At 65.1% G+C, this 56,003-nt stretch carries 54 protein-coding genes and 1 tRNA gene (1 of these 55 running past the window's edge); 19 read left to right on the top strand and 36 right to left on the bottom strand.

Annotated elements, in window-relative coordinates; genetic code table 11:
* Positions 1-901 carry the 5' portion of a magnesium/cobalt transporter CorA gene (gene corA / locus VJ673_RS03950; RefSeq protein ID WP_324124730.1) on the bottom strand. It extends 197 nt beyond the left edge of the window, so 901 of the gene's 1,098 nt are visible here — the first part of the coding sequence; its start codon is at positions 899-901; its stop codon lies beyond the left edge, outside the window.
* A 303-nt stretch (positions 902-1,204) separates the two neighbouring features.
* Between corA and VJ673_RS03945 the strand changes: the two genes are divergently transcribed.
* The 4 genes from VJ673_RS03945 (at position 1,205) to VJ673_RS03930 (ending at position 4,493) form a co-directional block, all read left to right on the top strand.
* A complete protein-coding gene (locus tag VJ673_RS03945) occupies positions 1,205-2,329 on the top strand; it encodes an NAD(P) transhydrogenase subunit alpha (RefSeq protein WP_324124729.1) in 1,125 nt (374 codons plus the stop codon).
* A 14-nt stretch (positions 2,330-2,343) separates the two neighbouring features.
* Complete coding sequence (locus tag VJ673_RS03940) at positions 2,344-2,649, top strand: NAD(P) transhydrogenase subunit alpha part 2 (RefSeq protein WP_324124728.1); 306 nt, start codon at positions 2,344-2,346, stop codon at positions 2,647-2,649.
* Positions 2,646-4,019, top strand: a complete 1,374-nt coding sequence (locus tag VJ673_RS03935; protein ID WP_324124727.1) for an NAD(P)(+) transhydrogenase (Re/Si-specific) subunit beta — start codon at positions 2,646-2,648, stop codon at positions 4,017-4,019. Before VJ673_RS03940 ends, VJ673_RS03935 begins: the two co-directional genes overlap by 4 nt.
* Before the next feature lie 108 nt (positions 4,020-4,127).
* Positions 4,128-4,493 carry a hypothetical protein gene (locus tag VJ673_RS03930; RefSeq protein WP_324124726.1) on the top strand — a complete coding sequence of 122 codons (366 nt, stop codon included), beginning with the start codon at positions 4,128-4,130 and terminating at the stop codon, positions 4,491-4,493.
* Positions 4,494-4,499: 6 nt separating this feature from the next.
* Here the strand turns inward: VJ673_RS03930 and VJ673_RS03925 are convergent, their stop codons facing one another.
* The 4 genes from VJ673_RS03925 to VJ673_RS03910 form a co-directional block, all read right to left on the bottom strand.
* On the bottom strand, positions 4,500-6,380 hold the full coding sequence (locus tag VJ673_RS03925; protein ID WP_324124725.1) for an EAL domain-containing protein: 1,881 nt from the start codon (positions 6,378-6,380) through the stop codon (positions 4,500-4,502).
* A gap of 114 nt (positions 6,381-6,494) precedes the next feature.
* Positions 6,495-7,946 carry a DEAD/DEAH box helicase gene (locus VJ673_RS03920; protein WP_324124724.1) on the bottom strand — a complete coding sequence of 484 codons (1,452 nt, stop codon included), beginning with the start codon at positions 7,944-7,946 and terminating at the stop codon, positions 6,495-6,497.
* 189 nt (positions 7,947-8,135) lie between these two features.
* Positions 8,136-9,242 carry a 23S rRNA (cytidine(2498)-2'-O)-methyltransferase RlmM gene (rlmM, locus tag VJ673_RS03915; protein WP_324124723.1) on the bottom strand — a complete coding sequence of 369 codons (1,107 nt, stop codon included), beginning with the start codon at positions 9,240-9,242 and terminating at the stop codon, positions 8,136-8,138.
* 116 nt (positions 9,243-9,358) lie between these two features.
* Positions 9,359-9,676 carry a hypothetical protein gene (locus VJ673_RS03910; protein ID WP_414635628.1) on the bottom strand — a complete coding sequence of 106 codons (318 nt, stop codon included), beginning with the start codon at positions 9,674-9,676 and terminating at the stop codon, positions 9,359-9,361.
* Positions 9,677-9,854: 178 nt separating this feature from the next.
* Between VJ673_RS03910 and VJ673_RS03905 the strand changes: the two genes are divergently transcribed.
* From VJ673_RS03905 to VJ673_RS03890, 4 genes are all read left to right on the top strand, one after another.
* Positions 9,855-11,183, top strand: a complete 1,329-nt coding sequence (locus VJ673_RS03905; RefSeq protein WP_324124721.1) for an extracellular solute-binding protein — start codon at positions 9,855-9,857, stop codon at positions 11,181-11,183.
* Between the two features lie 10 nt (positions 11,184-11,193).
* The gene (gene ugpQ, locus VJ673_RS03900; protein WP_324124720.1) at positions 11,194-11,946 is read left to right on the top strand and encodes a glycerophosphodiester phosphodiesterase; all 753 of its coding nucleotides are present in this window, start codon (positions 11,194-11,196) and stop codon (positions 11,944-11,946) included.
* Between the two features lie 67 nt (positions 11,947-12,013).
* On the top strand, positions 12,014-12,982 hold the full coding sequence (gene ispB, locus VJ673_RS03895; RefSeq protein ID WP_414635627.1) for an octaprenyl diphosphate synthase: 969 nt from the start codon (positions 12,014-12,016) through the stop codon (positions 12,980-12,982).
* Positions 12,983-12,999: 17 nt separating this feature from the next.
* Positions 13,000-13,076: transfer RNA gene (locus tag VJ673_RS03890), tRNA-Pro, on the top strand.
* 50 nt (positions 13,077-13,126) lie between these two features.
* Here VJ673_RS03890 and VJ673_RS03885 read toward each other — a convergent pair.
* Complete coding sequence (locus VJ673_RS03885) at positions 13,127-13,591, bottom strand: hypothetical protein (RefSeq protein WP_324124719.1); 465 nt, start codon at positions 13,589-13,591, stop codon at positions 13,127-13,129.
* 206 nt (positions 13,592-13,797) lie between these two features.
* Here VJ673_RS03885 and VJ673_RS03880 point away from each other — a divergent pair, with 206 nt between their 5' ends.
* Positions 13,798-14,091, top strand: coding sequence for a type II toxin-antitoxin system HicA family toxin (locus VJ673_RS03880; protein ID WP_324124718.1), 294 nt, complete (start codon positions 13,798-13,800; stop codon positions 14,089-14,091).
* 148 nt (positions 14,092-14,239) lie between these two features.
* On the top strand, positions 14,240-14,686 hold the full coding sequence (locus VJ673_RS03875) for a MaoC family dehydratase (protein ID WP_324124717.1): 447 nt from the start codon (positions 14,240-14,242) through the stop codon (positions 14,684-14,686).
* A 93-nt stretch (positions 14,687-14,779) separates the two neighbouring features.
* Here the strand turns inward: VJ673_RS03875 and folE2 are convergent, their stop codons facing one another.
* The 4 genes from folE2 to VJ673_RS03855 are packed head-to-tail and all read right to left on the bottom strand — an operon-like array spanning position 14,780 to position 18,672.
* Entirely contained in the window at positions 14,780-15,589 is an 810-nt protein-coding gene (folE2, locus tag VJ673_RS03870) for a GTP cyclohydrolase FolE2 (RefSeq protein ID WP_324124716.1), read from the bottom strand.
* Between the two features lie 58 nt (positions 15,590-15,647).
* A complete protein-coding gene (dxs, locus tag VJ673_RS03865) occupies positions 15,648-17,510 on the bottom strand; it encodes a 1-deoxy-D-xylulose-5-phosphate synthase (protein ID WP_324124715.1) in 1,863 nt (620 codons plus the stop codon).
* A 23-nt stretch (positions 17,511-17,533) separates the two neighbouring features.
* Positions 17,534-18,430, bottom strand: coding sequence for a polyprenyl synthetase family protein (locus tag VJ673_RS03860; protein ID WP_324124714.1), 897 nt, complete (start codon positions 18,428-18,430; stop codon positions 17,534-17,536).
* Positions 18,427-18,672 (bottom strand): exodeoxyribonuclease VII small subunit, encoded by a 246-nt coding sequence (locus VJ673_RS03855; protein ID WP_324124713.1) that lies wholly within the window; start codon positions 18,670-18,672, stop codon positions 18,427-18,429. The genes VJ673_RS03860 and VJ673_RS03855 overlap by 4 nt, the downstream gene beginning before the upstream one ends.
* Before the next feature lie 128 nt (positions 18,673-18,800).
* On the opposite strand from VJ673_RS03855, the gene VJ673_RS03850 reads away from it, so the two are divergent.
* Positions 18,801-19,901, top strand: a complete 1,101-nt coding sequence (locus VJ673_RS03850) for an aromatic ring-hydroxylating oxygenase subunit alpha (protein ID WP_324124712.1) — start codon at positions 18,801-18,803, stop codon at positions 19,899-19,901.
* Between the two features lie 33 nt (positions 19,902-19,934).
* Here the strand turns inward: VJ673_RS03850 and VJ673_RS03845 are convergent, their stop codons facing one another.
* The 9 genes from VJ673_RS03845 to tsaE all read right to left on the bottom strand — a co-directional run bounded on the left by VJ673_RS03845 (position 19,935) and on the right by tsaE (position 32,058).
* Positions 19,935-23,090, bottom strand: a complete 3,156-nt coding sequence (locus VJ673_RS03845; RefSeq protein WP_324124711.1) for an efflux RND transporter permease subunit — start codon at positions 23,088-23,090, stop codon at positions 19,935-19,937.
* 10 nt (positions 23,091-23,100) lie between these two features.
* On the bottom strand, positions 23,101-24,249 hold the full coding sequence (locus VJ673_RS03840; RefSeq protein ID WP_324124710.1) for an efflux RND transporter periplasmic adaptor subunit: 1,149 nt from the start codon (positions 24,247-24,249) through the stop codon (positions 23,101-23,103).
* A gap of 180 nt (positions 24,250-24,429) precedes the next feature.
* A complete protein-coding gene (gene ispH, locus VJ673_RS03835) occupies positions 24,430-25,365 on the bottom strand; it encodes a 4-hydroxy-3-methylbut-2-enyl diphosphate reductase (protein WP_324124709.1) in 936 nt (311 codons plus the stop codon).
* Between the two features lie 39 nt (positions 25,366-25,404).
* On the bottom strand, positions 25,405-25,833 hold the full coding sequence (locus VJ673_RS03830) for an FKBP-type peptidyl-prolyl cis-trans isomerase (protein WP_324124708.1): 429 nt from the start codon (positions 25,831-25,833) through the stop codon (positions 25,405-25,407).
* Positions 25,830-26,372 carry a signal peptidase II gene (lspA, locus tag VJ673_RS03825; RefSeq protein WP_324124707.1) on the bottom strand — a complete coding sequence of 181 codons (543 nt, stop codon included), beginning with the start codon at positions 26,370-26,372 and terminating at the stop codon, positions 25,830-25,832. The genes VJ673_RS03830 and lspA overlap by 4 nt, the downstream gene beginning before the upstream one ends.
* Positions 26,365-29,187 (bottom strand): isoleucine--tRNA ligase, encoded by a 2,823-nt coding sequence (gene ileS, locus VJ673_RS03820; RefSeq protein WP_324124706.1) that lies wholly within the window; start codon positions 29,185-29,187, stop codon positions 26,365-26,367. Before ileS ends, lspA begins: the two co-directional genes overlap by 8 nt.
* Positions 29,188-29,201: 14 nt before the next feature.
* A complete protein-coding gene (locus VJ673_RS03815; RefSeq protein ID WP_324124705.1) occupies positions 29,202-30,140 on the bottom strand; it encodes a bifunctional riboflavin kinase/FAD synthetase in 939 nt (312 codons plus the stop codon).
* Positions 30,141-30,214: 74 nt separating this feature from the next.
* Positions 30,215-31,588: an N-acetylmuramoyl-L-alanine amidase gene (locus tag VJ673_RS03810; protein WP_324124704.1), complete on the bottom strand. Its 1,374-nt coding sequence runs from the start codon at positions 31,586-31,588 to the stop codon at positions 30,215-30,217.
* Positions 31,543-32,058 (bottom strand): tRNA (adenosine(37)-N6)-threonylcarbamoyltransferase complex ATPase subunit type 1 TsaE, encoded by a 516-nt coding sequence (gene tsaE, locus VJ673_RS03805; RefSeq protein ID WP_324124703.1) that lies wholly within the window; start codon positions 32,056-32,058, stop codon positions 31,543-31,545. The genes VJ673_RS03810 and tsaE overlap by 46 nt, the downstream gene beginning before the upstream one ends.
* A gap of 12 nt (positions 32,059-32,070) precedes the next feature.
* Here tsaE and queG point away from each other — a divergent pair, with 12 nt between their 5' ends.
* Together queG and murI are read left to right on the top strand one after the other, a co-directional pair.
* Positions 32,071-33,138: a tRNA epoxyqueuosine(34) reductase QueG gene (gene queG / locus VJ673_RS03800; RefSeq protein WP_324124702.1), complete on the top strand. Its 1,068-nt coding sequence runs from the start codon at positions 32,071-32,073 to the stop codon at positions 33,136-33,138.
* A 56-nt stretch (positions 33,139-33,194) separates the two neighbouring features.
* Positions 33,195-33,998, top strand: coding sequence for a glutamate racemase (gene murI / locus VJ673_RS03795; protein ID WP_324124701.1), 804 nt, complete (start codon positions 33,195-33,197; stop codon positions 33,996-33,998).
* Between the two features lie 18 nt (positions 33,999-34,016).
* Here the strand turns inward: murI and VJ673_RS03790 are convergent, their stop codons facing one another.
* Genes VJ673_RS03790 through VJ673_RS03780 form a run of 3 tightly spaced genes read right to left on the bottom strand, consistent with a single transcriptional unit; the run spans position 34,017 to position 36,187 of the window.
* Entirely contained in the window at positions 34,017-34,880 is an 864-nt protein-coding gene (locus tag VJ673_RS03790) for a sulfurtransferase (RefSeq protein ID WP_324124700.1), read from the bottom strand.
* A complete protein-coding gene (locus tag VJ673_RS03785; RefSeq protein ID WP_324124699.1) occupies positions 34,877-35,239 on the bottom strand; it encodes a SpoIIAA family protein in 363 nt (120 codons plus the stop codon). Before VJ673_RS03785 ends, VJ673_RS03790 begins: the two co-directional genes overlap by 4 nt.
* A gap of 60 nt (positions 35,240-35,299) precedes the next feature.
* Entirely contained in the window at positions 35,300-36,187 is an 888-nt protein-coding gene (locus tag VJ673_RS03780) for a DMT family transporter (protein WP_324124698.1), read from the bottom strand.
* 174 nt (positions 36,188-36,361) lie between these two features.
* Between VJ673_RS03780 and glpK the strand changes: the two genes are divergently transcribed.
* From glpK to VJ673_RS03765, 3 genes are read left to right on the top strand one after another with little or no spacing between them, the layout of a single operon-like run.
* Positions 36,362-37,852, top strand: coding sequence for a glycerol kinase GlpK (gene glpK / locus VJ673_RS03775; protein ID WP_324124697.1), 1,491 nt, complete (start codon positions 36,362-36,364; stop codon positions 37,850-37,852).
* On the top strand, positions 37,849-39,414 hold the full coding sequence (locus VJ673_RS03770) for a glycerol-3-phosphate dehydrogenase/oxidase (protein ID WP_324124696.1): 1,566 nt from the start codon (positions 37,849-37,851) through the stop codon (positions 39,412-39,414). Before glpK ends, VJ673_RS03770 begins: the two co-directional genes overlap by 4 nt.
* A gap of 51 nt (positions 39,415-39,465) precedes the next feature.
* The gene (locus tag VJ673_RS03765; RefSeq protein WP_324124695.1) at positions 39,466-40,302 is read left to right on the top strand and encodes a DMT family transporter; all 837 of its coding nucleotides are present in this window, start codon (positions 39,466-39,468) and stop codon (positions 40,300-40,302) included.
* A 26-nt stretch (positions 40,303-40,328) separates the two neighbouring features.
* On the opposite strand, the gene VJ673_RS03760 is transcribed toward VJ673_RS03765, so the two are convergent.
* A complete protein-coding gene (locus tag VJ673_RS03760) occupies positions 40,329-40,682 on the bottom strand; it encodes a DUF2917 domain-containing protein (RefSeq protein ID WP_324124694.1) in 354 nt (117 codons plus the stop codon).
* Between the two features lie 110 nt (positions 40,683-40,792).
* Between VJ673_RS03760 and gcvA the strand changes: the two genes are divergently transcribed.
* On the top strand, positions 40,793-41,797 hold the full coding sequence (gene gcvA, locus VJ673_RS03755) for a transcriptional regulator GcvA (RefSeq protein ID WP_324124693.1): 1,005 nt from the start codon (positions 40,793-40,795) through the stop codon (positions 41,795-41,797).
* A 9-nt stretch (positions 41,798-41,806) separates the two neighbouring features.
* On the opposite strand, the gene VJ673_RS03750 is transcribed toward gcvA, so the two are convergent.
* Positions 41,807-43,114: a sensor histidine kinase gene (locus VJ673_RS03750; RefSeq protein WP_324124734.1), complete on the bottom strand. Its 1,308-nt coding sequence runs from the start codon at positions 43,112-43,114 to the stop codon at positions 41,807-41,809.
* 53 nt (positions 43,115-43,167) lie between these two features.
* Complete coding sequence (locus tag VJ673_RS03745) at positions 43,168-43,914, bottom strand: response regulator (RefSeq protein ID WP_324124692.1); 747 nt, start codon at positions 43,912-43,914, stop codon at positions 43,168-43,170.
* Positions 43,915-44,135: 221 nt separating this feature from the next.
* On the opposite strand from VJ673_RS03745, the gene VJ673_RS03740 reads away from it, so the two are divergent.
* Positions 44,136-44,675, top strand: coding sequence for a Spy/CpxP family protein refolding chaperone (locus tag VJ673_RS03740; protein WP_324124691.1), 540 nt, complete (start codon positions 44,136-44,138; stop codon positions 44,673-44,675).
* A gap of 87 nt (positions 44,676-44,762) precedes the next feature.
* Here the strand turns inward: VJ673_RS03740 and aceA are convergent, their stop codons facing one another.
* The 5 genes from aceA to VJ673_RS03715 form a co-directional block, all read right to left on the bottom strand.
* A complete protein-coding gene (gene aceA, locus VJ673_RS03735; RefSeq protein WP_349254752.1) occupies positions 44,763-46,073 on the bottom strand; it encodes an isocitrate lyase in 1,311 nt (436 codons plus the stop codon).
* 390 nt (positions 46,074-46,463) lie between these two features.
* Entirely contained in the window at positions 46,464-46,658 is a 195-nt protein-coding gene (locus VJ673_RS03730) for a YgaP family membrane protein (protein WP_324124689.1), read from the bottom strand.
* A 90-nt stretch (positions 46,659-46,748) separates the two neighbouring features.
* Positions 46,749-47,441, bottom strand: coding sequence for a Crp/Fnr family transcriptional regulator (locus VJ673_RS03725; protein WP_324124688.1), 693 nt, complete (start codon positions 47,439-47,441; stop codon positions 46,749-46,751).
* A gap of 12 nt (positions 47,442-47,453) precedes the next feature.
* Positions 47,454-47,948, bottom strand: a complete 495-nt coding sequence (rraA, locus tag VJ673_RS03720; RefSeq protein WP_324124687.1) for a ribonuclease E activity regulator RraA — start codon at positions 47,946-47,948, stop codon at positions 47,454-47,456.
* A gap of 98 nt (positions 47,949-48,046) precedes the next feature.
* Positions 48,047-49,312, bottom strand: a complete 1,266-nt coding sequence (locus VJ673_RS03715; protein ID WP_324124686.1) for an MFS transporter — start codon at positions 49,310-49,312, stop codon at positions 48,047-48,049.
* 85 nt (positions 49,313-49,397) lie between these two features.
* On the opposite strand from VJ673_RS03715, the gene VJ673_RS03710 reads away from it, so the two are divergent.
* Positions 49,398-50,189, top strand: coding sequence for an AraC family transcriptional regulator (locus tag VJ673_RS03710; protein ID WP_324124685.1), 792 nt, complete (start codon positions 49,398-49,400; stop codon positions 50,187-50,189).
* A gap of 64 nt (positions 50,190-50,253) precedes the next feature.
* On the opposite strand, the gene clpB is transcribed toward VJ673_RS03710, so the two are convergent.
* From clpB to VJ673_RS03680, 6 genes are all read right to left on the bottom strand, one after another.
* A complete protein-coding gene (clpB, locus tag VJ673_RS03705; RefSeq protein WP_324124684.1) occupies positions 50,254-52,833 on the bottom strand; it encodes an ATP-dependent chaperone ClpB in 2,580 nt (859 codons plus the stop codon).
* Between the two features lie 226 nt (positions 52,834-53,059).
* Positions 53,060-53,437, bottom strand: coding sequence for a fluoride efflux transporter CrcB (gene crcB / locus VJ673_RS03700; protein WP_324124683.1), 378 nt, complete (start codon positions 53,435-53,437; stop codon positions 53,060-53,062).
* Positions 53,434-53,913: a molybdopterin synthase catalytic subunit MoaE gene (gene moaE / locus VJ673_RS03695; RefSeq protein WP_324124682.1), complete on the bottom strand. Its 480-nt coding sequence runs from the start codon at positions 53,911-53,913 to the stop codon at positions 53,434-53,436. Before moaE ends, crcB begins: the two co-directional genes overlap by 4 nt.
* Before the next feature lie 8 nt (positions 53,914-53,921).
* A complete protein-coding gene (moaD, locus tag VJ673_RS03690) occupies positions 53,922-54,179 on the bottom strand; it encodes a molybdopterin converting factor subunit 1 (RefSeq protein WP_324124681.1) in 258 nt (85 codons plus the stop codon).
* Between the two features lie 5 nt (positions 54,180-54,184).
* Positions 54,185-55,426, bottom strand: coding sequence for a molybdopterin molybdotransferase MoeA (locus VJ673_RS03685; RefSeq protein WP_324124680.1), 1,242 nt, complete (start codon positions 55,424-55,426; stop codon positions 54,185-54,187).
* A 28-nt stretch (positions 55,427-55,454) separates the two neighbouring features.
* Positions 55,455-56,003 (bottom strand): PALP domain-containing protein (locus VJ673_RS03680; protein WP_491700801.1); only part of this gene is annotated, 549 nt, incomplete at its 5' end.

Here is a 56,003-nt window from a genome sequence, read left to right as displayed (position 1 = left end):
CGTTCAGCCGGTTGCTCACCGCCGACAGGTAGATGTCCATCAGGTCGCTCAGCAGTTCGCGCACGGCGTCCAGCGTTTCGATCACGTGGATGGTGTGATCGTAGATGTCCCTCAAGTACAGGCGGGTCTCGTCGGTGAAGAACCGGGTGTCGCCACGGATCAGCCCGTTGAGCACTTCCCTCAGCGGCCAGATGGCGCGCCGCAGCGCCTGGGTGTCGTGCTTGACCTGATGGATGGTCTGCAGCAGTTGCGGTGTGGGACGGGTGAGCGCGTCGTCCTCCAGTCGTTCGGCGTCGTCGCCCAAATGGTCCACGACGACGAAATACTGATCGATCACGGCATCGAGCAGCGCATAGGCGAGGTAGTCGACGCCATGCTTGAGGATGGGCGCCTGGGGCGCGCGCAGGCGTTCCCGGACGGGCTCGAAAGTGCCCGTCGGCCGTTCCTGGAAGGACAGCACGAATTTCTCGCCGAGCACGATGCTCAACTGGTCCGAGCCCAGCGTGCGCGTCTGCGGATCGTAGGCGAACACCCGCATCACGCAGTAAAGGTAGTCGCCGTAGTCCTCGATCTTCGGTCGCTGATGGGTGTTCAAGATGTCTTCGAGCACCAGCGGGTGCAGCCCGAAGCGTCGGCCGACCTCGCCGAGGATTTCAGCGTCCTGCAGGCCATACACGTTGAGCCACACTTGCTCCCGGCTGGGGCTGTAGGCGCGCGATGCCTCGATGCTCGCGAAGCGCTGTTCCTCGATGCCCTCCGCGTCGAATGCGATCAGCGAAATATGCGGTTTGTCGGTCTTCACGGCGCCGACGTGAACGAGCGATCCGGGCGGCATACCAGCCTTTGCCGGCGTCAGCGAGCGGGGCTTGCGGGGCTTCGGAGTCCTACCGGTATTTGTCATTTTCGCTTACCGGAAAATGCTACTAATTGGGATATTCCTGCCTTTACAGGGTTGCGCTTGGTCTGGGTATCAGTATTATCCGTGAGGCGTCCTTGTTGCACCGCACGGTGTACAACAAGAAATTACAAAGACCGATGCGCGGGGTGATGGCGTTCACACCTGCTCGTCAAACGTGGAAACCGGGGGAGAGTCGGACGTGAGTTCCGGTTGCCTGCGGCTGCGCAGTTGACCTGGGTTCCCACTTCCGAAAGGCCGGTTTTGCGTGAAGGTTCATGTCAATTTACCTGTCAGGGAGAACGGCCAATGCCTCTGTTTATCGGAGTGCCTGCTGAGTCCATTCCCGGCGAACGACGTCTCTCGGTCGTGCCGGATGTGGTCAAGAAGTACTTGGGCCTTGGCGCGCAAATGGTGATGCAGACTGGCGCAGGCCAGCCGGCGCATTTGCGCGACGAGATGTTTGCGGATGTGAAGTTCGTGCCGAACGCCGCCGAGGTGTGGAGCACGGCCGATGTGGTGCTGTGCGTGCAGCCGCCGTCGTCGGAACTGATCGCAACGATGAAGTCGGGCAGCGTGCTGCTCGGCATGCTGCAACCGTGGTCGGACGCCGGCCGCGCGAAGCAGCTGATGGACAAGCAGATCACTTCGTTTGCACTGGAGCTCCTGCCGCGGATCACCCGCTCGCAGAGCATGGATGTGCTGTCGAGCCAGGCCGCTGTCGCGGGCTACGAGTGCGCGCTGATCGCCGCCGACCACAGCCCGAAGTTCTTCCCGATGCTGACCTACGCCGCGGGCACGATCCGTCCGGCCAAGGTGCTCGTCATCGGGGCGGGGGTCGCGGGTCTTCAGGCGATCGCGACCGCGCGCCGGATCGGCGCGATGGTCGAGGCCTACGACGTGCGTCCCGAGACGCGCGAGCAGATCGAGTCGCTGGGGGCGAAGTTCGTCGACACCGGCGTCTCGGCGGCCGGTACCGGCGGCTATGCGCGCGAGCTCACCGACGAGGAAAAGGCCAAGCAGGCCGAGCGCCTCGCGAAGGCAGTGGCCGGCTGCGACGCGCTGATCACGACCGCCGCCATCCCGGGCAAGAAGGCGCCGAAGATCATCACCGCCGACATGGTCGCGCGCATGAAGCCGGGTGCGGTCGTCGTCGACATGGCGGCCGAATCGGGTGGCAACGTCGAGGGCACGGTCGCCGGCGAGAAGACCTGGATCAACGACGTGCTCGTTATCGGCCCGACCCACATCGCCAGCCGCATGCCCGTGCATGCGTCCGAAATGTACGCCAAGAACCTCTTCAACTTCATCTCCCCGTTCATCAAGGACGGAGCGCTTGCGCTCGACTGGGAAGACGAAGTGATGGCCGGCTGCTGCCTCACCCATGCGGGCGAGTTGCGGCATGCGGCCGTCAAGCAGGTTCTTGGACTGTGACGGAGGACGCAAACGTGGAAGGCTTTGGTGCAATTTATATCTTCATGCTGGCCGCGTTCACCGGTTACGAGGTGATCTCGCGCGTGCCGGTGATCCTGCATACGCCGCTGATGTCGGGCTCGAACTTCGTGCACGGTGTCGTTCTGGTCGGTGCGATGGTGGTGCTCGGCGAGGCCGATCCGGCCGATCCGGTGCAGCTCGCGATCGGCTTCGTCGCGGTGTTCCTCGGCGCGGCCAACGCGGCGGGCGGTTACGTCGTCACCGAGCGCATGCTCGCGATGTTCAAGCCGGGTGCTAACAAGGCGGGAGGTGCGCAATGAGCGGCCTCATCCAATTGGCGTATTTCGGCGTGGCCGTGGTGTTCATCCTCGGCCTGAAGGCGATGAGCTCGCCGGTCACTGCGCGCAAGGGCATCGTCTGGGCCGGCTACGCGATGATCGCGGCGACCCTCGTCACGTTCTACACGCCCGGCATGCAGAACTACGGGCTGATGATCACGGCCATCGTGCTCGGCGGCGCCGTCGCGTGGTGGTCCGGCAAGGTCGTCAAGATGACCGACATGCCGCAGATGGTCGCCATCTACAACGGCATGGGCGGCGGCGCGGCGGCGGCGATTGCAGCGCTCGAGTTTGCGCGCGGTGCGAACCATGGCGTCGTCGGGAGCGCCCTCGCGGTATTGGGCGCGCTGATCGGCTCGGTCGCCTTCGCCGGTTCGTGCATCGCCTTCGCGAAGCTGCAAGGCATCATGACCAAGGCGTGGCGGTTGCCGCAGCAGAACCTGGTGAACATCGGCCTCGCCGGTCTCGCCGTGGTGCTCGGGTTGGCGATCATCTTTGCCGGTACGCCGCCTTCGGCGCTCGTCATCCTGTTCTTCCTCGTTGCGCTCACGCTCGGCGCGATCCTCACCAGCCCGATCGGCGGTGCCGACATGCCGGTGGTGATCTCGTTGCTGAACGCCTTCACCGGTCTCGCGGTCGGCTTCGAAGGTTACGTGCTCGGCAACCCCGCGCTGATCGTCGCGGGCATCGTCGTCGGCGCGTCCGGTACGCTGCTCACGCAGCTGATGGCGAAGGCGATGAACCGCCCGATCCGCAACGTCATCTTCACGCCGATCACCGGCGCGGCAGCGGGAGGCGGCGAGGCGATCGAGGGCTCGATGAAGGAACTGTCGGCGCTCGATGCGGCTTCCGTCATGCGCTATGCGTCCAAGGTCGTCGTCGTGCCGGGCTACGGTATGGCCGTCGCGGGCGCCCAGCACAAGGTGTGGGAGATGGCGCAGCTGCTCGAAGAGGGCGGCGTCGAAGTCGTGTTCGCGATCCATCCGGTCGCGGGTCGCATGCCGGGCCACATGAACGTGCTGCTTGCCGAAGCCGGCGTGCCCTACGACAAGATCTTCGACATGGAAGAGATCAACTCCGACTTCCCGCAGGTGGACGTGGCACTGGTGATCGGCGCGAACGACGTCGTGAACCCGGTCGCGCGTACCGACAAGTCGAGCCCGATCTACGGCATGCCGATCCTCAACGTCGACATGGCGCAGAACGTCATCGTCGTCAAACGCGGCCAGGGGGCAGGCTACTCGGGCATCGAGAACGCGCTGTTCTTCAAGGACAACTGCCGCATGCTGTACGGCAGCGCGCAGCAGATCATCGGCGAAGTCATCACGCACGTGAAGGCGCTGGAGGTCTGATGTTCTGGCGGGTGCGGGGCCGCAAGTGCGGTCCCCGCCACCCGCATTCAAGACGCGGGCGGCAGCTGCCGATAAGGGCATAATGACCCTTGGAGGACTTCGTACAAGATGCCGCCCCGCGTGATTCCCTTCGGAGTTGTCGCTTGTCTGGCGCTGCTGGTCACCGCCTGCGCCTGGGCTCAGGCTGCGCCGCCGGCAGCAGGAAATTCGACCGGGACGGCTTCGGTCCCTGAGGGCAAGCGGCCGGGGAAAGGCGCTGCCACGAAAGCGCCTCCCTTCCGCGACACCACCGGCTATCGGTATCCGGCGATCTCGCGCACCGTGCGCGACATGCAGAACATGGCCTACGCCATGCAGTTGCGCGACTACTGCGCGGACGAACGCGTGCCGGATGAATTCGTCAAGGAACAGCTCTCCCGCTTCAGCCGCATTACAGGCCGCGAAGAAACCTGTCGCAGCCTGCTCGCGTATTGAGCATCCTTACTGGGCGGCGAGATAGGCGCGGAAGGCCTCGGCCGTCATCGGGCGGCCGAACAGCGGTCCCTGCTGCAAGTGACAGCCGAGCGCCGACAGGAAGGCCTGCTGCGCTTCGCCCTCGACACCGCGAGCCAGCACTTCCAGCCCGAGGATGCCCGCCATGCTCGAAATCGCCTCCACGATCGCATCGCTGTCGTCGCGGATGCCGACTTCGCGCACGAGTTGCGGGTCGAGTTTCAGCGTCCGGACCGGGTAGCGCTTGAGGCGAGGGATCGACGCGAGGCCGCGGCCGAAATCGTCGATTGCGAGCTGCACGCCCATCTGCGCAATCGCGGCGACCGTGGTGAGGACGCGCGCGCTGTCGTCGCAGAACACGCGCTCGTCGAGGTCCAGTTCCAGCAACCCGGCCGGCAAGCCGGATGCGGCGAGCGCGTGGCGCACGCGCTCGGCGAGGTCGCCGTGCGTGATCTGCTCCAGCGCGACATTGACGGTAACTCGCACGCTCTTGCCCGCGGCATTCCAGGCGGCGGCCTCGCTGCAGGCGCTCTGCAAGATCCAGTCCCCCATGCGCGTGAGCTGGCCGGCATCGCGCGCGACGCCTGCAAAGCGCTGGAACGGAATCAGGCCGAGTTCGGGGTGATGCCAGCGCAGCAGCGCTTCGCCGCCACGCACGGACTGGTCGCGCGCATCGATCAGCGGCTGGAAATGGACTTCCAGTTGCTTGAGGTCGACCGCCTGCCGCAGCCGCGTCTCGAAAGCGAGGAGCGGTGCATCGGGCAGGTCGTGCATCAGGACGGCCGCGTCCGGGTGGGACTTCGACTCGATCCGGTAGGCGAGGATGTCGACGTCGAAGACGCTGCCGTCCTTGCGCCGATGCTGCCAGATGCCGGATTCGATCGGATCGCGGCCGTCGGCCGGTTGTACGCGCAGGTCGCCGATGCGCATCCCGCACAACGCAGTCTGCGAGTAGCCATAGACGCCCGCTGCGGCGGCGTTGGCAGCGAAGATGCCGAGGTCGGGCCCTTCGCACAGCAGCGTCGGAAGCGGACTGTCGGCGAACACGCGTTCGAGGGCATCGTCTCCGGCCTCGTGTGACAGGGACGCTGAAGCCGGGGCGGCAATTGCTGCGGTCTTCGGCTGATCTGCGGGCGGCAGGATCAGCAGACGCCAGTCCGGCTTGGGTCCGGGCAGCACGCGCGCATCCATTGCCTCCGTATGCCCGGGCACCTGCAGGCGCGCGACCGGCGAGGCGTTGACGCCCGGCCAATCGACTTCCATGCAGGCGCTTAGGGCGTGGCCGACGATGCTGCCTCGCTTGAGTCCCAGGGTTTCGAGCGCTGCGGCGTTGGTGGCGGCGATACGCTCGTTCTCGTCGATCACAATCACCGGCTGTTCGACTGCTGCGGCAAGTCGTGGCCAGACGGTGTCGGGGGGCGGCTCGTCGGTGAATGGGGCGTTCGCGTAGGCTTCTGCGATGATGTCCGGGCTTAGGATCAGCGCATGGATGCCGGGACGGATGCGCGCCGCGGCAACGAAGCGCAGATCGCGGTGGCGTTCGCCGGGCAGGGCGACGCGCAGGCTGCCGCGCATCTCGCCCTGGATGAAGAGCCGGGCGCGGGCATCGAGGAAGTCGCGTTCGGAGGGGAAGAGATCGCACAGCGGCTTGCCGGCGATCTGCCGGTAGTCACGCTCGAGCAGCCGGCAGGCAGCGCTGTTCGCCTCGAGGACGATCTCGTCGCCCGTGATGATCAGGCCTTCATCGAGTAGTTCGAACAGGGCAAGGTAGAGCCCGGTCTCCGCACCCTCGGAAAAATCCGGGATGAAGGGCTCTTCGGGGTTCTCATTGCCCTGCGGGGGACGGGCTGCGTTCATCTGGGCGCTCATTCCAGGTATTCGTGCAAGTTATCGGCGTGAGCCCAGAATACTTGAACGTGCCAGAGCGCCTTAGCTGGAAAAGGCGGGGTTTGCCCCCGCTAATTCCGCGAGTTCGGCGAGATGCTACTTCTTGCCCAGTCCGCCGAGCAGGAAGGGGATCGGGCGCGCATTGCGCTTGGGCAGTGGCGACAGCCGGTCAGCCGATCCGCTGTCGAGGTTCGCGGCCCCGATGGCGGGCGTCGTCGGCTGGTACGGCTTGCTGAAATCGAATCCGTCGGCTGCGACGGTCGATTTCTTGCGGCGGGCGTGATCTGCACTTTTCGTCGGCGATGTCGTGCGCGATGCGCGCACGTTGTCGCGTGCCGGTTCGGCTTCCGCATGCCCGCCTCTACGGCCGTGCTTGCCACGGCTGCCGCTCTCGTGGAAGTCCGGCTCCGGGTCGAATCCGGCGACGTCCTCAAGCGGAATCTGCAACTTGATCAGCTTCTCGATGTCGGTCAGCAGGTGCTTTTCTTCAGCACTGACCAGCGATACCGCGCGACCCTTACGACCGGCGCGGCCGGTGCGCCCGATACGGTGCACGTAGTCTTCTGCGGTGTGCGGCAGCTCGAAGTTGATCACCGAGGGCAGGTCGTCGATGTCCAGCCCGCGCGCCGCGACGTCGGTCGCGACGAGTACGCGCAGCTTGCCGGACTTGAACGCTTCCAGTGCCTCGGTGCGCTGCGACTGCCCCTTGTCGCCATGAATCGCATCGGCGGCAATGTCGTGGCGTTCGAGGAAGTGCGCGAGGCGGCCGCAGGCGAGCTTGGTCGCGACGAACACCAGCGCCTGGGTGTCGGGCTCGTGGCGCAGCAGATGGACCAGCAGGTTGCGTTTGAGGCCGGCCGAAACGGGGTGCACGACGTGGGTGATCGTTTCCGACACCGTATTGCGCCGTGCGACTTCGATCAGCTGCGGCTCCTTCAGCATCTGGTCGGCGAGCTTCTTGATCTCGTCGGAGAAGGTCGCCGAGAACAGCAGGCTCTGGCGGCTCGCGGGCAGCAGGTCGAGGATGCGGCGGATGTCCGGGATGAAGCCCATGTCGAGCATCCGGTCGGCTTCGTCGAGCACCAGCATTTCGACCTGGTTCAGCGCGATGGTCCTCTGCTGGACGTGGTCGAGGAGGCGGCCCGGTGTCGCGACGACGATCTCGACGCCGTTGCGCAGCTCCTGGATCTGCGGCTTCATGTCGACGCCGCCGTAGATGCAGGTCGTGCGCAGCGGCACGTATTTGCTGTAGGTCTTGACCGACTCGAACACCTGCATCGCGAGCTCGCGCGTCGGCGCGAGGATCAGCGCGCGCACCGGATGGCGCGCCGGGCTCGTGGAGGTGCTCGCGTGGCGGGCGAGGCGGTTCAGCAGCGGGAGCGTGAAGCCCGCGGTCTTTCCGGTACCGGTCTGAGCGCCCCCCATCATGTCGCGCCCCGACAGCACGACGGGAATGGCCTGCTGCTGGATCGGGGTGGGGGTCGTATAGCCGGTCTCGGCGACCGCGCGTAGCAACTCGGGAATCAACCCGAGGTCGGCGAAACTCATAGGCGCCTTTCTTCCGTGATGGCCTGCCGCGCGTTGCGCGACGCCAGGAGAGGCGATTGGATGAACGATGGCCGGAACGTCATCGTTCCGGAACGGCTCGCGCCAACCGGCAGGCCGGGTGCTTGAAAATCAACATTATACATGCCTCGCCCCGTGGCCTGCATGGGCTTGGATGCCGCGAATGCCGATTCACACCGATTTGCGCAGCGCGAGGTAGCAGGTGATTTCCTCGCGGTCGTGGTAGAGGTGTTTCATGCGCAGCACGAACGGCCCCTCGTTTGCGAGCCGCTTGGTGATGATCGCGCGGCACTGCTCGACTGCATCGAGGCGCTTCTTCATCGGCAGCTTGAGGTTGAAGATGGTGCGCCGGCAGCGTCCGGTGGCGATCCAGTCCGCGACGAGCGCCGCGATCCGTGTCGGCTGCTCGACCATGTCGCACACCATCCATTCGACGGGGCGCTGCGGGCGCCAAGTGAAACCATCCGCACGGACGTGCTCGACGAGGCCGGTCGCCATCACCGAAGGCGCCATCGGGCCGTTGTCGATCGAGGTCACGCGCAGCCCGCGATGGGCGAGCTGCCAGGTCCAGCCGCCCGGGGCCGCGCCCAGGTCCACGGCCCGCAGTCCGGCGCGTAGCCCAGCGTTGCGCTCTTCCTCCGTGAGCAGCGTGAAGATCGCCTCGGCGAGCTTCAGCGTCGAGCGGCTGCCGGCTTCGCGCAGCATCCGCAAGCGCGGAATGCCCATCGGCCACAGCGCGGCGCGGCCGGGCAGGGATGCGCACAGCCATGCGGTCGAAGTGCCGCCGAAGAGCACGTGCAGTTCCGGCAGCCCTTTTGCGCCTTCGCGGAAGGCCCCGGCCTTCTCCAGTTCGTGCTGCAGCGGCACGGTGAAGCGACGGCAGAAGCCGGACTGCTGCTTCGCCTCGTCCGTATCAGGCGTCTCCAGCATCAGGCTCGCGAAGCGCTGGCCGGCTTGACGCGTCGCGGCGACGATCGGCGTTGCCCGATCACGTTCGGGCAGATTGTCGATGCGCGCAAACCACGGCAGCAACTGGCGGGCGAAGATCAGCCTGCGCCAGTCGCAATGTTCGGCGAGCTCCGCGAAGTCGATCGCCTCGTGGCTCTCGAAAGTCACGAAGGCCTGGCCGGGTTGCGCCCGCACGGAACCGCTCATGCCGATCTCGGCACAGAAGGCTTCCAGTTCGGTGGCGACTTCCTTTTCGAAGCCCGCGCGGCATAGCGCGAGCAGGCCATAAACGGAGAGCGGGAGGCGGTTCTGGGCGGGAGAGGGATGCATGGATGCTCGAGTGCGGCGACGGTGGGTGCCAAGTGGGCACGGCAGGAACGCGCGGATGATAAGCCGCGCGAGCCGCTGCGCCTAGCTTCACGCGCACCATGAGAAGCTGGCTTGCCTCAGTGCTTGGCGGCCTGCTTGCCCTCGCTGCCCGTTTCGGCCGCCGCCGGCTTTACGCTGGACGTGACGGTCGGCGGAACGGTCTGGATGTTGTGTTCCGTCATGTAGTCGTTCATCTCGCGCCAACCGCTGAAGATCGACGCCTTCTGTGCCTTCGGGTTCAGGGCGTAGCAGTCTTCCAGCGCGCGGCCGGCGTGGCGGCAGGCGCCGCCGATCGCCTTTCCTTCGGCTTCGGCCGCCGCCTCTTCCTTTTTCGGATCGGGCAGACCGAGCAGCTCGGTGGTTCGCTCGCAGGCGGTCAGCGCGAGCAGCAGCATCAGCGGGACAAGTCGTCGGGCAAACATGGTCTAGAGTGTATCTGCGGGGTGGCCTGAGAACTTTAACGTCATCTCGGGATAAATCTTGATGCAATGATAGATCGTCGTTGGCGACGGGGTATGGCGAGTGGTTCTATACTTCGCGCTTTGCACGTTTACGGTTGTGAAGGAAGCTGGAATGAAGCCTTTGGCTCGAGTACTGCAAAATGGTTTTACGGCGCTGCTCTGTTGTGGCGCCCTGGTCGGTTTGCCCGCGACGGCGCATGCGGCGAAACCCAAGGCCGCCCCGGCCGCATCCGCGAAGGCGGCCGAAGCCGCGGGACCGCGCGAAATCCGCCTCGGACATCAGCTCGATCCGGACCGCGCCGAAGCGCTGCAGAAACTCGTGACCCGCTTCAACGAGCGCAGCAAGGATTACCGCATCGTTCTGACGGCGCTGGCCGACGGCGACACGCCCAACATGGCCATCGTCCAGGGCGACGATCTCGAGCGCTACTTCAGCGGCAAGGTCGGATACAAGCCACTGTCGACCGTGATGCGCGATGCCGGCGTGCCGCTGCAGACGCTGAAGCCGCCCGCCACGATGACCCGTTCTCTGGTCGACGGCAAGGGGCAGTTGCTGGCGCTGCCGGTCGCGTTGTCGACGCCGGTCATGTACTTCAACCGCAACGAATTCAAGCGCGTCGGCCTCAACCCCGATGCGCTCCCGAAAACCTGGTTCGATCTGCAGCAAGTGCTCGGCCAACTGGTCGACGCCGGTTCGCAATGCCCCTACACGGTTTCGCAACCGGGCCGCGTGATGATCGAGAACACCAGCGCCTGGCATAATGAGCCCGTCGCCGCCCGGCAGGCCAAGGGCGAGCGGGCTGCCTTCAACGGCATGCTGCAGGTCAAGCACATCGCGATGATGGCGAGCTGGCATCGTGCGCACTACCTGCGCACCTTCGACGCCGACAGCGAAGCCGAGGGCAAATTTGCCGCGGGCGAATGCGCTGTGATCGCGGCGCCGTCGTCGAGCTGGACCGAGTTCCGGCGCAAGGCGAATTTCGAGGTCGGCATCGCACCGCTGCCCTACCACGACGACTTTGCCGGCGGCGGGGCTCCGCAGAATACGCTGGCCGAGGGGGGCGCCATGTGGGTGTCCGCCGGCAAGCCCGCAGTCGAGTACAAGGGCGTCGCGCAGTTCGTCGCCTTCTGGCTGCAGCCGGAAAACCAGGTCGCCTGGGAGCGGGAATCCGGCTATCTGCCGCTCAACCGTGCCGGCGTCTTTGCGGCGCAGAGCGACCTGTTGGCGCCCGACCTCGACAACGTGCGCGTCGCCGTTGCCCAACTCACTGCCAAGCCCGCCACGGCCGATTCGAGCGCGACCTCGATCACCGGCCGTTCCCGCGTGATGAGCATTCTCGACGAGGAGCTGCGCGCCGTATGGGCCGACCGCAAGCCCGCCAAGGAGGCGCTGGACACCGCGGTCGTGCGTGTGCAGAGCCTGATGACCGGCGTGCGCTGACGAGATTGCGATGGCCGCGCGCGACTGGTCCCTGCCACGCGTCCTGGCGCACCGCTGCGGTGGCAGCTTGGCGCCGGAGAACACGCTGGCGGGACTGGCCGTCGCGGCCGCCTGCAATTGCGGCGGCGTCGAATTCGACGTGATGCTCAATGCCAGCGGCTCGCCGCTCTTGATTCACGACGAGACGCTGGAGCGGACGACCAGTGGTCGGGGCCGTGTCGCCGACCTCTCTGATGAGGCGATGGCGACGCTGGATGCGGGCACGTGGTTCGATCGGCGTTTTGCTGGCGAAAGACTTCCGTCGCTCGAGTCCGCGCTAGTTCGATGCATCGCGCTCGGCTTGGCAATCAACCTCGAGATCAAGCCCTCGGACGGGGCTGACGAGGCGACCACCGAATGTGTCGTTCGCACGCTGCGGCGTCATTGGTGCGGCGCAGTCCCGCCGCTGGTGTTGTCCTCGTTTTCCGAAGCCGCGCTCGCGGTTGCTGCGGCCCTCGCGCCGGAGACACCGCGCGGCCTGCTGGTCAGTGCAGTCCCCGACGACTGGGAGGTGCGCTGCCGCAGGCTCGGTGCGGTGTCACTCCATGCTGGTGAGCGGGGACTCGATCAGGCGATCGTGGCAGCGGTCCGACAAGCCGGACTGCGCATGGCCTGCTACACCGTGAACGATCCCGTCAGGGCGCAGACGCTTTCGAAGTGGGGCGTGGACTGCGTGATCACCGACCGTCCGGACATCGTTCGCGCGCCCGCCCCCGGACTCTGATCTTCGCTTCCTTGACGGGGCGCCGCCCCGCCCCCTAACATCGCCCTTTTTTCGCGAGCACGCAGCCTTGTCGACCCAGCAGCTCTACGCGCCGATCGCAGCCGATATGCAGGCCGTCGATGCGGTGATCCGTCAGCGACTCTACTCCGATGTCGTGCTCATCCGGCAGGTTGCGGAGTACATCATTCAAAGCGGCGGCAAGCGCCTGCGGCCGGCGCTGGTGCTGTTTTCGGCCAACGCGATGGGATACCAGGGCGTTCATCACCATGAGCTGGCGGCAGTCGTCGAATTCATTCACACCGCCACCCTGCTGCACGACGACGTCGTAGACGAATCGGAGCTGCGCCGCGGAAACAAGACGGCGAACGCGATGTTCGGCAACGCTGCGTCGGTCCTCGTCGGCGATTTCCTCTATTCGCGCGCCTTTCAGATGATGGTCGGCGTCAGCAATATGCGCGTGATGCAGGTGCTGGCGGATGCGACCAACACCATCGCCGAGGGCGAGGTATTGCAGTTGCTGAACTGCCACAACGCGGATGTCGAGATCGAGGACTACCTGCGCGTGATCCGCTACAAGACGGCAAAGCTGTTCGAAGCCGCGACCCGTCTCGGCGCGATCCTCTCCGGCGCTGACCAGGAGACGGAGGAGCGCATGGCCGCCTTCGGCATGCACCTCGGCACCGCCTTCCAGCTCATCGACGACGTGCTGGACTATTCGTCGGACGAAGCCGCGACCGGCAAACATCTTGGCGACGATCTGGCCGAGGGCAAGCCGACGCTGCCGCTGATCCACGCGATGCGGCACGGCACGCCCGAGCAGGCGGCGCTGGTCCGTGGCGCGATCGAGAGCGGCGGGCGCGACGAATTCCCGGCAATTCTGGAAGCGATCCATCAGACCGGCGCGCTGGAAGAGACGCGCCGTCACGCGCGCGCCGAGGCGAATCGCGCAATCGACGCAATTTCTTCTCTTTCCCCTTCCATTTTCAAAGAAGCGCTGCTACAATTATCGAACTTTGCAGTTGAGAGAAATCACTAGCAGCTGAAAAGTACCGTCGGGGAATAGCTCAGCCTGGTAGAGCACTGCGTTCGGGACGCAGGGGCCGGAGGTTCGAATCCTCTTTCCCCGACCACTCATTCCCGCAAAAAAGCCACTCGAAAGAGTGGCTTTTTTGTTTTTGCGTTACGGCTTGCGTATGGGCTGCCGGCCCGGCTTGTCGTCCGGTTTCTCCAACGCGTCGTCGTCGATTGTCGAGCGCGGGAGTAGGGTGTCGATGGAGATGACATTCCCGGCGCCCGGTGCCCAAGGCAGCGATGGCATGCTCATACGCATCGATAGTCGCGCCGCTTCGGTTCCGGTGTCCGTGCTGCGACGCAGCGGGATGACCGTCGCTTCGAACTGAGGCATCCAGGGGACCGCCTCACGGCGGCGGTCGTCGTTCATTTCGCGGTCGCGACGGGCGGTTCCGGAGCCCCGGTTCAATTGGTCGAGCCAGCGGTTCCAGAACCCGAAATAGAAATTTATCCACGGCACGCCCAACCACATCGCGGTCAACTCGCGTGGCGGCCAGCCGGACAAGCCCGGGGGCTGCGTGCGCGTGCCTGCCGCGCGGCGTCGGTACTCGTGCGAATAGGTCTTTTCAGCCATGAGCTACTCCTCCGTTTGCCGGCTCCGTTTCTCGGTATAGCACCGTCGGCCGGCCATGCAAGCCAGGAAGTGCACGCCCCACCGCATTCGCAGTGAGGCAGAAGCCGCACTCAGGCGGCGCGCAAGGGACTACACTGCTAATGAAAGAAAGTGTGCGCCGGCGAGCTGCACGACGGCAAGGCCGGCCGACGAGAGCGGAGGCCGAGATGAGCCACAAACACATCAATCTGCTGCGTACGATTTTCCAGGATCCGATCAGCGCCAACATTCACTGGCGAGAGGTCGAATCGCTGCTCACGCACCTCGGCGCGACGATCGAGCCAGCCCACGGGGCGCGGTTTCGCGTCGTGCTCAATCGGATGGAAGGTTTCCTGCATCATCCCCACCACGGCAGCGAATGCGGACGCCAGGACATCAAGCAATTGCGCGAATTTCTGGCGCATGCCGGGGTGACGCCGTCGAGCTACGAGGCGCAGGGCGCGGAGCACGGCAGCCCGTGACACTGCCCGTCGTCGAGGACTCGGCCGACGGCATTAAGAAGGCTCACATTCTCGAAACGCATTTTGCGCTATGCTTCGTCTGTTGCTCTGCAACATGCAGGGCGAATCTTTTTACTGTCGATTTTTTCCCTTCCGGAATGTGATTGAGATGAGCGAACAGACGCGCGATTTTTCAGAATTCTATGGCTATCGTTTCGAGGACCTGACGGTGGGCATGAGTGCCGCAGTCGGCCGTACCGTCACGGACGCTGACATACTGATGTTTGCCGGCGTTTCGGGCGACACCAATCCGGTCCATCTGGACGGCGAACTCGCAGGCGCATCGATGTTCGGCGGTCGCATCGCGCACGGCATGCTATCGGCGAGCTATATTTCGACCGTCTTCGGCACCAAGCTGCCCGGGCCCGGCTGCATCTACCTGTCGCAGACGCTGAAGTTCAAGGCGCCGGTCAAGGCGGGTGACACCGTTGTCGCGCGCGTCACGGTCGCGGAACTCATGCCGGAAAAACGACGTGCGCTGTTCAACACGGTGTGCACGGTCGGCAGCAAGGTGGTGCTCGAAGGTCAGGCCGAGATCCTAGTGCCGGCACGCTGACGTCGTCCGAGAGGGCCGCGCGCGCCCTTTCATCGCAATGCAAAACGGGAGCCAAGGCTCCCGTTTTCTTTGCCACTTTGCCCCTAACGCGGATCAGCTTTGGACGCGCTTGTCGCGTTCGATGAGCGCGTACGCGGAGTGGTTGTGGATCGATTCGAAGTTTTCCGATTCCACGACATACCGATCGATGCGCGCTTCCGCGTTGAGCAGGCCGGCGACGTCGCGCACCATATCCTCGACGAACTTCGGGTTTTCGTAGGCGCGCTCGGTCACGAACTTCTCGTCGGTGCGCTTCAATAGCCCATAGAGCTCGCAGGAAGCTTGGCTTTCGACGAGCTGCACCAGCTCCTCGATCCACAGGAAATTGTTGGTCTGCGCCGTGACTGTGACGTGCGAGCGCTGGTTGTGTGCGCCGTAGGCGGAGATCTTCTTCGAGCAGGGGCACAGGCTGGTCACCGGCACGACCACTTTCATGTTGAAGACGTATTCGTTGCCTTCGCGCAGTTCAGCGGTGAAGGTGACCTCGTAGTCCATCAGGCTCTGCACGCCGGAGATCGGAGCTGTCTTGTTGATGAAGTACGGAAAGCTCATTTCGATGAGCCCGGTCTCGGCCTCCAGGCGCTTGACCATCTCGCGTAGCATCGGCTCGATCGACTCGACCGAGATTTCGCGCTCGTTACTGTTCAGGATCTCGATGAAGCGCGACATGTGGGTCCCCTTGAAATTGTGGGGAAGCCCGACGTACATGCTGAAGGTCGCGATCGTGTGCTGCACGCCGCCGCTCTTGTCGCTGACGCGGATCGGATGACGGATATCCTTGATGCCGACCTTGTTGATGGCGAGCTGACGGCTGTCCCGGGAGTTCTGGACATCGGGGATGGCGTGGGTCTCGTTGGGGGTCATCTTGTCTGTTCTCTGGTTTGTAGCAGCCTGCTCAGCGTATCATTCCCGACAATCTTGCTCAACTATTGTGGGCATAGATGCGTTCAATTGCGGCGACGATCCCGGCGGCGTGCAGACCGACCTGTTCATGCAATTGGGTCTGGTCGCCATGGTCAACGAAGTGGTCCGGCAGGCCGAGGCGTAGCACGCGAGGCCGTTGCGGGAGGCTTTCGACGACGCGTGCCACCTCCGACCCGGCGCCGCCAATCACCGCATTTTCCTCAATCGTGACCAGGAGGTCGTGCGATGCGGCGAGTTCTTCGATCATGTCGGCGTCGATCGGTTTGACGAAGCGCATGTTGGCGACCGTCGCGTCGAGGAGTTCGGCAGCCTGGAGGGCGTTGCCGAGCAGGCTGCCGAAGACGAGCAGAGCGGTCTTCTTGCCGCGACGGCGGATTTCGCCCTTGCCGATCGGCAGCGCGGTCATCGCCGTTTCGGGCGTCACCCCGAGGCCGCCGCCGCGCGGGTAGCGCACTGCCGTTGGGCCGTCGTGGCGATAGGCCGTGTAGAGCATCTGGCGGCATTCGTTTTCGTCGGAGGGAGCCATCACGACGAGGTTCGGCACGCACAGCAGGAAGGAGAGATCAAAGGCGCCATGGTGCGTCGCGCCGTCCGCGCCGACCAGCCCTGCGCGGTCGATCGCGAACACCACCGGCAGGTTCTGCAGCGCGACGTCGTGGATCAACTGGTCGTAGGCGCGTTGCAGGAAGGTCGAGTAAATCGCGACGACGGGCCGGAAGCCCTCGCAAGCAAGGCCGCCGGCAAAGGTGACCGCGTGCTGTTCGGCGATGCCGACGTCGTGGTAGCGGTCGGGGAATTCCCGCGCGAAGCGCACCATGCCGGAGCCTTCGCGCATGGCCGGCGTGATGGCGACGAGCTTGTCGTCGCGCGCCGCCATGTCGCACAGCCAGTCGCCGAAGACCTGTGTGTAGGTGAGCTTGCCGCCGCCCTTGCCGGTCTGGATGCCCGCGGTATGGTCGAACTTCGACACGCCGTGATAGAGGATCGGGTCGGCTTCGGCGAGCTTGTAGCCCTGGCCCTTGCGCGTGACGACATGCAGGAACTGCGGACCCCTGAGCTTCTTGATGTTCTGCAGCGTCGGGATCAGCGCGTCGAGGTCGTGACCGTCGATCGGGCCGTAGTAGTGGAAGCCGAACTCCTCGAAGAGCGTGCCCGGCGTGATCAGTCCCTTGACGTGCTCCTCGACCTTGCGCGCGAAGTCGAGCATCGGCGGGGCGACGCCGAGCACCTTTTCGCCGGCGCGGCGCGCGGCGTTGACGGTGCTGCCGGACATCATGCGCGCGAGGATCTTGGTCAGCGCGCCGACGGGCGGCGAGATCGACATCTCGTTGTCGTTGAGGATCACCAGCAGGTTGACGTCGCGCATGTCGCCGGCGTTGTTCAGCGCCTCGAAGGCCATGCCGGCCGACATCGCGCCGTCGCCGATGACGGCGATCGAGCGCCGGTCTTCGCCCTTGTCGTAAGCCGCCACGGCCATGCCGAGCGCAGCCGAGATCGAGGTCGACGAGTGCGCGGTACCGAAGGTGTCGTACTCGCTCTCGCAGCGGCGCGGAAAACCGGAGATGCCGCCGAAATGGCGCAGCCCGCTCATGGCGTCGCGGCGCCCGGTGAGGATCTTGTGTCCGTACGTCTGGTGGCCGACGTCCCAGACGATGCGGTCTTCAGGCGTATTGAAGATGTAGTGCAGGGCGATCGTGAGCTCGACGGTGCCGAGGTTCGACGACAAGTGGCCGCCGGTCTTGGAGACGGATTCGATCAGGAATTCGCGCAGTTCGGACGCCAGCGTGTGGAGTTCGCGGCGGTCCAGACGGCGCAGGTCGGCGGGCGAGTCGATGCGTTGCAGCAGGGGATACGCGGGCATGGTGTCGTGCAGCAGGTCCGATTTCAGAAGCGGCGATGGACGATGAAGTTGGCGAGCTCCGCGAGCTTTGCCGCATCTGGACCGAAGGAGGACAAGGCTTCCTGAGCGTCGGCGAGCAGGGATTCGGCGAGCGTGCGGGCCTCGGACATGCCGAGCAGTGTCACGTAGGTCGGTTTGTTCTGGTCGGCGTCCTTGCCGGCCGTCTTGCCGAGCGTGGCGGTGTCGGCCTGGGCGTCGAGGATGTCGTCGACGACCTGGAAGAGCAGGCCGACGATCTTGCCGTAATGGTCGAGGCGCGCGAGCTGGTCCGCCGGGAGTGGCGCACCGCAGTGGGCGCCGAGCAGGACCGAAGCGCGAATCAGCGCCCCGGTCTTGTGGATATGCATGAATTCGAGCTCTTGGCGCGTGAGCTGCTTGCCTACCGCGTCGAGGTCGATTGCCTGGCCGCCTGCCATGCCGCGTGAGCCGGAAGCGCGGCCGAGCAACGCGATCATCTCGAGTTGCACATCGGGGGTCGGTGCGAGCGTGGTGTCGGACAGAACCTGAAAGGCGAGGGCCTGCAGGGCGTCGCCGACGAGCAGCGCCGTCGCCTCGTCGTATTCGACGTGCACAGTCGGTTTGCCGCGGCGCAGGACATCGTCGTCCATGCAGGGCAGGTCGTCGTGGACGAGGGAATAGGCGTGGATCAGTTCGACCGCGCAGGCGATGCGGTCGAGCCGCGCCGGGTCGGCGCCGGCGAGTCGGCCCGCGGCATGCACGAGCAGCGGGCGCACGCGTTTGCCGCCGCCGAGCACGGCGTAGCGCATCGCGGCGTGCAGACGCTGCGGCGCAATGTTGTCGGCCGGCAGCGCGTCGGCCAGTGCGCTCTCCGTGCGTTGCTGGATTTCTTCCATCCAGGCGGCGAAATTCTTTTCGCTCACTCGGGCTTCCTCCTGTCTTCCGGCGCGTTCTGTGGGACCAACGTGTCGCCTTCGAGTTGCTGAACGCGCTGTTCGGCGGCCTGTAGGGTTTCCTGACAGTATTTCAGCAGGTTGGTGCCGCGCTGATAATGCTCGAGCGCCTGCTCCAAGGTGATGCTGCCGGTTTCCATCGCCTGTACGATGGACTCCAGCTCGGCGATGGCCGATTCGAAGGATGCCGGCGTGTTGGCCGTGTTTGCCATGGCTCGAAGCGGGACAGGTAAAAGGGAGGAAAGTAACCGATCGCGCTACTGGCGGTCAAACTACTTCTCGCATAGAATCGCCTGCTGTTTTTTTCCGAATTTCTTGATCTTTTCATGGGAGGTTCGGGGTGTCCGACCTTGAATCCAAGGCCAAACTGTCCCCGGCGGTGTCTCAGTTGCCGGTGTCGGCGTACTTCGACGAGCGTGTTTTCGAGCTTGAAAAGCGTCTGCTTTTCGACGCCGGTCCGGGGTATGTCGGTCATGAGCTGATGGTCCCGGAGGTCGGCAATTATCGCTCGCTCGAGTGGCTGGACCATTCCAAGCTCCTGTTCCGGACCGACGAGGGCGTCCATCGCCTGTCCAACATCTGCCGCCATCGCCAGGCCATCATGCTCGAAGGCGCGGGCAAGGCCGAACACATCGTCTGCCCGATCCACCGCTGGACCTACGACCAGACGGGGCAGCTGCGTGGCGCGCCGCATTTCCCGCAAAACCCCTGCCTGAATCTCAGGCGCGATCCGCTCGAGAACTGGAACGGGCTGCTCTTCGCGGGTCCGCGTCACGCGGGAGCGGATCTTAGCGGCATGAACGTCGCCTCGGAACTCGACTTTTCGGGCTTCAGGCTCGATCGCGTCGAGATCCATGAGTGCAATTACAACTGGAAGACCTTCATCGAGGTGTACCTCGAGGATTACCACGTCGCGCCCTTCCATCCGGGGCTCGGCAATTTCGTCACCTGCGACGATCTGACCTGGCAATTCGGCGAGTGGTATTCGGTGCAGCGGGTGGGTATCACCTCGCTCGCGAAGCCTGGGTCGGCGACCTACGGCAAGTGGCACCAGGCGGTGCTCGATTACTACGGCGAGAAGAAGCCGGCACACGGCGCGATCTGGCTCACCTACTACCCGAACGTGATGGTCGAGTGGTATCCGCACGTGCTGGTCGTGAGCACCTTGATTCCGACCGATGTGAACAAGACGACCAACGTCGTCGAGTTCTACTACCCGGAAGATATCGTCGAGTTCGAACGCGAGTTCGTCGAGGCCGAGCAGGCCGCGTATATGGAAACCGCGATCGAGGATGACGAGATCGGCGAGCGGATGGACCGCGGACGGCTGGCGCTGTTGAAGGAAGGGCGCGACGAGGTCGGCCCCTACCAGTCGCCGTACGAGGACGGGATGCAGCATTTCCACGAGTTCTATCGCCGTATCATGGGCGAGCACCTATGATGCGGGCCTGATCGGCGGGACGGGCTGCGTCCCTTAGCCGCGCAGTTCCGCAGATTGTTCCTGCGATGCGCCGCGAATCGTTGTTTCGTCGTGTTCGAGTGAGGCTTGCGGTGCTGCATGTGCGGGCCCCGGTATTTCGGCGCTGCGATGACCGCGCCTGACCCATGCCTGCATGTCGGCGACCAACGTGTAGACCACCGGGATCACGAGCAGGCTGAGGAAGGTCGAGGTAACGAGGCCGCCGATCACCGCGATCGCCATCGGAGCCCGGAACGAGGGATCGACGCCGAGGCCTAGCGCGATCGGCGTCATGCCGGCACCCATCGCGATGGTCGTCATCACGATCGGGCGGGCGCGCTTGCTGCACGCGTCGAGGAGCGCATCGAAGCGTGACAGACCTCTTTCACGTCGGGCGACGATGGCGTATTCGACGAGCAGGATGGAGTTCTTGCTCGTGACGCCCATCAGCATGATCAGGCCGATCAGGGAAGGCATCGATAGGCCGCTACGGGTGAGCAGCAGCGCGACGAAGGCGCCTCCCAGCGCGAGCGGCAGGGCTGCGAGAATGGTCAGCGGCTGCGCGAATTCGTGGAAGAGCAGGACGAGGACGATGTAGATGCACAGCACGCCGGTCAGCATCGCGATCGCGAAACTCTCGAACAGCGTCTGCATTTCCTGCGCGTCGCCGATGGGCTCCCAGGACGTTCCCGCGGGCAGGTGCTGGAGGCTCGGCAGCGTGGCGATCGCCTTCTGGACTTCGCCGAGCGGGCGGTTGGTGAGTTCGATGTCGAAGTTGATGTTGCGCTTGCGGTCGAAGCGCGAGATTTCCGACGGCCCGCTTTCGATGCTGATGTCGGCCACGTTGCCCAGCATGACATTGCCGCGCTTGCCGGGGATTGGAAGGCGGGCGAGCAACTCGATGTCGGTGCGGGCGCTTTCGGGCAGCCTGACGACGATGGGGATCTGCCGCTCGGAGAGATTGAGTTTGGCGAGACTGAAATCGTAGTCGCCGCTGGTGGCGATGCGGAGCGAGTCGGCGATGGCCGCTGCAGTGACGCCGAGGTCCGCGGCTCGGGCGAAATCGGGACGGATGATGACTTCGGGGCGGACGAGGCTTGCGCTCGACGAAATGTTGCCGAGGCCGCCGATCTTGCGAAGATCGCGCTCGACGGCGTTCGCGATACGAAGGAGCGCTTCGTTGTCGTCGCCCTTCAGCGAGAACGCATACTTCTCGCCGCCGCCCCCAAGGCCGACGCGGACCCGCACGCCGGGCAGGGCGCGCAGGCTCTCCCTCAACTGAGCCTCGACGGCCTGCTTGGTGATCGTGCGCTGCTTGCGCGGCGTGAGGTTGATGGTCAGGGAGGCCTTCCGGACCTCGGGGGCGCCGCCGAGCGCGAAGGCGTCGGCGCCCGCGCTGCCGCTGCCGATGGCCGTGTAGACCTGGACGACGTTCGGGTTCTGCGTCAGGATCGTGCGCGCCTGTTCGGCGGACTGCAGCGTGTCCTCGAAGCGGCTGCCGGGCGGCAGCTCGATCGACACGAGGGTTTGCGACAGGTCGTCGGGCGGCATGAAGGTCGTGGGCAGCAGCGGAATCAGCGCCAGTGACCCCAGGAAGAAGCCCGTCGCGGCGATGAGCGTGAGCGCCCGATGACGCAGACAGCTCGCGACAAAGGCGAGGTACGTCTCGGTGAGTCTGCCTTGCCGCGGCACATGCGCGGTCGGACGCAGGAGGTAGGCCGACATCATCGGCGTGAGCAGGCGCGCGACGAGCAGCGACGCGAGGATCGCGAGTGTCGCGGTCCAGCCGAACTGCTTGAAGAATTTTCCGGAGATGCCGTTCATGAAGGCGGTCGGGAGGAAGACCGCGATCAGGGCGAAGGTGGTCGCGATGACGGCGAGGCCGATCTCGTCGGCCGCTTCCATCGCGGCCTGATACGGCGACTTGCCCATCCCGAGGTGTCGAACGATGTTCTCGATCTCGACGATCGCGTCGTCGACGAGGATGCCGATGACGAGTGACAGAGATAGCAGGGTCACGACGTTGAGCGAGAAGCCGAAGTAGTCCATCCCGACGAAGGCCGGGAGGACGGAAAGCGGCAGGGCGGTGGCGGACACGAAGGTCGCGCGCCAGTCGCGCAGGAAGAACCAGACGACGATGACCGCCAGGATTGCACCTTCGACGAGCAGCCACAGCGAGCCCTTGTAGCTTTCCTCGACCGGATCGACGAAGTTGTAGGCCTCCTTGATCCGGATCCTGGGTTGGGCGGCCTGCAACGAGGCGACCGCCTCGGCAACGCCGCGGGCGACTTCGATCTCGCCCGCGCCGCGCGCCCGCACGACTTCGAAGCCGACCACGGGCTTGCCGTCGAGCATCGCCGTCGAACGGCGTTCGGCCACGGTGTCTTCCACGTGCCCGAGCGAGGCGAGCTGGACGCGCCGTCCGTCGCTGAGGACGATTTCCATGGCGGCCAGCTGCTCTGCGCTCAGCGCGGTCGCCAGCGTACGGACGGTCTGCTCGCTGCCGCCGAGGTCGGTGCGTCCGGCCGATGTTTCCATCTGGATCCGGCGCAGCTGGCGGGAGATGTCGGCGACGGTGACGTTGAGGGCGAGCAGGCGCTCCGGGTCCAACTCGACGCGGATTTCTCGTGCCACGCCGCCGACACGCGACACCTGGCCGACGCCGGAGACCGACAGCAAGGCCTTGGATACGGTGTTGTCGACGAACCAGGACAGCGTTTCCTCGTCCAGCGTGTCGGAGGCAACGGTGTAGGTGACGATCGGCAGGCCGGATAGGTTGAAGCGCGAGATCACCGGGTCGCGAAGGTCACCGGGCAGGTCCGAGCGGATGCGCGAGAAGGCGTCGCGGACGTCGTCGATGGCCTCTTGCGTGGGTTTTTCGAGGCGGAATTCGGTCGTGATCGTCGCGACACCGTCCTGAATCCGCGTGTAGATGTGCTTCACGCCTTGCAGCGTCGCGAGGGAGTTCTCGATCTTGCGCGCGACCTCGGTTTCCAGTTGCGAGGGGGCTGCGCCGGGCAGGGGCGCCGTGAGCACGACCATCGGCAGATCGACGTCCGGGAAGTTCTGGACCTTCATCCGCGCGAACGAAAACAGGCCGAGGATGCTCAGCATGATGAACAACAGTACGCCTGGAACCGGGTTGCGGATCGACCAGGCCGAAACGTTCATCGTGAGGCCCTCAACTCTTTTTGGCCGCGGGAGCCGGGGCGGCCGGCGCAGCCGGAGCAATCTCCACCAGGTCGCCGTCGTTCAGGAAGCCGCCTCCGCTCTCGACGACGCGGTCGCTGGCCTCGATCCCGGAGAGAATCTCGACGCGGTCCTGCTGACGGCGGCCGGTGGCGACCCTTACCTGCGCGACACGGCCATCCGGCCCGACACGGAAGACGAAGGAGAAGCCTTCGCGGAGCATGACGGCCGATTGCGGGAGGCTCAGATGCGATTCCTTTTTCGAAGTCGCAGGGACGATTTCCCCTGTCGCGAACATGCCCGCTTTCGCTTCGGAAGCGGGCAGGTCGACGTAGGCGATCCCATTACGGCTGACGGGGTCGACGGCGGGGGCGACGCTGCGCACCTTGCCCGTGACCTTCGTGCTGCCCGGGATCGTGAGTCGCGCGACGTCGCCGGGCCTGACCTGCGCGAAATCGTCGGCCGTCAGCTCGGCACGCCACTCGAGACGGCTGCGCAGGATGAGACGGAAGAGTTCCTGACCGGCCTGGGGCACCGTTCCGACCGCGGCGGCGCGTGCCGAGATGATGCCGTCGTCGGGTGCAAGAATGCGGGCTTGGCTGAGCCGGACCTCGGCGAGCTTGACGCGTGCGGCAGCGAGGTCGATGCGCGAGCGCGCCGTCTGTTCCATCGTCAGGTATTGCGTGACCTGCTGTTCGCTCATCATGCCGGTCGGTTTGAAGCGGCGGGCGCGGTCAGCGTTGGCCTGGGCCTCCGCATACATCGCCCGCGCTTCCTGGAGTCCTGCACGCGCCTGGGCGAGGTCGGCCTGGATGACGTCATCGGCGAGCACGACGAGCACCTGACCCTTGCGCACCGTGTCGCCGACATTGGCCCTGACCTCCGCGATGCGGATCCCGCCGATCTCGCTGCCGATGACCGTCTCCTGCCACGGAGCAATATTGCCGCTTGCGGTGAGGGTCTGCTGCCACGACACCGGCTTCGGTGTGATCACCTGCACCGTAAGCGCGGGGCGGCTTGCCTCGGCGGGCGCTGCGTCGGCTGTCGACGGCGGCGCGCTCTGCCTGTCACAGCCGACGAGGGCTGCGACGGTAGCGAGGGAAGTGAGGATCGCAAACCAGTCCGGATGTGTACGTTTCATGGCAGCAAAGGGCAGCCTCGTGCGTCAAGACTGGATTCAGACGAGGCACTCCGGGTCCGGAATGCCTCACATGGAAGCGCCTGCTCGGCCCCGCGCGTGCGCGGGACCTTTCTGGAATATTTAGCCTGCTTCCGCCGACGTTGGCAACCGGCGTGTCAAAAATCGACGTCCGGAGTGCTTTCAGCCTTGCTGAAGTTCCTTCGGCAGCGGGAAGGTCACGCGCTCGGGGACGCCGTCGAGCGTGCGGACCGAGCCGCTGCTGAGCTGCTTCAGGCGGTCGATGACCGCGTCGACGAGCACTTCCGGGGCCGAGGCGCCGGCCGTGACGCCGATACGCTTGCGGCCTTCGAGCATTGCCGGCTCGATGCCGTCGGCGTTGTCGATGAGGTAGGCCGGTACGCCGCGCAGTTCGGCGACTTCGCGCAGGCGGTTGGAGTTCGAGCTGTTACGCGAGCCGACGACGAATACGACGTCAACCTGCGGCGTCATGAATTTCACGGCGTCCTGACGATTCTGAGTCGCATAGCAGATGTCGTCCTTCTTTGGGCCGATGATGTTCGGGAAGCGCGCGCGTAGCGCGGTGACGAGGGCCGCTGCGTCGTCGACGGAAAGCGTCGTCTGGGTGACGTAGGCAAGCTGGTCGGGATCGGCGACATCGAGGGCCGCGACGTCCTCGACCTTTTCGACGAGGTGGATGCCGTCCTTCACCTGGCCCATCGTGCCTTCGACTTCGGGGTGGCCCTTGTGGCCGATCATGACGATCTCGCGGCCCTGTTCTCGCATGCGGGCGACTTCGATGTGCACTTTCGTGACGAGCGGGCAGGTCGCGTCGAAGACGCGCAGGCCGCGCTTTTCGGCTTCGGTGCGCACCGTCTGGGGCACGCCGTGGGCGCTGAAGATCACGGTGCTGCCGGCGGGAACCTCGTCGAGTTCCTCGACGAAGACTGCGCCTTTTGCGCGCAGCCCTTCGACGACGAACTTGTTATGGACCACTTCGTGGCGCACGTAGATCGGGGCGCCGAAGCGCTCGAGCGCGCGCTCGACAATCTCGATCGCGCGCTCGACGCCGGCGCAGAAGCCGCGCGGGTTGGCGAGCAGGATTTCGTTGGAGGTCATGCGGGGCTCCGTTGGGGTTGGGGCCGATCAAGCTGATACTTAGACGACGCCGATGATGTCCACTTCGAAGCGGATCGTTTTGCCGGCGAGCGGGTGGTTGAAGTCGACGACCGCGAAGGCGTCGTTGATCTCGCGCACGAGGCCGGAGTAGCGGGTGCCGTCGGGAGCACCGAATTCCATGATCGTCATCGCTTCGATCTCTTCGTCCGGCATATGTTCGCGCTTGACGTGTTCGACGAGGTCCGGATTGTAGGGGCCGAAAGCTTCTTCGGGCGCAAGCGTGAATTCCTGGCGCGTGCCGACAGGCAGGCCGGCAAGCATGCGCTCAAGGCTCGGCAGCAGTTCGCCGGCACCCAGTTGCAGCGTGGCGGGCGTGCCTTCGAAAGTGCTGATGAGCGGCTGGCCGTTTTCGAGGGCAATGCGATAGTGCAGCGTAACCAGGCTGTTGGGTTGGACGGATTGCGTCACGAAGGATTCTCCGGGCTAGGGGTGGTACGAGCGGCGCGGAACTGCGCCCACAGCATCAGGCCGACGCCGAGGGTGATCGCCGAGTCGGCCAGATTGAACGCCGGCCAGCCGTAACGGCCGACGTGGAAGAACAGGAAATCGACGACCGCCCCGTGCACGAAGCGGTCGATGACGTTGCCGAGCGCACCGCCGATGATCAGGCTGAAGGCGAGCGGGAGGACGACTTCGTGCTGGTGCCGGCGCACCATCGTGGCGAGCCAGCCGCTGATGCCGAGCGCGAGCGCGATGAAGAACCAGCGCTGCCAGCCGGAATGATCAGCGAGGAAGCTGAAGGCAGCGCCCTGGTTGTAGACGAGCACGAGACTGAAGAAGTCCGTCACGGGCAGGCTTTCCCCGAGCCCGAAACGCGACAGGATTAGCCACTTGGTGAGTTGGTCCAGTCCGATCACGAGCGCAGCAAGTTCCAGCCATCCGTAGAAGCGGCGCGTCAGCGGAATGCCGCCGCGCGTGCCGCGCGGGGCATTGACGGAATCAAGCATGAGTACGGCTTTCTCCGGCGCCGGTCAGGTTGCCGTGGCAGCGGCCGCACAGTTCCGGATGATCGGCATGGCTGCCGACGTCCTCACGGAAGTGCCAGCAACGGCCGCACTTGGCGTGCGACGAGGGCGCTGCGTCGACACCCTCGGCCGCTTCGTCGGCGACGCGAACGAGTTCGGCGCGCGAGGTGATCAGTACGAAGCGCAGGTCTTCGCCGAGACTCGCGAGCGCGTCGTAGCGCGCGCCGCTTGCGCGGACGGTCACTTCAGCTTGCAGCGAGGAGCCGATCTTGCCTTCGGTACGGAGGCCTTCGAGCACCTTCTGGACTTGGGCGCGCGACTCGCGGATCAGGTCCCAGCGGGCGGTGCTTTCGGTCGTCACCGGGGCTTCGGGCAGCGTGTGCCAGGTGTGCAGCATCACGCTGTCGTCGGCGTCGCCGCCGCCGACGATCTGCCAGATTTCCTCGGCGGTGAAGCTCAGGATCGGCGCCATCATGCGCGTGATCGCCTGCGTGATGTGCCACAGCGCGGTCTGCGCGGCGCGACGCGCCAGCGAGTCGGCCTGGGTCGTGTACAGGCGGTCCTTCAGGATGTCGAGATAGAAGGCACCCAGATCTTCGGCGGCGAAGTTCTGCAGCGCCTGCACGATCTTGTGGAACTCATAGCGCGAGTAATCAGCAGTGACCTGGTCCTGCAGTCGACGCGTGAGTTCGAGCGCGTAGCGGTCGATGTCGAGCCATTCGCCGACCGGCACGCCGTTCTTCTCGATGTCGAAGTCGGCGGTGTTGGCGAGCAGGAAGCGCAGCGTATTGCGCAGGCGCCGGTAGACTTCGACGACGCGGTCGAGGATCTCCTTCGAGATCGTCAGTTCGCCCGAGTAATCGGTCGCGGCGACCCACAGGCGCAGGATTTCGGCGCCGAGCTTGTCGGAGACTTCCTGCGGTGCGACGACGTTGCCTTTCGACTTCGACATCTTCTTGCCCTGACCGTCGACGACGAAGCCGTGGGTGAGCAGGCCGTCGTAGGGCGCGCGGCCGTCGACAGCGCAGCCGGTCAGCAGCGACGAATGGAACCAGCCGCGGTGCTGGTCCGAGCCTTCGAGGTAGAGGTCAGCCGGCCAGCGGCTGACGTCGGCGTGCGAGCCGCGCAGCACGGTCCAGTGCGTGGTGCCGGAGTCGAACCACACGTCGAGCGTGTCGCGCATCTTGTCGTACTGGGCGGCTTCGTCCCCGAGGAGTTCGGCGGCGTCGAGCTTGAACCAGGCGTCGATGCCTTCCTTCTCGACGCGCTGCGCGACTTCTTCAAGGAGTTCGAGGCTCTTCGGATGCGGCTCGCCGGTTTCCTTGTTCAGGAAGAGCGGGATCGGCACGCCCCAGTTGCGCTGGCGCGATACGCACCAGTCGGGACGGTTTGCGATCATCGAGTGCAGACGCGCCTTGCCCCAGGACGGGAAGAACTGGGTCTCGTCGATGGCCTTGAGTGCGAGTTCGCGCAGCGTCGGCGCGCCCGGTTCGACCGCGTCGCGGCCGGGCAGGCGGTCCATGCCGACGAACCACTGGGTCGTCGCCCGATAGATCACCGGCGTCTTGTGGCGCCAACAGTGCATGTAGCTGTGGGTGATGTTGCCTGAGGCGAACAGCGCGCCGACTTCGGCGAGCTTCTCGACGATCTTCGGGTTGGCATCCCACACTGACAGGCCGCCGAAGAAGGGCAGGCTTTCGTGGAACACGCCGTCGCCTTGCACCGGGTTCAGGATCTCGTCGTTGCGCATGCCGTAGCGCGTGCACGAGTTGAAGTCGTCGAGACCATAGGCGGGGGCGCTATGGACGATGCCGGTACCGGCATCGGCCGCAACGTAGTCGCCGAGGAAGATCGGCGAGACGCGGTCGTAGAAGGGGTGGCGGAACTGGATCCGGTCGAGCGCGACACCTCGCGCGGCGGCGAGGACGCGGCCTTCGAGCTTATAGCGTTCGAGGGCGGACGCGCGCAGTTCGGCGGCGAGGATCACGAGGCCCTTGGGGGTCTCGACCAGTTCGTACATCAGTTCGGGATGGACGTTGAGCGCCTGGTTCGACGGGATCGTCCAGGGGGTCGTGGTCCAGATCACGATGTAGACCGGCTGCTCGGGCAGCGCGTCGAGCCCGAAGGCGCGCGCGAGCTTGGCGCGCTCTTCATTGGCGAGCTGGAAGCCGACGTCGACCGCCGGCGACTTCTTGTCCTGGTATTCGACTTCCGCTTCGGCGAGCGCCGAGCCGCAGTCGAAGCACCAGTTCACGGGCTTCAGGCCCTTGAAGAGGAAGCCCTTGCGGTACATCTCGCCGAGTGCGCGGATCTCGTCCGCTTCGTTCGAGAACTGCATCGTGCGGTAGGGGTTGTCCCAGTCGCCGAGCACGCCGAGGCGGATGAAGTCTTTCTTCTGGCGTTCGATCTGTTCGCCGGCGTATTCGCGGCACAGTTCGCGCGCGCGGTCGGCGGGCAGGTGCTTGCCGTGCTGCTTCTCGATCTGGTGCTCGATCGGCAGGCCATGGCAGTCCCAGCCGGGGACGTAGGGTGCGTCGAAGCCCGCCATCGTCTTGGAGCGGACGATGATGTCCTTGAGGATCTTGTTGACCGCGTGACCGATATGGATGTCGCCGTTGGCGTACGGGGGGCCGTCGTGCAGGATGAACTTCGGGCGGCCGGCCGCGGCCTTGCGGATCTTCTGATACAGCTTCTTCTGCTGCCATGCGGCGATCCAGCCCGGCTCCCGCTTGGCGAGGTCGCCACGCATCGGGAAGGGGGTGTCGGGCAGGTTCAGGGTCTTGCGGTAGTCAGCCATGGTGGGTTCGGGCCTCAGGGGCGAATCGGATTGTTGGCGAACCAGGCGCGGGCATCGACCGCGTCCTTGGCGATTTGGGCTTTGAGCGCGTCGAGCGAGGCGAACTTCGTCTCGTCGCGCAGTTTCTTGAGGAAATGCACGCGCAGGTGGGCGTCGTAGCAGTCGCGGTTCCAGTCGAAGAGGTTGACTTCGAGGGTCGGCTTGCCGGCGCTCGTCACCGAGGGGCGCACGCCGATGTTGGCGACGCCGGCAACGGGCGCATCGCCGAGCCCTTCGACGCTCACCGCGAAGACGCCGGCGAGCGCCGGCTTGCGGTGCTTCATCTGGATGTTGGCGGTCGGAAAGCCGAGCTTGCGGCCGATCTGGTCGCCGCGCACGACGCGGCCGGCGATGCTGTAGGGGCGACCGAGGAGGCGTGCGGCGTGTTCGAGGTCGCCTTCTGCGAGCGCCTCGCGCACCGCGGAACTGGAGGCGCGTTCGCCGCCGATGTCTAGGGTGTGCATCGCTTCGACGTTGAAGCCGGCGGCGGGGCCGCGCGCCTGCAGCATCGCGAAGTCACCCAGGCGACGTGCGCCGAAGCGGAAGTCGTCGCCGATGATTAGATGGCGTACATCGAGGCCGCGCACGAGGATGCCGTCGATGAATTGGTCGGCCGTGAGCGCCGCGAAGCGAGCGTCGAAACGGCAGACGTGGACGCGATCGACGCCGCTCGCGGCGAGCAGCAGAAGCTTTTCACGCAGCGAGGCGAGGCGGGCAGGGGCGTCGGCAGGCGAGAAATATTCGCGCGGATGGGGCTCGAACGTGAGCACCACGGCGGGCAACTGACGCGCGCGCGCGGTATCGGTGAGCAACTTGAGCAGCGCCTGATGGCCACGGTGCACGCCGTCGAAATTGCCGATAGTGAGCACCGAGGCCTGTGCGGCGTGCTCGGGAATCCCGCGAAAGACCTGCATAACCGCCTGAAAAAAGCCGTAATTATAACGGCAACAGGCGGCTCTTGGCGCGTGCGGGCGGCGGATCGAAGCCCTTATGCGACCTTGTTGCGACCCGCGGGCGGCGTGTCGCGGAAGTAGCGGCGCAGGCCGCGCAGGATCGCATCAGCCATCTTGTCCTGATAAGCCTCGTCGTTGAGCCGCTGCTCTTCCTCGGGATTGCTGATGAAGGCGGTCTCGACGAGGATCGACGGGATGTCCGGCGCCTTGAGCACGGCGAAGCCAGCTTGTTCGACCTGGCCCTTGTGCAGCGTGTTGATGTCGCCCAGTTCGTTCAGCACGGCCTTGCCGAGCTTGAGGCTGTCGTTGATCGTCGCGGTCTGCGACAGGTCGAGCAGGGTGCGCGCGAGGTGGCCGTCCTGCTTCGCGAGGTTGATGCCGCCGATGAGGTCGGCCTCGTTTTCCTTCTGCGCGAGCATGCGTGCGGCCGAGCTCGACGCGCCGCTCTCGGACAGCACGAAGACCGAGCTGCCGCGTGCGTCGGGGCGCACGAAGGCATCCGCGTGGATCGAGACGAAGAGGTGGGCTTCGACACGGCGGGCGCGGGAGACGCGTTGCTGCAGCGGGACGAAATAGTCACCGTCACGTGTCAGCATCGCGCGCATGTTTGGTTCGTTGTCGATGCGCTGCTTGAGCCGGCGCGCGATCGACAGTGTTACGTGCTTTTCGAAGCTGCCGCGTGAGCCGACGGCTCCAGGGTCTTCGCCGCCGTGGCCGGGGTCGAGCGCGATCGTGATGAGGCGGTTCGCCGCGGGGCGATTGCCGCGCGCGGGCGTGTTGCGCTGTTCGGGCGGTGGGTCCTGGCGGGCGGTCGTCGTCGGCGGTTGCGGGTTCGGGGCTTGCGCGGCGGCGTTGCCCGGTTCGGGGTTGGGCTGGCCCGCGGCGGCATCGAGCGGCGACGATTTCTGGATCAGCGCGAGCAGCGGGTCGACCGGGGTCGTCGGATAGAGGTCGAGCACGAGGCGGTGGCCGTAGTTCGCGACCGGGGCGAGCGGGAACACCTGCGGGTTGATCTCCGCCTTCAGTTCGACGACCAGACGCACGACGCCGGGGCGGTTGCGGCCCGCGCGGATCAGCTTGATGTAGGGGTCGGATTCGAGGACCTTGGAGGGCAGCGACTGCAGTACGCTGTCGAATTCGACGCCTTCGAGGTCGACGACGAGGCGGTCCGGGTCCTTCACCAGCATGTGGGTGAATTTGAGCGGGGTCGTGCCTTCGATCGTGATGCGGGTGTATTCGGCTGCGGGCCATACGCGTACGCCGAGCACGGTGGTCGCTGCCATGCCGACCGGGCTGACGAGCAGGGTCAGGCTGGCGCCGGCGAATTTCAGCAGCTCGCGGCGGGAGATGCCGGAACGAGCGGTTACTGGGGCGGGCTGTTCAGTCCCGAATGCAGTTTGCTTATGCATGTCCGTCCTGCCTCCGTCAGTGCCAGTGCTTCCATGCGCCGGCCCGGGCCGGATACGGTGAGTCGTACTTCGAGATCCGGCGCGGCGATGTAGGGTGCGGCCTTGTCCGGCCATTCCACCAAACACACGCCATTTCCGGCGAAATACTCGTCCAGCCCTGCTTCCAGATATTCCTCTGGGACTGCGAAGCGATAAAAATCAAAGTGATATAAGTTTAATCTAGAAACAACGTAAGGTTCAATCAAGGTGTATGTGGGGCTTTTGACCTTTCCGGTGTGGCCGAGTGCGCGCAAGGCACCTCGCACGAGCGTCGTTTTGCCAGTGCCGAGGTCGCCGCGCAGGTAGATGACGAGGCCCGCATGCAGGGTTGCGGCGAGCGCCGCGCCGGCCGTTTCGGTGTCGGCCTCGTCACTGAGATGCGCGGCGAGGGGGCTACCGGTATCATCTGCAGGGTGAAGAATCTGAATCATCAGGAAGTCTCGTTGGGCGCTGAGGACAGCGCGTCGCTGCACGGACTCGTCGCGCAGATCGGTATCTGGGCCAGCGAACTGGGGTTCGATGCCGTGGCGGTCGCGGACGTCGATCTCGCAAGCGCCGAGCCCGGGCTTGCGGCCTGGCTCGCGGACGGGTTTCACGGCGAGATGGATTATATGGCGCGGCACGGCATGAAGCGGGCGCGTCCCGCAGAATTGGTGCCGGGAACCCTGCGGGTCGTCAGCGCGCGCATGAACTATTGGCCTGATGCGGCGGAGGCGGGCAAGGCGCTCGGCGACGCAAACCGTGCTTACGTATCGCGTTACGCGTTGGGGCGCGACTATCACAAGCTGATGCGCAATCGCTTGCAGAAGCTCGCCGAGCGCATGGCTGCCGCCGCTCCACACGGGTTTCGCGTGTTCGTCGATTCCGCGCCGGTGCTGGAAGTGGAGCTCGCGAGCCGATCGGGGCTAGGCTGGCGGGGCAAGCACACGCTGCTGCTCGATCGCAAGGCGGGCTCGTATTTTTTCCTCGGCGAGATCTTCACCGATCTGCCCTTGCCGGTATCCGCGCCCGTCGAGCCGCACTGCGGGACCTGTCATGCCTGCATTGATGCCTGTCCGACCGGTGCGATCGTCGCGCCCTACCGCGTGGATGCGCGGCGCTGCATTTCCTATCTGACGATCGAGCTGAAGGACGCGATCCCCGAGGAGTTGCGGCCCCTGATCGGCAATCGCATCTACGGCTGCGACGACTGCCAGCTGGCGTGCCCCTGGAACCGTTTTGCCCGTCTGGGTCGGGAGGCGGATTTCCAACCTCGGCATGGCCTGGATCGGGCGGGCCTGGCGGAACTGATGACCTGGACCGAACCGGAGTTCATGGAGCGCATGGCCGGCAGCGCGATCTACCGCGTCGGCTACGAGCGCTGGTTGCGGAACTTGGCCGTAGCTTTGGGCAATGCGCCGACTTCGCCCGAGGTGCTGGCGGCATTACAGGCGCGTGCCGACGATCCGTCGCCAATCGTCCGCGAGCACGTCGCTTGGGCACTCGCGCAGCATGGCATACCAGCGGCGTGAGCTTCGGCTAGAATCGAAGGCTTGCGCGATCGCGCTTCATTGACTCGGGTTCTTTCGTGGATTTCTCTCGCCCCATTGGCGTTTTCGACTCCGGCATCGGCGGCCTGACCGTCGTCCGGGCCCTGATGGAACGCCTGCCGCTCGAAAGGATCGTCTATTTCGGCGATACGGCGCGCGTGCCCTACGGCATCAAGTCGGTCGGGACGATCGAGCATTACACGGCGCAGATCACCGATTTCCTGTTGCAGCAGGACGTGAAAATGCTGATCGTCGCGTGCAACACGATGGCGGCAGTCGCGGTGGACGTCGTGCGGCATCGCGCCGGCGACATCCCAGTGCTCGACGTGATCGAAGCCGGTGCGCGTGCGGCGGTGGCCGAGGCGGGCGGGCGCGGCGTAGGGGTGATCGGCACGCCGACGACGATCAACAGCAATGCCTATGCGCGCCGGATCCATGAGCTGGACCCCGGTGTGCGTGTGTACTCGCAGGCCTGTCCGCTCTTCGTCCCGCTCGTCGAGGAGGGGTGGCTCGATCATCCGGTCACACGCCTGACCGCGCAGGAATATCTGAAGCCGGTACTGGCCGAGGAGGTCGGCAGCCTGGTGTTGGGCTGCACCCATTACCCCTTGTTGAAGCCGCTCCTGCGCGAGGTCGTCGGGCCGGGTGTCCGGTTGGTCGACTCGGCGATCACGACGGCTGAACTCGCCGCGGCGAAGTTGCACGAACTGGGCATTGCGAGCCGGCAGGCGGCGCCCGCACCTTACCGCTTCGTCGTCACCGACGTCCCGCTGCGTTTCCAGACGATCGGCGAACGCTTTCTCGGCCGCTCGCTTGGGGCCGTTGAAAAGGTGGAGTGGTAAGGCTCGAGCGGTAGCCGTTCAGCGTTCCGAACCGGTCGCGATCGGGCGCGACTCGTCGGCGCACCATTCGCTCCATGAGCCGGCATAGAGCCGCGAGCCCGTGAGACCGGCCGATTCCATCGCGAGCAGGTTGTGGCAGGCGGTCACGCCCGAACCGCATTGATGCACCACGCGGCGGGCGTCGTGGCCTTTCAGCAGGGCGCCGAATTCCTCCCGTAGCACGGAGGCCTGCTTGAAGCGGCCGTGACTGCCGAGGTTGTCGCGGAAGAAGCGGTTGATCGCGCCCGGAATGTGACCCCCGACCGGGTCGAGGGTTTCGTTCTCGCCGCGGTAGCGGTCCGGGCTGCGGGCGTCGACGAGCATCATCTCCGGTTTGCCGAGGTGGTCGAGGACGTAGGCGGCGTCCACGTAGCTCGTCTGCAGCGCCGGCACAAACGTCTGCGGACGTTCCGGCGGCAGGTATTGCGTGAGCGCCTGGGCGGCTTCGCACCATGCAACCAGTCCACCGTCGAGTACCGCGACGCGGCGGTGCCCCATCCAGCGCATCAACCACCATAGGCGTGCGGCGAACATCCCGCTGGCGTCGTCGTAAGCGACGACTTGCGTGTGGTTGCCGATGCCGACTTCGCCCAGGCGCTGTGCCAGTCGCGCGGGATCGGGCAGCGGATGACGGCCATTGCGGCCCGTCATCGGTCCGGAAAGGTCCTCGTCGAGGTGCAGGATGCGGGCTCCCGGAAGATGGCCGCGCGCGTAGGCATCGCGGCCAAAATCCCGGTTCGCGAGATCGTGCCGGCAGTCGACGATCACCCAGTCCTGGTCGTCGAGGTGCTGGGCGAGTTCGTGCGCACCGATCAGGGTGGCGTAGGAGGCTGCAGCGGTCACCGCGCGGTTTCCTCTTCGGCTTCGAGCCAGGCTCGGGCCTCGGCTTCATCGTGGAAGACGAGCACTTCGGCATCGACGAAAAGCTGCGATATCCATGCGCTCCAGGTCATCCATTGGTCTTCGGTGAGCACGGCGATGCGGCCGAAGTCGTGCGCGTGCTGGCGCGAGAACTTGATCTCTTCCCATGCGACGTCGAGCGTGAAGCCCGCCATTTCGCGCAGGTCGATCAGCAGATTGACCGGGCCTTCGAACTTGATCTTGTAATTGACCAGTTCCTCGAATTCCTTGTAGTCGGGAAGCGTGAATTCACCGAATACGGCTACGGTGACGAGATTGGCGCGGTGGTCGGTGGTGATCATGACGTCCTCCGGATGGCGACGGGATCTTGCGAACTACTATAGTCCTGGCCGGGGGCGGGTTCAATCGCCACGCCCGGCTTGCGGCAGCGGGGCTCCGATGGGAGGGCGGGCGGGTTGCCGCGACGCGAGCGAGACGGCCGCGCCGCTGGCGATGATGAGCACCACCGCGGCCCAGGCGTCGACCGGCAGGACTTCGTTCCACAGCAGCACGCCGAAGAGGCTGGAGAAGATCACGGTGCTGTAGGCGAGGTTCGCCGCGACGATGGTCTTGCCCAGACGGTAGGCGCGCGTCATCGCGAGCTGCGCTATGCCGCCGAAAAGGCCGACGCCGATCAGCGTCGCCGCGCCCTTGAGGTCGATGGCCTGAAGATCGCCGGATAGCGCCCAGGGGATTCCGAGCAGTGTCGTGACGCTCGAGAACCAGAAAACTGTTCGCAGTTCGGGTTCGCCCGCGCGGCCGAGTTCGCGCACGCTGATATAGGCGACGCTGGCGAGCAGCGCGGAGCCGAGCCCCGCGGCCGCACCGGTCCATTGATCGGACTGGAGCGTCGGCTTGAGGAGCAGGACGACGCCCGCGAAGCCGAGCAGCACCGATCCGACGACCGCCGGGCGCAGCCGTTCGCGGAACCACAGCGCGAGGAGCAGCGCCACGATGATCGGCGAGGTGTAGTTGAGCGTGACGGCGGTCGCGAGCGGCAGGGCGCGGATCGCGTAGAAATAGGCCATCAGTGCCGCCGTGCCCGAGAGCGAGCGCGTCAATTGCAGCCGCCACTTCGGCGTATAGAGGGGAACGCGCTGGCTGCGGGCAAGCGCCGCAATGATGATCAGGCCGACAAAGCCGCGGTAGAAGACCAGTTCTCCGGTCGAGAACGTGCTGCCGCCGAGTTTGACGCAGACGCCCATGCAGGCGAAGAGGACGCTGGCGACGATCATCCAGAGGGATTGCATGGCGGCTTGTTGCGGCGCGGCAAAAACGACATTGAATCACACCGCCGGCGCTTGCGCGACAGGTTCGCCTCTGTCATCGATCGCAGATCGGGCGGCTGCCGTTTCGGCCACAGGATGGTCAGGCGGGGTTCGGCGCGGTAGTCTTGTGCGCACGTCATGCCGGAGGGGGATGCGATGGGCTATCTGCTGGCGCTTGATCAGGGGACGACAAGTTCGCGGGCGATGGTGTTCGACGGCGACGGCCAGGTCCGGGGCGTCGCGCAGCAGCCCTTCACGCAGCATTTCCCGCAGCCGGGCTGGGTCGAACATGATCCGCAGGAAATCCTGGGCACGCAGTTCGACTGCGCACGCCAGGCGCTCGCGGACGCGGGCATCGCGGCGAAGGATCTCGCAGGCATCGGCATCACGAATCAACGCGAGACGACGCTGCTTTGGGACCGCAGGACCGGGCAGGCGCTGGCGCCGGCGATCGTCTGGCAGGATCGGCGCACCGCCGGCATGTGCGATCGGCTGCGGGAATCCGGCCACGCGGATGTGATCCGCGAGCGCACGGGACTCGAACTGGATGCCTATTTCTCGGCCACCAAGCTCGCATGGCTGCTCGATCATCTGCCGAACGCGCGGGCGCGCGCCGAGGCGGGTGAGCTCGCGTTCGGCACCGTCGACAGCTGGCTCGTGTGGCATCTGAGCGGCGGCGCGTTGCATGTGACCGATCCGGGCAACGCGGCGCGAACGATGCTTTTCAATATCCATTCGCTCGACTGGGATGACAGCTTGCTGGTGCTCTTCGACATCCCGCGGGCTCTGTTGCCCCGCGTCGTCGATAGTAGCGGCGTGTGCGGGACGAGCGCGCCGTCGGTGCTCGGCGCTGCGGTCCCGATCGCCGGCATCGCGGGGGACCAGCAGGCGGCGACTTTCGGGCAGGCGTGCTTCTCGCCGGGGATGGCGAAGAATACCTATGGCACGGGCTGCTTCCTGCTGATGAATACCGGGGAGCAGATCGTCACGTCGCAGAATCGCCTGCTCAGCACCGTCGGATGGCGGGATGCCGCCGGCGTGACCTATGCGCTCGAAGGCAGCATCTTCATGGGCGGCGCCGTGGTGCAGTGGCTGCGCGACAACTTTGGGCTGATCCGGCAGTCGTCGGAGATCGGGGCGCTTGCGGCGAGCGTGCCGGACAGCGGCGGCGTGGTGCTGGTGCCGGCCTTTACCGGTCTCGGTGCGCCGTATTGGGATGCCTATGCGCGGGGTAGCTTGATGGGCCTGACGCGCGGCAGCGGTCCGGCCCATATCGCGCGGGCGGCGCTCGAAGCCATCGCGTTGCAGACCGTCGATCTCGTCGAGGCGATGGGGCGTGACGGGGCAGGGCCGCTGACGGAGCTGCGTGTCGACGGAGGCGCGGCGGCGAACGATCTCCTGATGCAGATGCAGGCGGATCTGCTCGGCGTGCCCGTGGTGCGGCCGCGGATGCTGGAGACGACGGCGCTGGGGGCGGCTTATCTCGCGGGATTGGGTGTCGGCATGTGGTCGGGAACGGGCGATCTTGCAGCGCATTGGCAGGTCGAGCGGCGTTTCGAGCCGGCGATGTCGGCCGATGCGCGGGAGGCCGCACTGGTCCAATGGCATCGAGCGGTCGAGCGGGCCCGAGGCTGGGCGACGGCATGACGGCGACCGCCGACGGCCCGTTGTCGCGTTCGGCCTTGCTTGGCCGCCTGCGCGCGACCGGCGTGTGGGATGTGGTAGTCATCGGCGGCGGTGCAACCGGGCTCGGCTGCGCGGTCGATGCGAGCGCACGCGGCTATCGGACGCTGTTGCTCGAGGCGCATGATTTCGCCAAGGGTACGAGTTCGCGGGCGACCAAGCTGATCCACGGCGGCGTTCGTTATCTCGCCCAGGGCAATCTGCCGCTCGTGCACGAGGCGCTGGCGGAGCGTTCGCGGCTGCTGGCGAACGCGCCGCATCTCGTCCATCCCTTGCGCTTCGTCGTGCCCGCGTACCACTGGCTCGACATCCCGAAATTCGGCGCCGGACTGACCTTCTACGACCTGCTGGCGGGCGGTCACGGCATCGGGCACAGCCGCGTGCTCGATGCGGCGAGCACGGTCGTCGCCCTGCCGACGGTGAACCCCGTCGGATTGCGCGGCGGCATCGCCTATTGGGATGCGCAGTTCGACGACGCGCGTCTCGCCATCGCGCTGATGCGCACGCATCTCGATCTGGGCGGACTCGCGCTCAACTACCTGCCCGTCGATGGCCTGGTGCAAGAGGACGGACGCGTGCGCGGCGTGCTCGCGCATGATGCTGAGAGCGGGGAGAGCTTCCGCGTCGCGGCACGCACCATCATCAACGCCACGGGTGTGTGGGCGGATTCCGTACGGCGCTTCGAGCGACCATACGTGTCAGCGATGCTCAAGCCGAGCCAGGGCGTGCATCTCGTCGTCGACCGCGATTTCCTGCCCGGCACGGACGCGCTGCTGGTGCCCGAGACGGCGGACGGCCGCGTGCTGTTCGTGATTCCGTGGTGCGGCAAGGTGCTGATCGGCACGACGGATTCTCCACGCAAGGATCTGCCGCTGGAGCCCGAGCCGCTCGTGGGCGAGATCGATTTCATCCTCGCGACGGCGGCTCCTTATCTCGTGCGCGCGCCGTCGCGGGAGGACGTGCGCAGCGTGTTCGTCGGCCTGCGCCCCTTGATCGGTGCGGGCGACAGTTCGGCCACGCGGTCGCTGTCGCGCGAGCATTGCATCGAAGTGTCGCCCGGTGGGCTGGTGACGATCACGGGAGGAAAGTGGACCACTTATCGCCGGATGGCCGAGGAGGCGGTCGACACGGCGCAGTCGGTCGGAAGGCTCCCATGGCGAAGCGGCGCAAGCGCGAGTCTTCGACTGCATGGGGCGCCGACCGAGCGGTCGAGCGCATCCCAGGATGTCTATGGCACGGCTCGCGCGGACGTCGACAGCCTGCCCGGCGCGACCCGTGCCGTGTCCCCGAGCTTTGCGCTGACGGAGGCCGAAATCCGCTACGCTGCACGGGCAGAGCTCGCGCGCAGTGTCGAGGATGTGCTCGCCCGTCGGCATCGCGCGCTGTTCCTCGATGCCAGGGCTGCTGCGACGGCGGCGCCGGAGGTGGCGCGCATCCTTGCCGAGGAGCTCGGGCGCGATGCAGACTGGTGCTCTGCCGAGATCGGACGTTTCTCGGATCTTGCCGCACAATACATGCGCTTGTAGCCGTCCGGGCCTGCCCTGGGACGGTCAAAAACAATAACGAGGAGACTTCCTTTGACCACGCTTCGAACCGCGGGGCTGACGCTCGTCGCGATGCTCGCGTTTGCCGCCAATTCGGTGCTGTGCCGCGTCGCGCTGCGCAACACGACCATCGATCCGGCGAGCTTTACCGTGATCCGCCTGCTGTCCGGCGCCGTGATGCTGGCACTCCTGATTCATCTGCGCGGCGGGCGTCCGGGGCGTTCCGGCAACTGGGGCTCGGCGTTGGCGCTCTTCACGTATGCGGCGGGCTTTTCCTTCGCCTATGTGTCCTTGCCGACGGGAGCCGGCGCGCTGCTGCTCTTCGCGGCCGTGCAGGCGACGATGATCCTGACCGGACTTGCACGTGGCGAACGTCTCCACGCACGCCAGGCGGTAGGACTCGTGCTGGCATTCGGCGGGCTGATCTATCTTCTGCTGCCGGGATTGTCCGCGCCGCCGCTCGGAGGCGCAGCGCTGATGATCGGGGCCGGTGTCGCCTGGGGCGTTTATTCGCTGCGCGGGCGCGGCATCCGGGATCCGCTCGCCGCCACGGGCGGCAACTTTCTGCGCACGGTTCCGATGGCGCTCGCGCTCGGCATTTTCGCGAGCGGAACGGTGCGGGTCGATGGCACGGGCGCCCTGTATGCCGTGCTGTCCGGTGCGCTTGCGTCCGGCGCGGGCTATGCGATCTGGTATTCCGCGCTCGCAGGTCTTGCGGCGACGAGCGCGGCGACCGTCCAGCTCAGTGTGCCGGTGATCGCAGCGCTCGGCGGCGTGCTTGTGCTCGGTGAGGCGCTCAGCATCCGCCTTGTGGTGTCGTCGGTCACGATCCTCGGTGGCGTCGCGCTGGTGCTGCTGAAGCGTCGCTGAGGCGGCCTCCCTGTCCGCCCGGTGGCTCAGGCGGACGGGCCGCAATGCGCGCGTTCCGGCGAATAGACGCTGGCGCCGCCGAGCACGCGGACGCTTGCAGCGAGCGTACCGATCACACGGCTGCCGATGCGCGACAGGACGCCCGCCGGTGGCGGCTCCAGGCGGAAGCGGCTGTCGCCCTCGGCTTCGAGTACGACGTGACCGTCATCGGGGATGACGAACCGCTCGCCCGCGCCGAGCCACTTATCCTGTGAATAGCCCTCAATCGTCAGCCAGGCGCGGCCTTGTTCCAGAACGATCTCCCAGCGTTCGGCATCCTTCAGCGAAACGATGCCGCCGGCTTGCATGTTCCAGCCTGATCGTGCGAATCTTGTTTCCATGATGCCTCCTTGCGTTGCACGGTAGTCGAAACCGTGTGATTGCATTGTGGATACGGAAAGGCGTCCTGAAAATCGATCTTTTCTGACGTTTATGTGAAGGAATCTCACATATGGAGAGGCCCGGAAAGCTGCCTCCGCTGTCTGCGCTGAGGATGTTCGAAGCCGCGGCCCGGCTCGGTAGCATCTCGCGCGCGGCCGACGAGTTGTTCGTCACGCATGGTGCGGTGAGCCACCAGATCCGGGCTCTTGAGGACTACCTCGGGTTTGCGCTGTTCCAGCGCCAGGGGAGGGCCATCGTGCTGACGCCGCCCGGCGAGGAATTGCTGGCCGCTGCCAATGGCGCGCTGCGCCAGCTTTCCGACACCGTATCGGTGCTGCAGCGTCGGGCGAACCCAAATCGCCTGTCGATAAGCGTCATGCCGTCCTTCGCGGGACGCTGGCTCACACCGCGCATCGGCGGTTTCATCGACCGGCATCCGACCGCCGAACTGAACGTCACCTCATCCGGGGCGCTCGTCGACTTCGCGCGCGACGCCGTGGACGTGTGCATCCGCTGGGGGCCAGGCGGCTATACGGACGTGCGGGCCGAACTGCTGATGGACGACGTGTTGTTTCCGGTGATGAGCCCGATGCTTCGTCAAGGGCGACGACTCGACGCCCCGGCCGACCTCGCCGGACTGCCCCTGCTGCGTTCGGAAGGGGAGGACTGGCGGCCATGGTTTCAAGCGGCCGGCCTCGATTGGCCCGAGCCGGCTGCCGGCCTCATGGTCTCGGACTCGGGCATCATCTTGCAGGCAGCGATCGACGGGCATGGCGTTGCGCTGGCCCGACGCAGCCTCGCGGCCCTGGCCCTTCGATCCGGGCGCCTCGTGCGGGCCTTCGACATCGAAATCGCCGCCCGCCACGCGCCCGAGGGGATCGCAGCCGGCAACTTCCCGGCCGCCACGCCTTTCGAACAGCGACCGCTCTGGCGCTATTGGATCGTATTGCCGGAACGGCCCTCCGATACGCCGCTGTTGAAGAGCTTTCTCGCGTGGCTGCGCGCTGAAGTGGCGGCGGATCTCGCCACCCCGCTGAGCTTCGATGCATCGCTGGCCGCGATGTCCGGCGGCTGAGCCCTCTGGTCAGTTCGTAAGGTGGCGGGTGCCGCCACTGAGCCGGACGATCGCGTCGAGCCCTCCGCCCGGGCGACTCGCCAGCCGTACGTCGCCGCCCTGCGATCGCAGCAGGTTGCGCGCAATGGCGAGACCGAGTCCGGTGCCGCCCGTTTCGCGATTGCGCGAGGCTTCGGTCCGATAGAAGGGCTCGAAGACTTTCTCGAGTTCTTCTTCCGGCAAGCCCGGGCCGGCGTCGCTGACCCGGATCTCGAAGCCGTCCGGCGTTTCGGAAGTGTGGATTTCGACTTTTTCGCCGAACTTGACACCATTTTCGATCAGGTTCCACAAGGCCCGGCGCAGTCCGACGGGATGTCCCGAGCAAGCTGCCGCGAGCTGAGTGGGCACGGTGACATCCCAGCCCATGTCTTGGGCGTCGTCCCGCAGTGCCGTCAGCAGCGCGCCCAAGTCGATCTGCTGACGCGCAGCACGGGCATCGAGACTGCGTGCGTAATCGAGGCCTTCCTTGACCAGCGCCTGCATGGCGTCGAGGTCGGACTGGATTTTCGTGCGCAGCGCCTCGTCGTCAACCAGTTCGGCTCGCAGGCGCAGACGGGTGATCGGGGTCTGCAGATCGTGCGAAATCGCCGCAAGGATGCGGGTGCGCTCGGTGACGTGCTGCAGCAGGCGCTCTTGCATGCGGTTGAAGGCGTGCGCCGCCTGTTCGACTTCCGCCGGGCCGGTGGTCGCGAGGGGCGGACGGTTCGGGTCTGCGCCCAGCGCGTCAGCGGCAGCGGCGAGGCGCGAAATCGGACGCGTCGCGATCCTCACCGCGACCCACGCGAGCAGGCTTACGCCGAGCACCAGCGCCAGCAGTGACGCCAGCAGGCTGCCGATCGGCGGAGGAGGCCGCGGCGGGCCGCCGAGCATCGGTCCGGCCATGCGAATCGTCAGCGGCGTGCCGTCCGACAGGCGCAAGCTCGCCATCGACTGCAGGTGCATCGGGTGGTCTTCGCCGCCGAGGGGGCGTATCAGGAAAGCGACGTCGCGCTCGGGCATCGCCATGCGTAGCGCATCGGCGAGCGGCGAAGCTGCTTCGATCGGTCGCGCGTCGGGCGGAGGCGGGGCGAGCATGAACCGCAGCCGGCGGCGACCCAGCGTGTCGATCCAGTCTTCGCGCTGAACCGACCCGAGGTGGTCCAGCACGTCGACGGCGGCGGCGACTTCACGGGCGATGCCTTCCGAAAACACCTCCCGCATGTGCCGGTCCCGCTCTCCCACGAAGAGCGCGATGCTGACCGCGAGCACGACCGCCATCCCGCCCAGCCAGATCAGCATCAGGCGGGCGAAGAGCGAACGCGTCCACGAAGGGAGCCTCACCGCGCCTGCGCTCACTCGTCGATCGCCTCGACCGTGCTGGAGAGCACGTAGCCTTCGTTGCGCACCGTCTTGATGATCGTCGGCTCCCGCGCGTTGTCGCCGAGGCGCTGACGCAAGCGGCTCACCTGCAGGTCGATCGAGCGGTCGAAGACGTCCGTCTCGCGCCCTTGCGTGAGCTCCATCAGCTGGTCGCGGCTCAGCACGCGCTGGGGGTGCGCGAGGAACACCGCGAGCATGCGGTACTCGGCGCCCGATAGCGGCACCGCCGTATCGTCGGGTGCGATCAGGTGGCGGCCGACCGTGTCGAGGCGCCAAGCGCCAAAGCGCAACATCGTGGCATGGGCCGGCGGATGGGTATCCAGATTCGGGGGCAGGGCGCGGGCTCGTCTGAGAATCGCGCGGATCCGCGCGAGCAGTTCGCGCGGCACGAACGGCTTCGGCAGGTAATCGTCTGCCCCCATCTCCAGTCCGAGAATGCGGTCCATATCCTCGCCTCGTGCCGTCAGCATCAGCACGGGCGTATTCGCGTGCGTCCCGCCGGCACGCAGGTTGCGGCACAACGTCAGTCCGTCCTCGCCGGGCAGCATCAGATCGAGCACGATCAGGTCGACGCGATGCCGATCGAGGGCGGCCTTCATTTCGCGCCCGTCCGCCGCGGTCGTGCAGCGCAGCCCCTGCTTTTCGAGGTAGTCGGCGAGCAGCGTGCGGATTTCGCGGTCGTCGTCGACGATGAGGATATGGTCCTGGGCGTTGGTCATGGCTGCGTCGCTGCGTGGTCGATACGGAAGCCGGGTCGTCCCCGACGACCCGAATCATAAGCCGCGACGTCGGAGCCTTTGTATCCCCGAGTATCTTCCGGCGCGCGTGCAACATGACTATGCAAAGCGCCTCGGCGCGGACAAATCCCGCTTACATGGCAATGTTCGAATGATGTCGTCGCCCGGACACGAGGCGTATCCGACAATACAGGAGAGTCATCATGAAATCATTGATCAGAACTTCGATTCTTGCGGCCTTCGTGGCTTCGCTCGGTATCGGCAGCATGGGCGCGATGGCCGCAGCGCAGGCGGACTGCGACGGTCCGCACGGCGGAATGGCTGGCAGGATGCATCGCATGGACCCGGCCAGCATCACCGAGCGCGCGACCCAACGGCTCGCCCAGTTGCAGACGGCGCTCGCACTCAAGCCCGACCAGACGGCGGCGTGGGAGCAGTTCAAGGGCGTGATGCAGGAGAAAGCAAGGAAGGCCGCCGAGCACATGCAGGCGATGCGCAGCCAGGAACATCCGAAGACGGCCCTCGAGCGCCTGGACCGGATGGAAACCTTCGGGCGCGAGCGCATGGCTGCGCTTCAGGACATCCGCAAGGCCGCAGAGAGCTTCTACGGCCGCCTCGATGCCGCACAGAAGAAGACCTTCGATGAGCAGTTCCACTTTTTCGGGCCGCATGCGGCACCTGCCGCGAAGCGAGGCGAGCGCATGGGCGGGCGCGCGCCGGTGCGGCCGGCAACGCCTGACTGAAGCTCGCGCCAATGAAAAAGCCGCGCCTTGTGGGCGCGGCTTTCCTGGCTAAGGCGGACCGGATACCGGCCCGCCCATTCGAGGAGATCAGTGGAACTGCTCTTCTTCGGTCGAGCCGGTGAGGGCCTTGACCGAGGAGGACCCGCCCTGGATGACGGTCGTGACTTCGTCGAAGTAACCCGTACCGACTTCCTGCTGGTGCGAGACGAAGGTGTAGCCTTGTTCGCGAGCAGCGAATTCCGGCTCCTGGACCATCTCGACGTAGTGCTTCATTCCTTCGCCGCCGGCGTAGGCCTTGGCGAACCGGAAGGTGTTGTACCAATTGACGTGGATACCAGCCAGCGTGATGAACTGGTACTTGTAGCCCAGTTCGGACAGCTTGTCCTGGAATTCGGCGATGGTCTTGTCGTCCAGGTTCTTCTTCCAGTTGAAGGACGGCGAGCAGTTGTAGGACAGCAGCTTGCCCGGGCACTTCTCGTGCACGGCTTGCGCGAATTCGCGGGCAAAGCCCAGGTCCGGCGTGCCGGTTTCGCACCATACCAGGTCAGCATACGGAGCGTATGCCACACCACGGCTGATTGCCTGCTCCAGACCGTTCTTGACACGGTAGAAGCCCTCTTGAGTACGCTCGCCGGTCAGGAACGGCTTGTCGTTGGCGTCGTGGTCGGAGGTGATCAGGTTCGCTGCTTCAGCGTCGGTACGGGCCAGAACGATGGTCGGTACGCCCATGACGTCGGCTGCGAAACGCGCAGAAACCAGCTTCTCGATTGCTTCCTGGGTCGGAACCAGCACCTTGCCGCCCATGTGGCCGCACTTCTTCACAGCGGCGAGCTGGTCTTCGAAGTGCACGCCTGCTGCGCCGGCAGCGATCATGTTCTTCATCAGCTCGAAGGCGTTCAGCACGCCGCCGAAACCGGCTTCAGCGTCAGCCACGATCGGCAGGAAGTAGTCGATGAAGCCCTCGTCGCCCGGATTGACGCCACGCGACCACTGGATTTCGTCAGCGCGCTTGAAGGTATTGTTGATGCGACGAACCATGGTCGGCACGGAGTCGTATGCGTACAGCGACTGGTCGGGGTACATGGTTTCGGAGGTGTTGCCGTCGGCAGCAACTTGCCAGCCCGACAGGTACACGGCTTCCAGGCCAGCCTTGGCCTGCTGCATTGCCTGGCCAGCGGTGATCGCGCCGAAGGCGTTCACGTAACCCTTCTTGGCGCCGCCGTTGACCTTCGCCCACAGCTTCTCGGCACCTTCCTTGGCGAGCGTGTACTCGACCTGCTTGGAACCACGCAGGCGGACAACGTCTGCAGCGGAGTAGTTGCGCTTGATGCCTTTCCAGCGCGGATTTTCAGCCCAGTCTTTTTCGAGGGCCTTGATTTGTTCTTCGCGAGTTGCCATGGTCATTCTCCTTGGTAAAGCGAGTGAAAAGAAAAAAGAAAACTTGATGGGAGAATGATATGCGGTTTTTTGCGAGGCAACAAGGTCTTATATAAGACATATAACCAAAATTAAATCATTGATTTTCAATGGCTTACATTTTCAATTTCGCGATGCAGAATGATTTTTCTTAAAATGAAACAACTTTCTGACATGCTGCCGCATGCTTTTTCACGATACAAAACAGACTTTTTGGATCGTGAAATTCCGTGCGCATATTGACGAAAGACCGGCCAGCAATGGCACTCACCTTGACCAAGGTCAAAAGAAACAGTGCCGGCGGGAGCACCTGCTCCGGCCGGCAACCATACGAGACACCCTTGCGGGCGAAAGCAGAGGAGCCCTCAGCGCTCAGCGCATCCGGCAGGTTTTGATGCCGAAAATCGAATACAGCGGGCACCAGCCCGCCAGGGCGGTTACCAGCGGAACGATACCGATCAGGGCAATCCATTTCAGATCGCCTTGCAGGATGAAAAACAGGCTGAAAAAAACCGCTGCCAGAGCCAGTCTGATGATCTTGTCGACGGAACCGACGTTTGCGTTCATGAAGTTCTCCTTACCTAGGTTGTGGAAGGGCTTCAGGATAGGCAAGCTGCAACGTGATGTCTGTAACCCAAGTCACATAAGCCCGGCAATTCAGCGCGTCGCGGCCAGTGCGCGCAGCTTGTCGGCATCGATGATTTCGATTCGCCCGCGGCCCAGCGCGAGCATGCCGCGCTGGGCGAAATCGTCCAGCAACCGGCTGACCATCTCGCGCACCGTGCCCAGTTCGTCGGCAAGCTGCTGATGCGTCAATGCGATCGGCGCCGCTCGCCCGGCCGCAGTGCCTTCCTGCAGGCCCGCATGCGCCAGCAGCGCCGCCGCGAGACGCACGTCCAGCCGCAGCGTCACCACTTCCTCGACCAGCTCCATGGTGTTGACCAGCCGCTTGCCGAGGGCTTGAAACATCGCGTTCCGGAATGCGGCATTGTTCGCGATGCACTCGTTGAACAAGCCGGACGGCATCACGGTCAGCCGCGTCGCGTCTCCCGTCATGCCGCTGGCCGGATACTGGCCGCCGCCCAGCAGGCAGCCAAGCGACAGGATGCACGGTTCATCCGGGGTAACGCGGTACAACTCGATACGGCGGCCGTTGGCCAGGTGCTTGAATACGCGCACCATGCCAGACAAGATGATGGGAAAACCGCCGCAATCGGTCCCGGTTTCGAATACCCGGGTGCCGGCCGGCAGTTCCAGCACCGGCTGCGCGGCCAACCGGTCGAGTACCTCCGCCGGCAGCCCGAGCAGCAGCGGCTGCGCCGCGATCTGCGAAGAGGAAGCGGTCGTCATGGATGCGGGTATTCAGGCCAGTGGCTGGGTCGACACCAGCACGCCGTCGGCGTCGGCATAGATCCAGTCACCCGGGTTGATCGCGACGCCCGCGATCGATACGCGCAGATCGCGGTCGCCCACGCCCTTGCGCACACTGCGCTGCGGGTGCGTCGCAAGTGCGCGCACACCGATGCCGCATGCATTGATTTCTTCCGAGTCGCGGATGCAACCGTTGACGATAATGCCCGCCCAGCCATTCTTCTCGGCCAGGACACCCAGGTTGCCGCCCACCAGAGCACAGCGCAGGCTGCCGCCGCCGTCCACCACCAGCACGCGGCCATTGCCGGGCGTTTCCAGCGCCGCACGCACCAGCACGTTGTCCTCGAATACCTTGAGCGTGGCGGCCTGGCCGGAGAATTTCACCAGCTTGCCGAACTTCTGGAATACGGGCGGCAGGACGGCCAGGGCGCCGTTCGCCAGTTTGTCTTCATTCGCATCGCAAATATCGCAGGTCGCAAAGCTCATCCGGTTCTCCTTGGGTCAAAAACTGGCATTGTAAGCGAGCTTGCGGACAAAAAAGCCACCGGCGAAATGCGGCGGCTCGTCGAGCGATGTCTTTGCGCCTAAGCGGCTGCCGCCACCTCGGATCTTTTTGCCGTGTTGACGCCGACGCTGACCGCCGTGAAAATCGCCAGCGACTGGAACAGGCCGATGCCGATGAACAGCCAGGACGGATGCCCGGCGTCCATCAGCGCGCCGAATAGCACCGGCGCGCCCGCCAGGCCGATATCGAGCCCGGAGTACACGACGCCATAGACGCGGCCGGTCGCATTCTTCGGTGCCGCGGCGCGAATCAGCAGGTCGCGCGACGGTCCGGCGATGCCGGCGCCGAAACCGATCACCCCCATCAGCACGATCGCCAACAGCGGCGGCACGATGCCGGCGGCGATCACGAGCGACACGAGGCCGGAAGCGGTGAATGCCATCGCGATCGTGCGCTCATGGCGCGTGGTGCGCGAAGCCATGAACCCGCCCACCACCATCCCGGCGGCCGACGCCAGCATGTAGGCCGTATAGCCGGCGGTGGCGGAAGCGAGCGACATGCCGTACAGCGCGCGCAGCCCCGGCGAGGAAAAGCTCTGGATGCCGCCCAGCGCCATCGCCGTGATGAAGAAGAAAGCGAAGCACATCCATACCGCCGGCAGGCGCATGAAATCGAGCGCATGGCCGCCGGCAGCTGCGCTCTTGCCGCCGGCTGCGACAGCCGTCTTGATCTCTTCCACCCCCAGCAAGTCGCGGCAGGCGAACAGGATCACCAAGGTCGCGAACGGAATGCAGGCTGCGGCGGCCAGTGCCATTCGCCAGTTGAACAGCGCCGCCAGCGTGGTCAAAAACACCGGTGCGGCCGCCCAGCCGAGATTGCCGGAAATGCCATGCACCGAAAACGCGTGCCCGAGGCGTTGCGTGGATACCCGCTTGTTGAGCAGGGTGAAATCGGCCGGATGAAACACGCTGTTGCCTAAGCCGGCAAGCATGGATCCGGCCAGCAGCATCGCATAGCTCTGCGCCTGGGACAGCAGCAGCGCCGCCACACCGAGCAAGGCGATGCCCGCGAACAGGACCGTGCGCGCGCCGACGCGATCGACCACGAAGCCGGCCAGTGCCTGGCCGACGCCCGACACGATGAAGAACACCGTCATCACGAAACCCAGCTCCGCGTACGACAGGCTGAATGCCTCCTTCAGCCACGGGAACAGCGGCGCCAGAATCAGGTGAAAGAAATGCGACACGCCATGCGCGACACCCACCAGGCCGATCACCTGCGCGTCGCGCCGCAGGGAAGGAATTGCTGTTGCACTCATCTCCACCTCTTTGAATTGTCGATGCAAGGAGTGTAAGCAAAAAGGAGGCGTCTGTTTTAAGATAAAAAGACAATCTTTATCGAATATTTGACAGCACCGCTTTCCATTTCCCATGGCAATCCACCCCGTCACCCACACCCGCCTGCATCTGCCAGGCACAGCCCCGACCGCCGAGCGCCCGGTACGCCTCGTGGCGCGCGACCTCGATGCATCCGAACTGCTGGCCGCCCACCACCATGCCTGGGGCCAGGTCACCTATGCACTGGACGGCGTGGTACGCGTGACGGTCGGGAACACCACCTGGATTGTGCCGCCGCAACGCGCGATCTGGATTCCCGCACACGCGCGGCATGAGGTCGTCACGCTGGAAAAGGCCCGCCTGCGCGCGCTCTACGTGCATGCCGAAGTCGCGCCGTTTCGCGGCGAGCGGTGCGAAGTGCTGGATGTCTCACCGCTGTTGCGCGAACTGGTGGTGGCGCTGTCGCAGGCGGATGCCGGATCGCCGCGCGAAGAAAAGCTGTCCGCGCTGATCCTCGACGAAGTGGCGCGCTGCGCGACCCTGCCGATCTGCGTTGCGCTGCCCGAGGACAAGCGCCTGAAGGCCTTGTGCGAAATGCTGATCGCCGACCCGGCGTCCGCGTTGACACTGGAGGAGTGGGCCACGCGCGCGGGAGCGTCCGCACGCACGCTGGCGCGCCTGTTCGAGCGCGAGCTGGGCATGAACTTCAGCCAGTGGCGCCAGCAAGTGCGGCTGGCGCATGCGGCGCCGCTGATTGCGCGCGGATTACCGCTGTCGCGAGTTGCCGCGGAACTGGGGTACGCCAGCCAGTCGGCGTTCTCGGCGATGTTCAAGAAGACTTTCGGACAGTCGCCGAGCGCATTTTTTGCACGCGGGGAGAGTTAATTCCATCACGTGCCGCAAAAGAAAAAGGCCACCCGACGTGGCCTTTTCCCTGGGCAGCAAGCGCTTAATGCGCAGCCTTGTCGAACGCCAGCGCGCCGTTGCGCGCGTCGACTGAGATCCTGTCCTTCGGGCCGAAGCGGCCATCCAGGATCATCTTCGACAACGGGTTCTCGATCTCCTGCTGGATCGCGCGCTTCAACGGACGTGCGCCATACACCGGATCGAAACCGGCTTCCGCGATCTTCTGCAGCGCCGCGTCCGTGACCTCGAGCGTCATGTCCATCTTCGCCAGCCGCTGTTCCAGCACATGCAGCTGGATACGCGCGATGGCGCCGATGTTCTTCGCGTCGAGCGCATGGAACACCACGATCTCGTCGATGCGGTTGATGAACTCCGGGCGGAAATGCCCTTTCACCTCGGCCATCACGGCCAGCTTCACCAGCTGCGGATCGCTTTCTTCCATCGACTGGATCTTGTGCGAACCGAGGTTCGAGGTCATCACGATCACGGTATTACGGAAGTCGACCGTGCGCCCCTGGCCATCGGTCATGCGGCCGTCATCGAGCACCTGCAGCAGTACGTTGAACACATCCGGATGCGCCTTCTCGATCTCGTCGAGCAGGATCACGCTGTAGGGCTTGCGCCGCACCGCCTCGGTGAGATAGCCGCCTTCTTCATAACCGACGTATCCCGGCGGCGCGCCGATCAGCCGTGCGACCGAGTGCTTCTCCATGAACTCGCTCATGTCGAGGCGGATCATCGCTTCCTCGGTATCGAACAGGAAGGAGGCCAACGCCTTGCACAGCTCGGTCTTGCCCACGCCGGTCGGGCCGAGGAACATGAACGAGCCGTACGGTCGGTTCGGATCGGACAGCCCTGCGCGCGAACGGCGGATCGCATCGGACACGGCGACGATCGCCTCGTCCTGTCCGACCACCCGCTTGTGCAATTCCTCTTCCATGTGCAGCAGCTTGTCGCGCTCGCCCTGCATCATCTTCGATACCGGGATGCCGGTGGCGCGCGACACCACCTCCGCGATTTCTTCCGCGCCGACCTGCATGCGCACCAGCTTCGGCACCTGCGCTTCGGCCTTGTCGGCCTGCTTGAGTTGCGCTTCCAGCTGCGGCAGCTTCCCATACTGCAGCTCGGACATCTTCTGCCAGTCGCCGCGGCGCTTGGCCTCGTCCATCTGCAGCCTGATTTTTTCTATCTCTTCCTTGATGTGCTGCGCGCCCTGCACCGTCGCCTTTTCCGCCTTCCAGACTTCTTCCAGGTCGGCGTACTCGCGCTCCAGCTTGTGGATTTCATCTTCGATCAGGCCGAGGCGCTTCTGTGATGCCTCGTCGGTTTCCTTCTTCACCGCTTCGCGCTCGATCTTCAGCTGGATCAGGCGACGGTCGAGCTTATCCATCACTTCCGGCTTGGAGTCGATCTCGATCTTGATCTTGGAAGCGGCTTCATCGATCAGGTCGATCGCCTTGTCCGGCAGGAAACGGTCGGTGATATACCGGTGCGACAGTTCGGCAGCCGCCACGATCGCCGGGTCGGTAATCTCGACGCCGTGGTGCACCTCGTACTTTTCCTGCAGCCCGCGCAGGATCGCGATGGTCGCTTCCACGCTCGGCTCGTCCACCAGGATCTTCTGGAAGCGGCGCTCCAGCGCGGCATCCTTTTCCACGTACTTGCGGTATTCGTCGAGCGTGGTCGCGCCGACGCAGTGCAGCTCGCCGCGCGCCAGCGCAGGCTTGAGCATATTGCCCGCATCGATCGCGCCTTCGGCCTTGCCGGCACCGACCATGGTGTGCAGCTCGTCGATGAAGACGATCGTCTGGCCTTCATCCTGCGCGAGTTCCTTCAGCACGGCCTTCAGGCGTTCCTCGAATTCGCCGCGGTATTTGGCGCCGGCCAGCAGCGCGGCCATGTCGAGCGACAGAACGCGCTTGCCCTTCAGGCTGTCCGGCACTTCACCGTTGACGATGCGCTGTGCCAGGCCTTCGACAATCGCGGTTTTACCCACGCCCGGCTCGCCGATCAGCACCGGGTTGTTCTTGGAACGGCGCTGCAAGACCTGGATCGCGCGACGGATTTCATCGTCGCGGCCGATCACCGGGTCAAGCTTGCCGGCGCGCGCGCGCTCGGTCAAGTCGAGCGTGTATTTCTTCAATGCTTCGCGCTGTCCTTCGGCGTCCTGCGAGGACACGCTGCCGCCGCCACGCACCGCCTCGATCGCAGCCTCCAGCGATTTGCGCGCCAGCCCGTTGTCGCGGGCCGCGCGGCCCGCTTCGGATTTATCTTCGGTCAGCGCAAGCAGCACCATTTCGCTGGCGATGAACTGGTCGCCGCGCTTTTGCGCTTCCTTGTCCGCCAGGTTCAGCAATGCGACGGACTCGCGCCCGATCTGCACTTCGCCGCCGGTGCCTTCCACCTTGGGCAGTCGTTCCAGCGCGTGCTTCAGCGCGTTCTGCAGGCCACCGGTATTGACGCCCGCGCGCTGCAGCAGCGAGCGCGCGCCGCCGTCATCCTGGTTCAGTAAGGCGGTCAGGATGTGCACCGGCTCGATGTACTGGTTGTCGTTGCCGACTGCCAGGCTTTGAGCATCGGACAGGGCTTCTTGCAATTTGGTTGTTAATTTGTCGAGACGCATGGATGTATTCTCCAGAAATTCGATTTGCTAACAACTTGGGGACAGGCCAACCACATTTCAAGCAAGGTTTTTGATTCTGGCTATTTCAGGATCAGAATGGGATGGATCTAGGTCAAGTTCAAACAAGTTATATGGAGCACATCCGGCGCAAAATAAATGTTTCCAAAAAGGAAACAAAAGCCGGCATCAAGAGCCGGCCTGTGACTGCAAGCCAACGGACATGGATTCAGGAGCCGGAAATGGCGCGGTAGGTCGCGAAGCCGGCAATGCAGAAGGCAATCGAGCCAGCCAGGTGCAACAGCACATGGGTCAGCGCCCATCCATAATTGCCGCGCTGGAGCAGCACCATCGCCTCGGCCGAGAAGCTGGAAAAGGTGGTCAGGCCGCCGAGAAAGCCGGTCACCACAAACAAACGCCATTCAAGTGGCACGGTTGGATGCGCGGTGAAGTAACCGACTGCGAGCCCGATCATGTATCCGCCGCCGAGGTTGGCGGTCAGTGTGCCCAGCAGGACTTGCGCATGCAGGTTGTTGAGCAGGTTGCCGAGGCCCCAGCGCAACCAGGCGCCGACCGCGGCCCCCAGGCCGACTGCCAGCCAGTTCATTCCTGGCCACCCGAGTTGGCGGAACTGATGCCCCATTTCGCCAGCGCCTTGTCGTCGGCAACGCGCGCATCAACCCAGCGCGCGCCCTGCGCCGTCTGCTCTTTTTTCCAGAACGGCGCCTGCGTCTTCAGGTAATCCATGATGAATTCACAGGCCGCGAACGCTTCGCCGCGATGCGCTGAAGTCACCGCAACCAGCACGATCTGGTCCAGCGGCTTCAGGGGGCCGACGCGGTGGATTACCAGCGCATCGAAGATGCTCCAGCGCGCCTTGGCCTGCGCCACGATGTCGTCCAGCGCCTTTTCCGTCATGCCCGGATAGTGTTCCAGCTCCATTTCGGACACGCCCGCACCTTCGTTCATGTCGCGCACGGTGCCGATGAAACTCACTACCGCACCGACGCGCGCATCATTGGCGCGCAGTTGCGCAATCTCGGCGCCGAGGTCGAAATCCTGGGGCTGGACACGAATCGCCATGATCGCTCTCAGCCGCCCGTCACCGGCGGGAAGAATGCCACTTCACAGCCTTCGGAAATGCGCGCGGAGGCATCCGTCATCTGCTGGTTGTACGCCATGCGCAGCGCTCGTCCCTCGGCCAGCGCCTCGGCCCACACGCCGCCGCGCGCGCGCAGGAAGGTGCGCACGTCACCGACGGTTTGCACGTGTGCCGGCACCGAAACGGCTTCCTGGCCGGTGCCGAGCGCTTCCCGGATGCTGGCGAAGAAACGGAGTTGGATATTCATCTGTACTAGTACAACAATTCGCTGAATGGAAGGAAACGCACCGTGTCGCCCTGGGCTATCGTTTGTCCGGGCGGATTGTCGATCAGGCCGGAACCCCAGACCGTCGAGGTCAGCACCGCCGAGCCCTGGTTGGGAAACAGGTCGAGACCGCCCTGCTCATTGATTTTCGCCCGCAGGAACTCGTTGCGCCGGTCGGCCTTGGCCCATGCGAAATCGGCGCGCAAATTGAATGCCCTGGGCGCAACATCGGCGACGCCCTGCAGACGCAAAATGAACGGCCGCACGAACAGCAGGAAGGTCACGAAGCTCGACACCGGGTTGCCGGGCAAGCCGATGAAGTATGCGCAGCCATCCTGTCCGGTGCGGTCGATTTGACCGAAGGCGAGTGGCTTGCCGGGCTTGATCGCGATCTGCCACATGTTCAGCCGCCCTTCCGCCTCGACGGCGGGTTTGATGTAGTCCTCTTCGCCGACCGACACGCCGCCGGAAGTGATGATCAGGTCATGGTCGGCGGCGGCGCGGCGCAACGTATCGCGCGTGGCCTGCAGCGAATCCGGCACGATGCCGTAATCGGTGATCTCGCAGCCGAGGTTTTCCAGCAGGCCGCGCAGCGTGAAGCGGTTGGAGTTGTAGATCGCACCGGGCTTGAGCGGCTCACCCGGCATCGCCAGTTCGTCGCCGGTGAAGAATACCGCTACGCGCGGCTTGCGCACCACCGGCAGATGGGCCAGACCGACCGATGCGGCCAGCCCGAGCTCCTGCGCGCGCAGGCGGGTGCCGGCTGCAAGAATGATACTGCCGGCACGGATATCCTCGCCGGTGCGGCGTATCCATTCGCCGGTTTTCGGCGCGTGGCGAATGGTGACGATATCGCCTTCCGCCGTCTTTTCCAGCTCGCACTGCTCCTGCATTACCACAGCGTCCGCACCAGGCGGGATCATCGCGCCGGTGAAAATCCGGGCCGCCGTTCCCGGCTGCAGCGCCTGCCCCACATGACCGGCAGGAATGCGCTGCGACACCGCCAGCCTGGCGTTGCCTCCGGCGCAGTCGGCCGCGCGCACCGCGTAGCCGTCCATCTGGGTATTGTCCATCGGCGGGACATTGAGCTGCGAGGTCTGGGCCACGGCAAGGACGCGGCCATTCGCTTCCAGCGTCGGCAGCGTTTGCGTTTGCGCGATCGGCTCGACCGCGGCAAGCAGGAAATCGAGCGCTTCGGCCGCGCTCAACATGGGCTTCCTTTCAGTCATGTTCGGCCCCACACTGGAAATGGCCGGATCACAAGCCGGTGCGGCTGGCGATGTAGGCCTTCATCTTCTCCACTTCCGCCCCCATCACTTCGAAGCGCTGCGGCAGCGCCTCGATATTCTCGAAGCCGGCCGGGCGTTCGGCGTCGCGCCCGAGCGCTTCGCGGATCGTCTCGTTGAATTTCGCCGGAAGCGCAGTCTCGAGCACAACCATGGTTTCACCCGGCGACAGGTATTCGCGCGCCACCTTCACACCATCGGCGGTATGAGTATCGATCGTCACGCCATACTTCGCCTGCACATCGCGGATGGTGGCGATGCGGTCGGCATGCACCGACTTGCCGGATACAAAGCCGTACTGCGCTACTTTCTTGAACTCGTCGCCATCGCTGCCCGGCTTGCCCGACAAATCGAAGCCGCCGTGCGTATCGACCTTCTTGAACAACGCCCGCACGCGCTCGGCGTCGCGTCCCAGCAGATCGAAGATGAAGCGCTCGAAATTGGACGCCTTGCTGATATCCATGCTGGGACTGGTGGTGTGATAGGTCTCGGCCGACTTGCGCACGCGGTACACGCCGGT

This window comes from Aromatoleum sp. (assembly GCF_035254505.1).
Taxonomy (GTDB): domain Bacteria; phylum Pseudomonadota; class Gammaproteobacteria; order Burkholderiales; family Rhodocyclaceae; genus Aromatoleum.
The sequence above is the reverse complement of the archived record's forward strand: the minus strand, read 5'-3'. Positions and strand labels throughout refer to the sequence as shown.

Bases quoted from the DNA above. Each gene is read 5' to 3' on its own strand.
- ispH (WP_324124709.1), bottom strand. From the start codon at position 25,365: ATGACCTCCAACGAAATCCTGCTCGCCAACCCGCGCGGCTTCTGCGCC.
- VJ673_RS03910 (WP_414635628.1), bottom strand. From the start codon at position 9,676: ATGCTGCTGCTCGCGCTGACCGCCTGCGAGCGAACCACCGAGCTGCTC.
- gcvA (WP_324124693.1), top strand. From the start codon at position 40,793: ATGGAGAGGCCCGGAAAGCTGCCTCCGCTGTCTGCGCTGAGGATGTTC.
- VJ673_RS03760 (WP_324124694.1), bottom strand. From the start codon at position 40,682: ATGGAAACAAGATTCGCACGATCAGGCTGGAACATGCAAGCCGGCGGC.
- VJ673_RS03730 (WP_324124689.1), bottom strand. From the start codon at position 46,658: ATGAACGCAAACGTCGGTTCCGTCGACAAGATCATCAGACTGGCTCTG.
- rraA (WP_324124687.1), bottom strand. From the start codon at position 47,948: ATGAGCTTTGCGACCTGCGATATTTGCGATGCGAATGAAGACAAACTG.
- VJ673_RS03815 (WP_324124705.1), bottom strand. From the start codon at position 30,140: ATGCAGGTCTTTCGCGGGATTCCCGAGCACGCCGCACAGGCCTCGGTG.
- VJ673_RS03880 (WP_324124718.1), top strand. From the start codon at position 13,798: ATGAGCCACAAACACATCAATCTGCTGCGTACGATTTTCCAGGATCCG.
- VJ673_RS03875 (WP_324124717.1), top strand. From the start codon at position 14,240: ATGAGCGAACAGACGCGCGATTTTTCAGAATTCTATGGCTATCGTTTC.
- VJ673_RS03885 (WP_324124719.1), bottom strand. From the start codon at position 13,591: ATGGCTGAAAAGACCTATTCGCACGAGTACCGACGCCGCGCGGCAGGC.
- VJ673_RS03810 (WP_324124704.1), bottom strand. From the start codon at position 31,588: ATGCATAAGCAAACTGCATTCGGGACTGAACAGCCCGCCCCAGTAACC.
- moaD (WP_324124681.1), bottom strand. From the start codon at position 54,179: ATGAATATCCAACTCCGTTTCTTCGCCAGCATCCGGGAAGCGCTCGGC.
- moaE (WP_324124682.1), bottom strand. From the start codon at position 53,913: ATGGCGATTCGTGTCCAGCCCCAGGATTTCGACCTCGGCGCCGAGATT.
- folE2 (WP_324124716.1), bottom strand. From the start codon at position 15,589: ATGACCCCCAACGAGACCCACGCCATCCCCGATGTCCAGAACTCCCGG.
- VJ673_RS03750 (WP_324124734.1), bottom strand. From the start codon at position 43,114: ATGCTGATCTGGCTGGGCGGGATGGCGGTCGTGCTCGCGGTCAGCATC.
- VJ673_RS03945 (WP_324124729.1), top strand. From the start codon at position 1,205: ATGCCTCTGTTTATCGGAGTGCCTGCTGAGTCCATTCCCGGCGAACGA.
- VJ673_RS03725 (WP_324124688.1), bottom strand. From the start codon at position 47,441: ATGACGACCGCTTCCTCTTCGCAGATCGCGGCGCAGCCGCTGCTGCTC.
- rlmM (WP_324124723.1), bottom strand. From the start codon at position 9,242: ATGCATCCCTCTCCCGCCCAGAACCGCCTCCCGCTCTCCGTTTATGGC.
- VJ673_RS03710 (WP_324124685.1), top strand. From the start codon at position 49,398: ATGGCAATCCACCCCGTCACCCACACCCGCCTGCATCTGCCAGGCACA.
- aceA (WP_349254752.1), bottom strand. From the start codon at position 46,073: ATGGCAACTCGCGAAGAACAAATCAAGGCCCTCGAAAAAGACTGGGCT.
- tsaE (WP_324124703.1), bottom strand. From the start codon at position 32,058: ATGATTCAGATTCTTCACCCTGCAGATGATACCGGTAGCCCCCTCGCC.
- VJ673_RS03770 (WP_324124696.1), top strand. From the start codon at position 37,849: ATGACGGCGACCGCCGACGGCCCGTTGTCGCGTTCGGCCTTGCTTGGC.
- VJ673_RS03905 (WP_324124721.1), top strand. From the start codon at position 9,855: ATGAAGCCTTTGGCTCGAGTACTGCAAAATGGTTTTACGGCGCTGCTC.
- VJ673_RS03925 (WP_324124725.1), bottom strand. From the start codon at position 6,380: ATGAGCGCCCAGATGAACGCAGCCCGTCCCCCGCAGGGCAATGAGAAC.
- ugpQ (WP_324124720.1), top strand. From the start codon at position 11,194: ATGGCCGCGCGCGACTGGTCCCTGCCACGCGTCCTGGCGCACCGCTGC.
- clpB (WP_324124684.1), bottom strand. From the start codon at position 52,833: ATGCGTCTCGACAAATTAACAACCAAATTGCAAGAAGCCCTGTCCGAT.
- VJ673_RS03920 (WP_324124724.1), bottom strand. From the start codon at position 7,946: ATGAGTTTCGCCGACCTCGGGTTGATTCCCGAGTTGCTACGCGCGGTC.
- VJ673_RS03745 (WP_324124692.1), bottom strand. From the start codon at position 43,914: ATGACCAACGCCCAGGACCATATCCTCATCGTCGACGACGACCGCGAA.
- VJ673_RS03855 (WP_324124713.1), bottom strand. From the start codon at position 18,672: ATGGCAAACACGGCCAACACGCCGGCATCCTTCGAATCGGCCATCGCC.
- ileS (WP_324124706.1), bottom strand. From the start codon at position 29,187: ATGGCTGACTACCGCAAGACCCTGAACCTGCCCGACACCCCCTTCCCG.
- VJ673_RS03845 (WP_324124711.1), bottom strand. From the start codon at position 23,090: ATGAACGTTTCGGCCTGGTCGATCCGCAACCCGGTTCCAGGCGTACTG.
- VJ673_RS03780 (WP_324124698.1), bottom strand. From the start codon at position 36,187: ATGCAATCCCTCTGGATGATCGTCGCCAGCGTCCTCTTCGCCTGCATG.
- VJ673_RS03840 (WP_324124710.1), bottom strand. From the start codon at position 24,249: ATGAAACGTACACATCCGGACTGGTTTGCGATCCTCACTTCCCTCGCT.
- VJ673_RS03935 (WP_324124727.1), top strand. From the start codon at position 2,646: ATGAGCGGCCTCATCCAATTGGCGTATTTCGGCGTGGCCGTGGTGTTC.
- crcB (WP_324124683.1), bottom strand. From the start codon at position 53,437: ATGAACTGGCTGGCAGTCGGCCTGGGGGCCGCGGTCGGCGCCTGGTTG.
- VJ673_RS03740 (WP_324124691.1), top strand. From the start codon at position 44,136: ATGAAATCATTGATCAGAACTTCGATTCTTGCGGCCTTCGTGGCTTCG.
- lspA (WP_324124707.1), bottom strand. From the start codon at position 26,372: ATGCTTGATTCCGTCAATGCCCCGCGCGGCACGCGCGGCGGCATTCCG.
- glpK (WP_324124697.1), top strand. From the start codon at position 36,362: ATGGGCTATCTGCTGGCGCTTGATCAGGGGACGACAAGTTCGCGGGCG.
- VJ673_RS03785 (WP_324124699.1), bottom strand. From the start codon at position 35,239: ATGATCACCACCGACCACCGCGCCAATCTCGTCACCGTAGCCGTATTC.
- VJ673_RS03930 (WP_324124726.1), top strand. From the start codon at position 4,128: ATGCCGCCCCGCGTGATTCCCTTCGGAGTTGTCGCTTGTCTGGCGCTG.
- dxs (WP_324124715.1), bottom strand. From the start codon at position 17,510: ATGCCCGCGTATCCCCTGCTGCAACGCATCGACTCGCCCGCCGACCTG.
- VJ673_RS03685 (WP_324124680.1), bottom strand. From the start codon at position 55,426: ATGACTGAAAGGAAGCCCATGTTGAGCGCGGCCGAAGCGCTCGATTTC.